This window comes from Rhizobium sp. NZLR11 (assembly GCF_019685115.1).
In the GTDB taxonomy this organism is placed as follows: Bacteria; Pseudomonadota; Alphaproteobacteria; order Rhizobiales; family Rhizobiaceae; genus Rhizobium.
In genome coordinates, this window is record NZ_JABDWD010000035.1 from 1 (window position 1) to 43,947 (window position 43,947).

Genomic DNA, 43,947 nt, shown 5'->3' on the forward strand with positions numbered 1-43,947 from the left:
CGATACCGACAACCACCCCCTCATTCATCTCCATCTGATCCCATCCTTGCCTAAGCGGGCTTTGCTTTCGCAAGCGGCCCCGGCGACTGTTCGGGTTCAATGGAACGGCGGACGGAGACCCAGGCTCTCCCACGGGCTTGGTGTCCAAAAGGTGCAACGGTCTTCCATCCGCCACCGCAACAGGCAGTACTACGCCAATAGCGGGTAAAGGGAAGTTACAAGGGTTAGGGTGAGGGGCAGATTTCGGCTCTAACCGGACAGCCGAACCCCTGTTCTTACCCCGAGATCTTCGAAAAATCCGCGACCGTTCCCGTCGCCGCACGGATCAGCCGGAGCAAGGCGAGGCGGTTGGCGCGGATGGCGGCGTCCTCGTCGTTGACGAGAACCCCTTCAAAGAAGCGGTCGACCGGGCCGCGCAGCTTGGAAAGCGCCTCCATCGCCGAGCGGAAGTCCTCGCCGGCGACGGCGTTCGAAGCATCCTTAGAGGCGCCTGAAATCGCCGAAAACAGCTCCTTCTCGGCGTCGAGCTTCAGCAGCGCTGCCGAAACGCCATCGGCGATCACGGTGCCCTTCTTTTCCTCGGCAGCGAGCAGCTGCGTCGCCCGCTTGGTGCCGGCAAGCAGGTTTTTGCCATCCTCGGAGGTGATGAAGGCGGTCAGCGCTTCGACGCGGCGTGCCACCATCAACAGATCGTCGGCATCGGCTGTCAGCACGGCGTCGATGAGGTCGTAGCGGGCGCCCTGGTCGCGCAGATAGACCTTGAGACGGTCATGGAAGAAGGAGAGCAGATCGGCGTCCTTGGTCGTCGCCACCAGCGGCAGGCGGACCCTTCGCTCCAGCAGGATACGGACGACACCGAGTGCCGCACGCCGCAGTGCGAACGGATCCTTCGAGCCGGTCGGCTTTTCGTCGATCGCCCAGAAGCCGGTCAGCGTGTCGAGCTTGTCGGCAAGCGCAATGGTGATCGCCACCTTGTCCTCCGGCACGCGATCCGACGGACCCTGCGGCTTGTAATGGTCCTCGATCGCTGCGGCAACGGAGGCATCCTCACCCTGAAGCACCGCATATTTGCGGCCCATCAAGCCCTGCAGTTCCGGGAATTCGCCGACGGCTTCGGTGCGAAGATCGGCCTTGGCGAGCACCGCGGCGCGATCGGCGAGCGCCGCATCCGCGCCGATGATCTTGGCCAATTCCTTGGCCAGCGCCCGGATGCGCGAAACGCGCGCCCCCTGCGTGCCGAGTTTGGCATGGAAGGTCACGTCGAGCGCATCGAGCTTGGCCATGCGCTGGTCGAGCGGCTTCTTCAGGTCGAGATCGAATTTCTTTGCGGAAGCCTCAAGCGTCTCCAGATCCGGCAGGTCGCCCTGATCGCGCTTCCAGAAATGCAGCGCATCCGAAAGCCGGGCCCGCACCACCTTGCCGTTGCCGTGGACGATTTCCTTGCCGCCGTCGATCGCCTGGATATTGGCAACCAGGATGAACTTGTTCGACAGCGTTTCCTCACCCGGTTTGCGCGTGACGAAGCACTTCTGGTTGGTCTTGATCGTCAGCCGGATGATCTCGGAGGGGATGGAGAGATAGTCCTTCTCGAAGCTGCCCATCAGCACCTGCGGCCATTCGACGAGGCCGGAGACTTCCTCCAGCAGACCTTCGTCTTCTACCAGCTCCAGCCCATTGGCGAAGGCGATGTCGCGGGCGTCGTGCAGGATGATGTCCTTGCGCCGCTCGGCGTCGAGGATGACCTTGGCCCTCTCCAGGTTCGCCGCATAGTCGTCGAAGCGCCGCACGGTGATCGGCTCGGGCGCGTGGAAGCGATGGCCAAAGGTGATGTTGGAAGCGGTGATACCGTCGATCTCGAAGGGGATGACGGTGGTCTCCTCATGCTCCGGGCCGAAGGTGCAGACGATCGACTGCAGCGGCCGCACCCAGCGCAGCGCGCCGGGTCTCGTGGAGGCCTTGCCCCAGCGCATCGACTTCGGCCAGGGAAAATCGCGGATGATGCCGGGCATCACCTCGGCGACGATCTCTTCGGCCGCGCGGCCCGGCCTGGAGATGACCGCGACGTAGAAATCGCCCTTCTTCGGATCGCTCACCACCTGCGCCTCGGAGACCGACGAAAGGCCGGCGCCGCGCAGAAAGCCTTCGATCGCCTTCTCGTTGGCGTCGGTGCGCGGCCCCTTGCGCTCCTCGCGCACATCGGCCGAGCGCGCCGTCAGACCGTGAATGTCGAGCGCAAGCCGCCGCGGCGTCCAGTATTCGCGTGCGCCCTCATAGGACAGACCGGCTTCGACTAGCGCATCGGTGACGAGCTTCTTGAGGTCGCCGGCAGCCTTGCGCTGCATGCGGGCCGGAATCTCTTCGGAGCGGAGTTCGAGAAGTAGGTTTGGCATGTCGAATTTCCTTGGCCCCCGCGACAGGGGAGAGGTGGCAGGGGCGCCGGGTCAAAACGTTGCTTCTGCTAGCAAAAAATGGCGTATCTGCACAACCGCAAAATCGCCGCCTTTCCGGCATGCTTTCCTGTGGATCGGCACCTGTCTGTTAACTCCAACATTGCCTTGCCGCTTTTCGCCGCTATGGTCCCGCAACTTTCGTCGAAACAGGAAATCCCAGGAAACCTCATGGCCGCTGACCTCCGTTTTCTCGCAGCTCGCATCTCGGCCGAAATCAGCGCCCGTCCCGAACAGGCCAAAGCCGCCATCGAGCTGCTCGACGAGGGCGCCACCGTGCCCTTCATCGCCCGCTACCGCAAGGAAGTGACCGGCGGGCTGGATGACACGCAGCTGCGCAATCTTGCCGAACGGCTGGTCTATCTGCGCGAACTCGAAGCCCGCCGCGATACGATCGTCGAATCGATTGCGGGCCAGGGCAAGATGACCGATGAGCTGAGGGTGAAGGTGGCTGGTGCCGAGACCAAAGCCGAACTCGAAGACCTCTATCTGCCCTACAAGCCGAAGCGCCGCACCCGCGCCGAAATTGCCCGCGAACGCGGCCTCGGCCCGCTTGCCGAGACCATTCTTTCCGACCGCGGCCGGGAGCCGGCGGTGCTCGCCGAAGGCTTCATTACTGCTGACGTGCCCGATGTGAAGACGGCGCTCGAAGGCGCCCGCGACATCATCGCCGAAGGCATTGCTGAAAATGCCGACCTGCTCGGCAGATTGCGCGCCCATATGCGCCAGGCTTCGCTGCTGAAGGCCAGGGTCGTCGACGGCAAGCAGGCGACGGGCGAGAAGTTCTCCGATTATTTCGACCATTCCGAACGCTGGGCGACCGCCCCCGGCCACCGCGCGCTCGCCATGCTGCGCGGCTGGAATGAGGAGGTGCTGACGCTGACGATCGAGGCCGACGCCGAGACCGCCTCTCCGAACAAGCCGGTCGAACGCATGATTGCGTCAGCCTACGAGATCGGGGCGAGCCGCCCCGCCGACCGCTGGTTGATGGAGGTCGCAAGCTGGGCCTGGCGCGTCAAACTTTCCATGTCGCTCTCGCTCGACCTGATGCGCGAACTGCGCGAAAGGGCCGAAGAGGAGGCGATCCATGTCTTCGCCCGCAATCTCAAGGATCTGCTGTTGGCAGCCCCTGCCGGCTCGCGCGCGACGATGGGTCTCGATCCCGGCATCCGCACCGGCGTCAAGGTCGCCGTCGTCGACGGCACCGGCAAGGTGATCGCGACCTCGACCGTCTATCCCTTCCAGCCGAGGAACGACGTGCGCGGCGCCCAGGTCGAACTCGCATCGCTGATCCGCAAGCACAATGTCGAGCTGATCTCGATCGGCAACGGCACCGGTAGCCGCGAAACCGAAAAGCTGGTGGCCGACATGCTGGCCGAGTTGCCGGCGCCGAAGCCGACCAAGGTCATCGTTTCGGAAGCCGGCGCCTCGGTCTATTCCGCCTCGGCGACCGCAGCGGCGGAGTTTCCCGATCTCGACGTATCGTTGCGCGGCGCCGTCTCCATCGCCCGGCGCCTGCAGGATCCCTTGGCCGAACTGGTCAAGATCGAGCCGAAGTCGATCGGCGTCGGCCAGTATCAGCACGACGTCGACCAGCAAAAGCTGTCGCGCTCGCTGGATGCAGTGGTCGAAGACGCGGTCAACGCCGTCGGCGTCGATCTCAACACCGCCTCTGCGCCGCTGCTTTCCCGCGTCTCCGGTCTCGGCCCGTCGATTGCCGATGCCATTGTCCGCCACCGCGACAGCGAGGGCCGTTTCGAGACCCGGCGGGACCTCATGAAGGTCGCCAGGCTCGGCGGCCGCACCTTTGAGCAATGCGCCGGCTTCCTGCGCATCCCCAACGGCAAGGAGCCGCTCGACGCCTCCTCCGTGCATCCGGAGGCCTACGGCGTCGCCAAGAAGATCGTCGCCGCCTGCGGCCGTGATCTGCGCGCGTTGATGGGCGATAGTGCGGTGCTGAAATCGGTCGATCCGCGCCAGTTCATCGACGAGAAATTTGGTCTGCCAACGGTCAGGGACATCATCTCGGAGCTGGAAAAGCCGGGTCGCGACCCGCGTCCGAGTTTCAAGACCGCGACCTTCGCCGAGGGCATCAACGAAATTTCCGACCTCAAGCCCGGCATGGTGCTGGAAGGCACGGTGACCAATGTCGCCGCCTTCGGCGCCTTCGTCGATATCGGTGTGCACCAGGATGGTCTGGTGCATCTGTCGCAGCTTGCCGATCGCTTTGTCAAGGATCCCCACGAGGTCGTCAAGGCGGGTGACGTCGTCAAGGTGCGGGTCGTCGAGGTCGATGCCAAGCGCAAGCGGATCGCTCTTTCGATGAAACGCGACGACGGTTCTTCGGCACCTGCGCAGCGGGGTGATTCTCGCGGAAACCAGGCTTCCAAACCCCAGAACGAGCGCCGTCCTGCGGCCCCGAAACCGGAAAGCCAGGGTGCTTTCGGCGCGGCTCTTGCCGAAGCCATGAAGCGAAAATAAGAGTTTAGCCGGTATTTCGGCAAAAATGCAACAGTTTGGCAACGTTCTGAGCGGAGTGCTAAATCCGGCGCTTGTAAGGCGAAAGAGAGCGACTAAGTTGATGTGACCATTCTGTCACATTTGCGAGGCGTCCATGGCGTCGGCTTTCCTATCGATCGTCCAGCAGATCATCCGCAAGGGTTCGTTGAAACTTACCCTTGCCAATGGCGAAACCCACATGATCGGCGACGGCACCGGTGAATCCGTCGCTGCCCGTCTTGCCGATCAGGAGGCCGAGGACGCCATCCGGCGCGACCCGACAATGAAGCTTGGCGAAATGTATATGCAAGGCCGGTTCATTCTCGAACAGGGCAACATTTACGATTTCCTGTCGCTGGTGAAGCAGAACACCACCAACGAGATCTTCGATTTCAAGATGGCAATGTTGCTCGTTGGCCGCATTGCCTGGCAGCAGGTGAAGAGCCGCATGCCTGGCAATCGCAACAAGCACAACGTCGCCCATCACTACGACCTGTCGGCCAAACTTTTCGATCTGTTCCTCGACGAGGACTGGCAATATTCATGCGCCTATTTCGAACCACCAGACATCGGTCTCGACGAGGCGCAGCTTGCCAAGAAACGCCATATCGCCGCCAAGCTTCTGCTCGAGCCGAACCAGCGCATCCTGGAGATCGGCTCCGGCTGGGGCGGTATGGGCATGTATCTGACGGAAGCGACCGAAGGAGCCGATTTCACCGGCATCACGCTGAGCGAAGAGCAGCTCAAGGTCTCACGCGGCCGCGCCGAAAAGCGCGGTCTGTCCGAGCGTGTGCGTTTCGAGCTGCAGGACTACCGCACCATGACGGGCAGGAAATTCGACCGCATCGTTTCGGTCGGCATGTTCGAACATGTCGGTATCGGCAATTACGGCAATTTCTTTCGCAAGGTATCGGACCTGCTCGACGACAACGGCGTCATGGTGCTGCATTCGATCGGCCGTCCGAAGCCGAGCTTCGGCACCAATGCCTTCATCGAGCGCTACATCTTCCCGGGCGGCTATATCCCTTCCGTCGGCGAAGTCGTGCCGCCGCTCGAAAAGGCCGGGCTGCTGGTCAAGGATGTCGAAATCCTGCCGATGCATTATGCCTATACGCTGCGCCATTGGCGCGAGCGTTTCGTGGCGCGCAAGGCCGAAGCGGTGGCGCTTTACGACGAGCAGTTCTTCCGCATGTGGGAATTCTATCTGGCCGGTTCCGAAATCGGTTTCCGCTGGGACGAACTCTTCATCCTGCAGATCCAGATCGCCAAGAACCAATTCGCCGTTCCCGACAACCGCAATTACATCGCGCGGAACGAGGCCAAGCTGAAGGAATTCGAGGCAAGGCGCGCACCGCTGGAAAAGGTGGCGTTCTGAGCGGCAGCACTTGTGCCGGTCACAATGAAAGCCGGCCACAATGAAAGGACTGCGGATGAGCAGTGCGTTTCCCGAAATCTATCTCGTCCGCCATGGCGAAACCGAATGGAGCCTGTCCGGGCGCCATACCGGACGCAGCGATATTCCGCTGACGGCGAACGGCGAGGACGCCGCCGGCAAACTTGCCGAACGGCTCGCCGGTCACGCCTTCTCCGCCGTCTGGTCGAGCCCGTCGGCGCGGGCCCGCAAGACCTGCGTGCTTGCCGGTTTCGGATCGGGTGCGGTGATCAAGGAGGATCTCGCCGAATGGGACTACGGCGCTTACGAAGGCATCACCACCAAGGCGATCCTGGCGGAGCGCCCCGGCTGGCAGCTCTTTCGCGATGGCTGCCCGGATGGAGAGTTCGCCGCCGATGTCGGTGCCCGTGCGGACGCCGTCATCCACGCGCTTCGCCAAGCGGACGGCACCATCCTGATCTTCTCGAGTTCACATTTCCTGCGTGTGCTCGCCGCCCGCTGGCTCGGCATGCCGCCGGAAGGCGGCGCGCTTTTGGTGCTCGATACGGCTTCTATCAGCGTGCTCGGTTACGAACACGATCTGACGGAGCCGGTCATTCGCCGGTGGAACCAGCGGTAGGGCATCTGGGGGGAGCGGGTTTGCGGAATTCGATAGCAGATGCCATCAGCCGTGTGGGCCACACGGCACGACTCCCAACAGCGTCCTTTGTTCACCGTGGTTAACATTGGGGTAACGACATCCGGATAAGTGTAGCCGTCGCCGCTCTCCGCGGCTTTGTTTTTGCGTTTTCTGGAGTGCGGACGTGTCTCATCGGTCAGTCGTATCGATCTCTTTGGCTATTGGCCTTTTTTCCTTTGGTTCGGCGGCGGCGCAGGAAAGCGGCCAGCATTTCTGGTCCGGCGACTGGTATCTGAGCGTCGGTGTCGCAGGCTTCTCCGCCCCGAAATTCGAGGGCTCGTCGCATAATGAATTCAAGTTCAGCCCGCTGATCTCGGTCGGCCGCCAAGGCGCCGGCCCGCGTTTTTCCTCGCGCAACGACAATCCGTCCTTCGCCCTCATCGACAAGGGCGCCTTCCGCGCTGGTATCGTCGGCAGGTTCGTGCCGTCGCGCGATGACGGCGACGGCCATGAGCTGAAGGGCTTGAAGAAGGTCAAGTGGGGTGCCGAAGCCGGTGGTTTCGTCGAAGTCTATCCGACCGATTTCTTGCGCGCCCGTGCCGAAGTCCGTCAGGGCATCCGCTCATACGACGGCGTCGTCGCCGATCTCGCGGTCGATGCCTTCACCGATATCGCGCCCGACCTGCAGCTGTCAGGCGGCCCGCGCGCGACATTTGCGACAAGCGGCTATTACGACGCCTATTACGGCGTCAGCGCCAAGCACGCCGCCGCAAGCGGCCTTGATCCCTACAAGCCATCGTCGGGCATCCAGTCCTATGGCGCGGGTGCCGCCCTGACCTGGAAGGCGACCGAAAACCTCTCGGCAAGCTCCTTCCTCGAATATAAGCGGCTGGCAGGTCCCGCCGCCGACAGCAGCCTGGTGCGAGACCGCGGTTCGAAGAACCAGGTCCTGATCGGCGTCTCGGCGACCTACAAGTTCAATTTCTCCCTGCAGTGATCCAATGCATGTCGCCCGGAAGTGTGTAGCGGTTCCGGGATAACGACATCCATTAAACATCCAACGCATGTCGCCCGGAAGTGTGCAGCGGTTCCGGGATAACGACATGCATGAGACAAAGAGATCGCTTCTTGACCGGATCGCCGGCCGGTCGCTAGATGGCGGCATGCAAGATACCGGCGACTTCAACGATCGCGTTTCCGACGCACCTTCCGACAACTGGGTCTATCGGATCCTGCCGCAGTGGCTCTGGCCTTATGCCCAGCTTGCGCGGTGGGATCGCCCGATCGGCTGGCAGTTGTTGATGTGGCCGTGTTTCTGGTCGGCAACCCTTGCCGCCAATGCGGCGATCGGCGAGGGCCTCTATTCCGGCAGTCTGCTGGTGTCTCACCTTTTGCTCTATTTCATCGGCGCGGTCGCCATGCGCGGCGCCGGCTGCACCTATAACGATCTCGTCGATCACGAAATCGACATGGAAGTGGCGCGCACCCGTTCGCGTCCGCTCCCCTCGGGCCGCGTTACGCGCGCCCACGCGAAGATCTTCATCGGCCTGCAGGCGCTGGTCGGCCTCGTCGTGCTCTTGCAGTTCAACTGGCTGACCGTTTTCCTCGGCGTGCTTTCGCTCGGGATCGTAGCGTTTTATCCCTTCGCCAAACGGTTTACCGACTGGCCGCAATTCTATCTGGGGCTTGCCTTCTCCTGGGGCGCGCTGATGGGCTGGGCCGGCATTTTGGGCGGCCTCTCCTTTGCCGCCATCCTGCTCTACGCCGCCTCCGTCGCCTGGACGATCGGTTACGACACGATTTACGCCCATCAGGACAAGGAGGACGACGAACTGATCGGCGTCCGCTCCACCGCGCGGCTGTTCGGCGACAGGACGAGGCAATGGCTGATCGGCCTTTATGGACTGACGCTGGTGCTGATGTTTATCGCTTTCGTTCTTGCCGGCGCCAATATCATCGCGTTCCTGGCGCTGCTCGGGGCCGCCGGCATGTTCGCCTGGCAGATCCTCCGCCTCGATATCGATGATGCCGGCCAATGCCTGGCGCTCTTCAAGTCGAACAATCGCGTCGGCCTGATCATCTTTTTCGGCTTGTTCATCTCGCTGCTCTTCGCCATTCCCTGAATGGGGCGATGACTTCAGCGATGCATGAAACGATAAACCCGGCGCAGGCGCCGGGTTTCAAAATGCTTGCAAAAACCGAGTGTCGCTATTTCGCTCAATTGCGGGCGATGATTTCCTTGCCCTCGATCTTCATGGCGACACCCAGCCGACCGGTGGTGCGGCGCACGAGGAAGCGCGGGCGCCGGTTGGCGAAGTAGGAATGACGGCGGCGCGGCTTGAGATCGCTGGTGCGCAAGGCACCAATATGGTCTTCGAGCGGACGGGCGACGCCGTCGGCCTCGACCATCAGCATCGGAATGCGGAAGGCTTCCGACCAGCTGCGCCAGTCGGCGGCGATATCGCTGAGGTCATGGGCGACGAGCAGCGGAATGCAGAGCTCCGGATCGGCGTGGTGAAGTTCGAGAGTGACGGTGACTTCGCCGTCGCCATGGTCGATGGCGCGGGCAGCGACGCCCTTGAAGACGCGCTTCGGCAGGGCAATCGAGAGCGGCAGGCCGCTGGAAGGGAGGACCTTGCGCAGCACAGCGCCGCGTTCGTCTATGGTAATGTTGACGTCATCCGAACAATCATGGATGGCGTAGCTGACCTGCTGGGGAAAGCGGGCCGGATCGAGGCGTAACGTCGTGCCAGCCCAGGCGGGCTTCATTGCGGGATTGTTCATGTCATTCTACCCTTGTCTTACCTGAGAGCCGATTTCCGGTCTTCTCCTTGGGACTGTTCGTCCTCTATGGCCGACAATAGGGGCCTGCCGTTCCGTACAGCTTAAAAATTGCGGTTAAGAAAACTTTGCCTCCTATGATGGTTATCAAAACCGAATCCGGCAGGGTTTCCGGAAGGTGAACGGTGTGGTGTGCTGAAATGATGCATCCTGAGGTAAGCCTCAGGTAAGCTTTCCGTGGCAAAATATGCTTACCAGCAGTTCGTTCTTTTAGAGAGTTTGCCGAAAAGGGCGCTTTTAATGATCACGGCTTCCCTCGCTTACACGATCCTGTCGAAGGATATGACGTCGAGCCTCAACAAGGTTGCGTCGCAGGCGACGGTCAAAAAGGACGCTCAGTACTACGCCGACCATATCAACAAGGTCACATCGGTCGACGACTTTCTCGGTGATTACAAGCTCTACAGCTATGCGATGAAGGCCTATGGTCTGGAGGATATGACCTACGCTAAGGCCTTCATGAAGAAGGTGCTCGAAAGCGATCTCACCGACGCCAACAGCTACGCCAACAAGCTTTCTGATACGCGTTATCGCGAATTTGCCTCCGCCTTCAATTTCAATGCGCCTGCCAAGGATGTGCAGACGGACGCGCAGGAGGACGATCTCATCGGCCTCTACAAGCAGTCCTTCGTCGATGCCGACAAGGCGGCGAGCACCGAGAGCACCTATTACAGCAACAATATCGATAGCGTGCAGACCGTCGACGATCTGGTCAACAACACCCGGCTGCGCACCTATGTACTGACGACTTTCAAAATCGATCCCACCTATGCGTCGAAGGATTTTCTGCGCCAGGTGCTGACGAGCGATCTCAGCGACCCCACGAGCGTCGTCAACACGCAAGGTGGCGACAAGTACAAGGCGCTTGCCGCCCAGTTCAGCTTCAACGCCGACGGTACAGTCACCGGCACGGCGCAGACGGCGGCGCAGAAGGCGTCGGTCGTCGAGACCTACACGCTGAATTCCCAATCGGTGATCATCGACAATTCGGTCGGCTCCGACGTCTACTATGTCGGCAAGACGGCGGCTGACTACAACAAGGCCTATTATACCGCCAAGATCGGCACGATCACCAATGTCGACGATCTGGTCGCCGACAAACGCCTGACCTCCTACATCACGACGGCCTACAGCATGGGCGCCGACTTTACCGCGGCAGCGTTGCGCACGGTGCTGACCGACCCCGGTTATGCCCAGCTGATGGGCTTTACCAATGTCTACAACGCCTTCAACTTCAAGGCGGACGGGTCGACCTTGAGCACGGCGCGCGTCCAGACGGTTGATCAGGCGAACAAGCTGTCATCGGCAGCGTCGAGCACCGCCAACTATTATAATGTGACCTCGCAATCGAGCGGCATCACCAATGTCGACGACCTGCTCGCCGACAATGTGCTGGCGCGTTCCATCAAGGATGCCTATGGGCTTGGCACCAATTTCAGCAATGCCGACCTGAAGAATATCCTGACGGATTCGGCCTATGCCGCGGCCCAGGGCCATGCCGGTCTCAATGCCGACTTCAATTTCCAGGCGGATGGTTCGATCAATGGTTCGGTGATCCAGACCGCGGCGCAGCGGAAATCGACGACCGACAAGTTGGCGGCGAACGCAGCGCATTTCAACAGCATGATCGGCAATGTCACCAATGTCGATGACATCATGTCCGATACTGTCGCAGTCAGCTATCTCAGAAACAGCATGCAGATCGCCGACAGCGTCTCCGATGCGACGTTGAGGACGTTCCTTGTCGACCCTGCGGCTGCCAGCACCCAGGGTTACAGCGACGTTAACGACCTCTTCAATTTCAAGGCCGACGGTTCGGTCGCGACGCTTTACGCCTCGCAGAGCGCAACCCAAAGCGCCAGCACTGCCAGCAAGGCCAATGATGCGGCCGTCTATTACCAGGCGACCATCGCCGGCATCTCAAACGTCGATCAGTTGCTGTCGGATCAGAAGCTGAACAATTTCGTGCGCAACGCCTTCGGCATCCCCTCCACCGTCACCGACGTCGCTCTTCGCAATATTCTGACCGATCAGAGCGGCACCGGCACCTATGCCGATGTTGCCGCCGCCTTCAACTTCAAGGCGGATGGCACGCTCGAGGACGGCATGCAGGCGCAGACGGCGGCACAGATTACCAACACGAAAATTGCCGCCGGAGCCCGCACCGACGATTATTCCGCCCGGATGGCGACAATCGGTAATGTCGACGATCTCATCGCCGATGACGCCATCACCAATTTCCTGAAGAGCACCTACAATCTGCCATCGGCTACCTCGAACGCTGATCTGAAGAGCATTTTGACCGATGCGACTGCGGCAGCCGCAGCCGGCCACGCCGATCTCAATGCCGACTTCAACTTCGCCGCCGACGGATCGCTCCCGGTCGTCAGCTCGGTCCAGACGGCCGATCAGGCGCAAACCACCAATGACAATTATATGGCTCGCTATGACGACGAGCGCGACGAGGCGATCGACGAAGTCACCTCCAATTACACGAGCATGATGGCCGATAGCACCAGCCTGCTCGATTTCTCCGAGATCAAGAGCGTCAACGATTTCCTGCGCAGCAATTCCTCGGCCGATTTCAAGAAAAGCAACGACAAGCTGCCGGATCCCTACCATGTGGCGCTGCAGGCTTTCGGTCTGACCGACCAGGAGGTGCCGCGCTCGATGATGCGCAAGATCCTGACGAGCGATGCATACGACCCGAAAGGCTATATCGCCTCGCTGAAGGACGAACGCATCACCAACCTTGCCCGCGCCTTCAACTTCGGCCCCGACGGCAAGGCGGCGTCACCCTTCCAGGCGCTTCCCGATGCGACGTTGGCCAAATACGCCACCGATTATAAGGCGCATGTCACCATGCTGTTGAAGGCCGGCCCGTTAAAGGACAAGGCATCGAAGGACGCGACGACCGAGGTGGATTACTTCGCCAAGGGCATGGCGAAGGTGAAGTCGCTCGACGATTTCCTCGACGACAGCCGCCTGACGAATCTGGTGCTGAAAGCCAACAACCTCGACCCGAAGGATTACGACAAGGCGACACTGAAGAAGATCTTCACCTCCGATCCCGACGACAAGAAGAGTTATCTGAACACCAAGGCCGATGCGCGCTTCAAGGATATCGTCGCCGCTTTCAACTTCGACAAGGACGGCAATCTCACCCGCGCCAAGGTAGGCACTATCCAGAACAAGGCTGCCGAAGACCACACCCAGAAGCTTTTCGTCCAGCAGACGATGGAAGCCCAGCAGGGCGAAAGCAATGACGGCGTCCGCCTGGCGCTCTATTTCAGCCGCAAGGCCCCGAACATCACCTCGATCTATTCGATCCTCGGCGACAAGGCGCTCTATCAGGTGATCACCACCGCCTACAGCCTGCCTTCGCAGATCTCGGGCATGGATGTCGCCAAGCAGGCCGACCTCATCAACCGCTTCGTCAAGCTCGAGGATCTCCAGGATCCGAAGAAGGTCGACAAGCTGCTGCGGCGCTTCACCGCCATGTACGACGTCAAGAACAGCACGCAGCAGTCGCCGGCGCTGCAGATCCTGACCGGCGGCGGCGCGCAGCAATCCTGACCGTCGGTCTCACACGTCGAGACTGACGACCTTTCCAGGGTTCATGATGTTGGCGGGGTCGAAGGCGCGCTTGATGCGGCGCATCAGCTCGATTTCGATTGCCGGGCGGATGGCAGCCAGTTCGTCGCGCTTCAGCTGTCCGATGCCGTGCTCGGCCGAGATCGAGCCGCCGTGAGCAATTACCAGCCCATGAACGATGTGGTTCATCTCGTGCCAGCGGGCGATGAAGGCGTCCTTGTCGGCACCGACCGGCTGGGAAATATTGTAATGGATATTGCCGTCGCCCATATGGCCGAAAGCGCAGATGCGGGCTCCGGGCATTGCCGCCATCACCGCTTCTTCGGCCTCGGCCATGAAATGCGGAACCTTCGACACCGGCACGGAAACATCGTGCTTGATCGACCCGCCTTCCGGCTTCTGGGCATCCGACATGCTTTCGCGCATGTGCCAGATGGCCTTCTGCTGGGCGACCGATGAAGCGATCGCCGCATCGAGCACCAGCCCGGCCTCGAAGCCTTGTTCCAGTACGCCGTTCATCATCCGCTCCGCCGTCTCGGCCGAGTCCGACGTGGAGATGTCGATCAGCACATACCAGGGATAGGGCGCTTCCAGCGGATCGCGCACGCCGTCGATGTGGCGCGTGGTGATTTCGACGCCGAAACGCGGCATCAGCTCGAAACCGGTGAGCGAGGCGCCGCAGAGGCTGGAGGCGAGATCGAACAGACCAAGCGCATTCTCCACCGAATTCAGACCGGCGAATGCCACCTGATGGCCGAGCGGCTGGGGAAACAGCTTCAGCACCGCGCCGGTGATGATGCCGAGCGTGCCTTCGGCGCCGATGAAAAGGTCGCGCAGGTCGTAGCCGGTATTGTCCTTCTTCAGGCGGCGCAAGCCGTCCCAGATCTCGCCGGTCGGCAGCACCACTTCGAGGCCGAGGCAGAGCTGGCGCATATTGCCGTAGGCAAGCACGGCCGTGCCGCCGGCATTGGTGGAAAGGTTGCCGCCGATGCGGCAGGAGCCCTCCGAGCCGAGCGACAGCGGAAACAGCCGCCCGTGCGCCTCGGCTGCCTTCTGCACTTCGGCCAGGATGGCGCCGCCATCGGCCACCAGCACGTTCGCCACCGGATCGATATCGCGGATCTTGTTCATGCGTTCGAGCGACAGGATGATATCGGACTTGCCCTCACGCGGCGTCTGGCCGCCGACCAGGCCGGTATTGCCGGTCTGTGGCACGATCGCCGCTCCGGTCTCCGTCGCAAGTTTCATGATTGCCGAGACTTCTTCGACAGAGCCGGGCTTTAGGAGGAGAGGGGAGGAACCGTGATAGAGCCCGCGGTTCTCGATCAGATGCGGCGCCAGATCGGCCTCGCTGGCAAGCGCGTATTTGTCGCCGACGATGGCGGCGAAGCGGTCGAGAAGTTCGGCGGAAATGCTGGGGCTGCTCATCGGGTTCGATCCTCCGTCATTATTTCAAGTCGCGGGGTGCAGCTGCCCGCTGCAGGCGGTCGTTGATCGCTTCGCCCAACCCCTCCTCGGGGATGGCCGAAAAGGCAATGCTCGAAGCCCCGCTGGCATCGGCCCGCTTCATGTAGTCGAAAAGATTGGCCGCCGCCTCGGCAAGGTCGCCCTGCGGGCTGAGATCGAGGACGATCCGGGCGCCGTTTGCGCCGGAGACCGCCGCGCCGCCGAAGGCGATCAGCGCTTCGCCGGGTTCGACCGTCGTCGCATTGAGGCGCACCGACGCGCCTGGCGCGTAGTGCGAGGCGAGCATGCCAGGCGCCTCGATCGCCGCCGATGCCGTTTTCGCCCGCAGCAGCGGCCGGCCTGCGACGCGCTCGATCTCGCGTGCCGCCAGACCGCCGGGGCGAAGCAGCCTTACCCGGTCGCCCTCCACCTTGACGATCGTCGATTCGACGCCGACAGCGCTTGGGCCCGCATCGAGGATCAACGGGATCTTCGCCCCAAGATCGGCCTCGACATGGGCGGCACTCGTTGCGCTGATCGTGCCTGACGTATTGGCGCTGGGGGCTGCGAGCGGCCGCCCGAAGGCGCCGATCACCGCGCCTGCAAAACCCTTCGGCACGCGGATGCCAACGCTGTCGAGCCCGGCGGTCGCCAGCGAATGGATCGGGCTTTCGGTCTTCAGCGGCAGCACGAGGGTCAGCGGGCCGGGCCAGAAGGCGGCGGCGAGAGCCCTCGACACCGGATCGAATTCGGCGTGCTCTTCGGCCATGGCGAGATCGGCCATATGGCAGATCAGCGGGTTGAAGCGCGGCCGTCCCTTTGTCTCATAGATGCGGGTGATCGCCGCCGGATTGGTGGCGTCGGCGGCAAGGCCGTAGACCGTCTCGGTCGGAATGGCGATGGCAAAGCCGTCGGCAAGAGCGGCGCAGGCCGCCTCAAGCGCTGCCTGCCTGTCTGCCTCAATGTCGATCGTGCGTGCCATGTGCTGCCTGGTGCTTCAGTTCCGGCAGTCATTAGGCTTTCCGCTCTTCGCGATCAATCGCGTTGTTGGCCTCACGCTTCGATGCGATGCGCTTTATAGCTGGCGGATGATTTCGCGCAGCTGTTCGTTGCGGGCGCCGAGCAGCAGGATGTTGCGGATCGCTGCCTGCGGATCATGGGTGCGGAAGAGCAGGCCGTTGCCGCGCACTGACCGGTCGATGCTCATTTTTTCCTGGGAGTGCTCGCCGGGTTTGATCGCGACGGCGAAATACATGCGGGAATAGCCGACATCGATGCGTTCGAAGAAATTGTCGTTCTGGCCGATGTCGGAATAGAAATTGGCGATGTAGAAGGCCCAGCTCACGTCTTCGTAATGCGCGAACTTCGTCCGCGCAGCGGTGACGTGGCAATAACCGAGATGCGGGCTGTCCTCCAGCGTCCGGTGAAAGATCATCTTCGGAAACTGGATCGAGTGGTGAAAGCCGTTGATGTGCTGATGCGTCTTTTCGCCGGCCACCTGCAGCTTGCGGCCAGTCTTTTCGGCGACCTCATCATGGGTGAAATAGCGCTTTTCCTCGGCCAGCCAGTGCCGCCGCTCGCGCGGTATCCGGCCGGTGCGCAGGAATTCGGAATGCGCGGCAATCGGCTGCCGCTCTTGCAATCTGCTTGCATCTTTCGCGTCGAAATAACGGAGTCTGGCCATGGTTCGCGTTCTTCGCTCGGTCTGAATCAACGGCAGGATAGGGTGGCATGCTTAAGGCGATGTTAAAATCGCCCGGCGGCCGGCCGGCCAGAGACCTAAATGCCGGCAGCTGTCGCAAACGCGATGGACGCCGATATCACCCAGCGAACCTCTTTGCGCAACGGCCCTTTACGCCATGTCGCAATTGACGATAATCGCCTGGAGAGTCGGACGAATGTCAGCGACTGGGATCAGTAGCTTTTGGCTTGCCGCACCCTGTCGTCAATTTCGAAGCCGATGTCGCATTACAACCAAGCGGCAGGGATGCCAGGTGATTAAATGGGCCCAGGTGATTAAATGGCGCCATGAACAATTCTCCCGAAGGAGAAGGAAGCGGGCGCGCTTCCGCCGGCCTTCTGCTCGAGGGTGGCAACCGGGTGCACGAGGACATGAAGATGGATATTCGCAGCAACGTTTTGCGTCAGCTCAAGGGCCGTCGTGAGGGCTTCAGCCTCGAACGGCCGTTTTATATCGACGAGGATTATTTCCAGCTCGACATGGAGATGATCTATTATCGCGACTGGCTGTTCATCGGCCATGATTGCGAATTGCCGAAGCCCGGCGCCTATTTCACCGTCCAGATCGGCAGCTATCCGGTCGTCGTCGTCCGTGGCCGCGACAATGTCATCCGCGCCTTCCACAACAGCTGTCGTCATCGCGGCTCGCGCGTCTGCACCAAGGAGCACGGCTCTTCCGTGCGTCTCGTCTGCCCCTACCATCAGTGGACCTATGATCTTGAAGGCAAGCTCGCCTTCGCCCGCCACATGGGCGATGATTTCGATAAGACCGGCTTCAACCTGAAGCCCGTCCATTGCGAAATCGTCGCGGGCTATGTCTTCATCTGCCTTGCCGATACCGCCCCGGACTTCCAGCCGGTGCGCGACAAGATCGAGCCCTATGTCGCGCCGCACCGGATCAGCGAGAGCAAGGTCGCCTTCCAGAGCACGATCATCGAGAAGGGCAACTGGAAGCTTGTCTGGGAAAATAATCGCGAGTGTTATCACTGCGCCGCCAATCACCCCGAGCTTTGCCGCACCTATCCCGAAGCCCCGAGTGTCACCGGCACGGATGGCGGCGCCGACGATCCCGAGATCGCCGGCCATTGGGCGCGCTGCGAGGCCGCCGGCCTGCCGAGCAAGTTCCAGATGTCGCCGGACGGTCAGTTCCGCACCGCCCGCATGCCGCTGATCGAGGACGCCGAGAGCTACACCATGTCGGGCAAGAGCGCCGTCAAGCGTCCGCTCGCCGACGATATCTCGATCAGCCATATCGGCACCATGCTGCTCTTCCACTACCCAACGACGTGGAACCACCTATTGGGCGACCACGCCATCTCCTTCCGGGTGCTGCCGCTCAGCGCCAATGAGACGGCGGTGACGACAAAGTGGCTGGTCCACAAGGACGCGGTCGAAGGCGTGGATTACAATCTCGAGGAACTGACCCACGTCTGGACCGAGACCAACGACCAAGATCGCCGCATCGTAGAAGAGAACGCCTTCGGCATCCACTCGCCTGCCTATGAACCAGGCCCCTATTCCTCCCTGCACGAGGGCGGTGTCATGCAGTTCCTCGAATGGTATTCCAACTTCATGGTGAACCGCCTGCAGGGCGACCAGGCGAAAATCTCCGCCGTGGCGTAACATTTCGCCCGGAACTGTGCAGCGGTTCCGGGATAACGACATACATAAGACAAAGGACTAAAGCGCGTCTCGGCCGCAATTCCGGGCGCCGTTATCGAGGGCGGCCTCGCGGTTAATGCCCGGTTCAGATCGATTTCTTTAAAGATATGAAAGCAGCGGCCCCCGGCCGCTTTCGGAACCATTCGGGCACGAAAGCGTTGCTAAACAGGCGGTTATCGCTGTTGAATGGGAGAGAAGAATGTTCGGTTTGAGTAACAAGATCGCGACCGCAGTTCTGGCTGCCGCCGTCGTTCTGACAGGCTTCGTGCCGTCGCAGGCAGTCCAGATGCCAACCGCCCCGCAGGTGGAAAAATCCTCCGCCGTCGAGAACGTCCAATACCGCCGCTACTATCGTCCCGGTTATGGGTCGGGCGGCTACTACCGCCCCGGCTATCGGCCGGGCGCCTATTATCGGCCGGGCTACGGCGGCGGCTACCGCCCCGGCTATTACGGTGGCTATCGCGGATACAGCTATTACCGTCCGGGCTATCGCCACTACAACGGCTACTGGTATCCGCTCGCCGCCTTCGGCGCCGGCGCGGTCATCGGCGGCGCCATTGTCGCGCAACCGCGTTACGTCGAGCCTGCGCCCAGCATGGGTTCAGGCCATGTCGCCTGGTGCGCCAACCGATATCGGTCCTATCGCGCCTACGACAACACGTTCCAACCCTATAACGGCCCGCGTCAGCAGTGCTATTCGCCGTAATGAGGCCGGAATAGGAAGTGGGCATTGCCCTCACGCTAACCCTCTCCCCGTAAAAAACGGAGAGAGGGGACGTGGCAAACGTGGCGTCGCGCGGCCGTCCATTCGGCTTTCTCGGCAAGGTTGACCAAGCCGAGTCCCCACGCCGGCCCGTACCAGCCGCCGCGCAGGGACCTGCCCATGCAGCGGAACGAGAGGGCGGTGGCGTGAAGAAACCGTGAACTCATTTCATCATCGGCTGCGAAACTCAGTGGACGACGGTGATCACCGAAATGCCAGCTTCGTCGGCGGCACGGATAAGCGCTGCTCGCGCGTCCTGAGCCGGAATCTCCCCGTGTATTGCATCCCGGCAAGCCATAATCGCCACGAGGTATTCTTCTCCATCGTCGATCGGCCAGCCAACGGTCAGCATCTCGGCAGCCTGCACGAGAGTTGCGACGAGCTTGTATTTTTCCGGCCCACTCACCACGAGCATCAGAGGGACGAACTCTCCGGATGTGCACCATTTCATGACATTAGGTCTCCCCACGGTAAATACATTAGTAACCGTGCAAGAACCGTTCCGAGCGAGGTGGTGGCATGAACCAACGGATTACCCGAGCGTCGATCGCTGAGATTGTAAAAAACGGGGAGAGGGGACGTGCCCTTAGGGGACGTTAGCGAGGGACGGAGACGTTGCGGCATATCCCCTTCGCCCCGTTTACGGGGAGAAGGGGCCGGCAGGCGGATGGGCAGCAGCGCCCACCCCACCTCTCAGATTCAAAGAATATCCACTCGCCGCAGCAGCCACCAGGCAAAGGCAATCGAGGCGACGATGAGGGCGACGGCGTATTCGGTGCCGTAATCGCCGACGGCGAAGGGCAGGTTTGCGGTGTTCATGCCGAAGAAGCCCGTCACCAGGGTCGGCGGCAGCAGGAAGGCCGTCATGATCGACAGCAGATAGAGGTGGCGGTTGGTCTCGGAGGATTGTTTGGAATCGATTTCTTCGTGCAGCAGGCGCGCCCGGTCCTGCAGCGCGTAAATATCGTGGTCGACCGTTTCCAGCCGGCTTGTCAGCCGCCGCGCCACATCATCGAAGCCGAATGGCATCTCGTCGTCGTCGGCCGCCGCCGCACGGCGCATCAGCGCCAGCACCGTGCGCAGATGGCGATGCAGCCGGACGACGGTGCGCCGGACCGGCGCCAGCCGCCGGCGTTCGTCGCGCGGCGCATTGTCGTAGACAAAATCCTCGATCAGGTTCAGCTCTTCGGTGAGTTCCATGACGATCGCGATCAGCGTGCGCTGAAACTCGATCACCAGCAGTTCGAACAGATCGACCGGCCGTGAAAATTTTCCCGGATTTTTTTCGATCAGCGCCCGCGCCCGCTCGACGCTGCGCAGCGGCTGCAGCCTCGTGGTGATGATGAAACGGTCGGACATGGCAAAATGCAGCCAGCCGAGATTGTTGGTATCCTGGGCGAAATCGCGCTGGCAGTCGACGAGCGTGCCGTAGAGCATCTGCTCGTCGACGGTGATGGTCGCGTGCGTGTCACGCGTCGTCAGCGCCGATTTCGCGTCCTCCGTCAGTCCGGCGAGCGTTTCGAGCAATGCCGGCACGCGGGCGTCAACAAGGTTGAGGTGCAGCCAGTAGAAACAATTGTCGGCGATGAGGTCCGCCACCGTCGCACTGTTGTTCAGACGCACCGCCGTCTTTTCATCCGGCGAGAAGCGATAGGCCCAGACGAAACCGGGTATGTTGACGGGCAATGTATCCATTGGTCGCCGATCCCTTGCGAAGGCGATGTCCTTACAGCCTCTTCATGACGTTCATTTGTGCAAGAGTGCAAGAGCCGGGCTGTGATGTCGGGCAAACTATTGCACGACAGTCAATGGAATCGAAATTGACGTTTACGTAAAAATCAATTAGCCCTTTGCCTCGGAGGGGCTTTGCCCAAATACAGGAAGTGCAGGCCGTCTGCGGAGGAAAACCATGTACAAGGCGCCCGTCGAGGAAATCGCGTTCACGTTGAAGCATGTCGCCGGCATGGGCGAGGCGATTTCAGCAGGCTTGCTCCGCGATCTCGGCGAAGATCTGGTCGATGCGATCCTGGCCGAGGCGGGACGTTTTGCCACAGAGGAAGTGGCGCCTCTCGCAGACATCGGCGACCGGCAGGGCGCCCGTTTGATCGATGGTGAGGTCCGGCTGCCGGATGGCTGGCGCGATCTCTATCGCAACTGGATCGCCGGCGGCTGGAACGGCCTGACGGCACCCGAAGCTTTCGGCGGCCAGGCCCTGCCGCATATGCTGAATGTCGCAGCGCTGGAAATGTGGAATTCCGGTTCCATGGCCTTTGCGCTTGCCCCAACGCTGACGATGGGCGCCATCGAGGCGGTCAGCACCCATGGCAGTGCTGCGCTGAAGCAGAAATACCTGGCAAAGATGGTGTCCGGCGAATGGACCGGCACCATGAACCTGACCGAGCCGCATGCCGGTTCCGATCTCGGCGTGCTCAAGGCCCGCGCCGAGCGCCGCGCCGACGGCAGCTACCGCATATCAGGCCAGAAGATCTTCATTACCTGGGGCGACCACGACGCGGCCGACAATATCATTCATCTGGTGCTGGCCCGCCTGCCGGATGCGCCGGCCGGCACCCGCGGCATCTCGCTCTTCCTGGTGCCGAAATTCCTGGTGAACGATGACGGCTCGCTCGGTGCCCGCAACGATCTGTTCTGCCACTCGCTGGAGCACAAGCTTGGCATCCACGGCTCGCCGACCTGCACGATGATCTATGGCGACGGCCGGTTCGGCGACGAAAAGGGTGCCGTGGGATGGCTGGTCGGCGAGGAGAACAAGGGGCTCGCCTGCATGTTCACGATGATGAACAATGCCCGTCTGGCCGTCGGCATTCAGGGCGTGGCGATCGCCGAGGCCGCTACCCAGAAGGCGCTCGCCTATGCCAAGGAACGCACCCAGGGCAGGGCGCCCGGCTGGAGCGGCGCCGGCATGAGCCCGATCGTCGACCATCCCGATGTTGCCCGCATGCTGCTGACGATGAAGGCGCTGACGCAGGGGTCACGCGCCATTTCCTATGCCTGCGCCCATGCGATCGACATGTCCCACCGGGCGGGCGATGACAGCCGTCACTGGCAGGAGCGTGCCGCGCTGCTGACGCCGATTGCTAAATCCTTTTCGACCGATGCCGGCGTCGAGGTTGCCTCGCTCGGCATTCAGGTGCATGGCGGCATGGGCTTCATCGAGGAGACGGGGGCAGCGCGGTACTTGCGTGATGCCCGCATCGCGCCGATCTACGAGGGCACCAACGGCATCCAGGCGATCGACCTCGTCACCCGCAAGCTGCCGCTCTCCGGCGGCGATCAGGTCAAGGGCTTCATCGCCGAGCTGAAGGAGATCGCCGACAATGTCCGCCGCTCCAATCTCGGTGGTCTTGGCGAAACCGCCGCCAGGCTCGACACAGCGATCGCCGATCTCGAAACGGCGACCGGCTGGCTCATCAAGATCCTGACCGATGGCAAGGCCACCGAGGCGCTCTCAGGTGCAACACCCTATCAGCGCCTGTTCGGCCTCGTGCTCACCGGCTGTTACCTCGCCAAGGGGGCTCTTGCCGAAAGCGGCGATGGCAGAGGCGAGGGCCGCATCGCGCTCTGCCGCTTCGCCGCCGAAAATCTGATGGCCGAGACCACAGCCCTTTGTGACCGGGTGGTGAATGGCGCTGCAAGCCTCGCCGCCGCCCGCATTCTGCTTGCTTGAGGACATTTCCAATGACCGATCACATCATCGTCGAGCAGCCTTCCGCCCACCCTGGCGTCCAGCTCATCCGCTTCAACCGGCCGGAGAAGAAGAACGCCATCACCCGCGCCATGTACCGGACAATGGCCGATGCGCTGAAGGCGGCCGATGCCGATCCCGCCATCCGCGCCACCGCCTTTCTTGGTACCCAGGGCTGCTTTTCCGCCGGCAATGATCTAAACGACTTCCTTGTCGCCGCAGTCGGTGGCAGCGGCCTGGAGCAGGAGATCCTAGATTTCCTCTATGCGCTGGTGAAGGCCGAAAAACCCGTGGTCTCGGGCGTCGACGGACTGGCGATCGGCATCGGCACGACGATCCATCTCCATTGCGACCTGACCATCGCTTCCAGCCGCAGCCAGTTCCGTACTCCCTTCGTCGACCTGGCTCTGGTGCCGGAAGCGGGTTCCAGCCTCGTTGCGCCACGCCTGATGGGCCACCAGCGCGCCTTCGCCCTGCTGGCCGCCGGCGAAGCCTTCTCGGCCGCCGAGGCGAAGGACGCCGGTCTCATCTGGAAGGTGGTTGAACCCGGCGAGGTCGATGGGCTGACGCTGGCGACCGCAGCTCGGCTCGCCGCCAAACCGCCGGAGGCGCTGCGCATCGCCCGTAATCTCATCCGCAGCGACAGCGGCGAGATCATCGCCCGCATCGACGAGGAGGCCCGCCATTTCTCCGCCCGTCTGAAAAGTGCCGAGGCCCGGGCCGCCTTCGAAGCCTTCATGCGCCGCTAAACCGTATCAGATGAAGCAAGTTTGACGCGACGCGCTTTAGAGCTTGGGCACATCGAAGACCTCGCCCGCCCTGAGCGCCCGGAATCGTTCCGGGGGAATATCATGTTCGCTCATAGCGTTTTGCAGCGCTCTTGTCGGCGCGTCGACCGCCTCGTCTGTCAGTTGGAACGTCGCGAAGTGATGCCCCGCCACATAGGCCGCATTTGCCAACTTCATCCCGATGACCGCTTCCTGCGGATTCTGGTGCTGGCCTTTCATGAACCATCGCGGCTCATAGGCGCCGAAGGGTAAAATCGCCAAGCGAAAGCCACCATGCTTCTGCTGTGCCGCCTTGTAATTGATGCCGCGGTGAAAGCCCGTATCGCCGACGTGATAGATTTTTCCGGCGGGAGTCGATAAGGCGAACGACGCCCAGAGCGCCATTCGGCGATCGGCGCCGCCGCGGGCGGACCAATGATGTGCCGGCTCCGCATCAATGCTGATGCCGGCGTGCGAGATGCGCTCGCCCCAGTCCATCGATGTCATCTCTATATCGGGCACGGCGCGGCGGATGATCGTGTCATTGCCGAGTGGTGTCACCACACGCGGCCGATGCTTGGCGCTCAAGCGCCTGAGTGTCGCGATATCGAGATGATCATAATGATTGTGCGATACCAGCACGAGATCGATTGGCGGCAGATCATCGAACGCGATGCCCGGTTGGACGACGCGTTTGGGTCCAGCAAAAGTAAAGGGGCTTACGCGCTCCGACCACACCGGGTCGGTAAGGATATTGAGCCCAGCGACCTGTACGAGCACTGTTGCATGGCCAACCATGGTCACCCGTAGATCCTCGCCGTCGACACGTGGATCCGGCTTGGCCGCCGCATATGGACTTGGCACCGACCGCGGCCAACGCTCACGGCCACCGCCGAATTGCCACCGCAGCAAATCGCGGAAACCAAGGGGCTCGATACCTTCGGGATTGAAGAAATGCGTGCCGTCGAAGTGATCGGACACCGGGCCGTTATAATAGGGATTACGTCTTTTGGTCTTGCGCATTCGAAATCGGTCTCGTTTGCTTACAGCGCCGCGCGTCTTTTCAGACGCGTAAACGACGCTGTAACACTTTGAATCGCCGCATATGCAGTAGAACAGGATGATTTTAAGCGTGTCGGCTCAAAATCTGAATCCTGTTCTAAAATAGAGAGTCAGATTGATGCAGGAAGCTCGTTGACCTTGCGCAGCAGGCTGTCGACCAGACGCTCCGGCAGGTAGCGGCGAAGCGAGCGGACCTGACGCGACTGCTTGCCGGCGGAATAGCGCAGCTTCGGCTTCTTGGCGGTTGCGGCTTTGACGACCATATCGGCGACGACCTGCGGCGCGTCGCCCGCCGCTACCCACTTGCGCATCAGAGCCTCGCTCCGGGCCCGCTCCGAGTCGTAGACCGGAAGCGGTTGATCTGCGCGTGTCAGGTTCTCCTCGAAGGATGTTTTGGTGACGCCGGGTTGGACGAGAACGACACGGATACCGAAGTTGCGCACTTCATGATCGAGCGATTCCGAATAGCCTTCGATTGCATGTTTGGTTGAGGCATAGAAGGCGTTGTAGGGGGATGGGATCAGTCCGAGGATCGAGCTCATGTTGACGATCCGGCCGCTCTTCTGCTTGCGCATGACCGGCAGCACGGCATTGACGACACGGGCGACGCCGAAAAGGTTGACGTCGAAAAGCCGCTGGGCCTGGTCGATCGATGATTCTTCCGCGCCTCCAAGCAGGCCGACCCCGGCATTGTTGACGACAAGATCGATCCGGCCGGCCTGTTGCAGGATCTCGGCAATCACAGCCTCCACCGAGGCCTTATCCGTCACGTCGCAGATCAGCATGGTGATGCCAGGCTTGTCAGCAACCTGTTTGCGGCTGGTCCCATAGACGCGATAGCCGGCTTTCGCCAGCGATTGGGCTGTGACAAGGCCAATGCCGGAGGAAGCGCCGGTAACCAGGGCAATGTTTTTGGTTCTGTCGATCATGCTGTCAGCTTTCATTAGGGTGTGGATCATTGGCTGACGCTGTGTTACTATCTTTTCGATATCGTGTCACTATCGAAAAGATACTCAATGAAAAATAATTCAATTCTCCAGTGCCCGGTGGCCCGCGGCCTTAACTCTGTGGGTGATGCGTGGAGCATTCTGGTCCTGCGGGATGCACATACCGGCCTTACCCGGTTCGACCAGTTCAGGAAGAGCCTCGGCATTGTGCCGACCATGCTCACCAAGCGCCTTAAAGCGCTGACCGACGACGGTCTGCTGGAAAAGCGCCTCTACTCAGAGCGACCGCCCCGCGAGGAATACTTGCTGACCGAAGCAGGCCGGGATTTCCTGCCGGTGCTGATGATGATCGGGGCTTGGGCGCACCGCCACTGCGATGGCGAACTCGCCCGCTATGTCGATGTCGAAACGGGCTCAGAGATCGAGCCCATCGCAATCGATGCGGTTACGGGTGCAAAGCTCGGAACGCGGGCAATGCGGCTGAGTGCTGGCCAGGAACGGAATTCGGCAACCCATAAAGATGCTTGAGGGCATAGCGCCCTCGGCACTGTCGGAAGGGGTGAGCCGACGGGCGGCCCGCCTATTTCTCCAGCGTCGCCACCACCTCGACATGCGAGGTCCAGAGGAACTGGTCGATCGGCGTCACCCCGGTGATCCGGTAGCCGCCCTCGACGAGGATCGCCAGGTCGCGCGCCAGCGTCAGCGGATTGCAGCTGACGGCCACGATCCTCTTCACCGCTGAGCGGGCAAGCTCCTTGCACTGGAATTCGGCACCGGCCCGCGGCGGATCGAAGACGACGGCGTCATAGGGCTTGAACTCCTGCGTCATCAACGGGCGGCGGAAGAGATCACGCTTCTCGATGGTCACCGGCTTCAATCCAGGAGTGTTGCGGGCGGCATGATCGAGGGCGGCGAGCGCCTTTGCCTCGGCTTCGACGGCATGCACGCGGCCGATCCGCGCCAGCCGCAGCGAGAACGTGCCGGAGCCGGCAAAGAGATCGGCGATCCGCTTCGCCTTGCCGGCATGGGCAAGCACCAGCTCGGCCATCGCTTCTTCCGCCGGCTTGGTCGCCTGGGTGAAGCCGCCCGGCGGCGGTGAAACCTGAATGCTGCCGAAATCGACGAGCGGCTTCGACGGCTCGATGAGGATTTCGCCGTTCAGCGAAACACGGGCGATGCCGCGCAGGCCGAGCACGGTCTCAACCGCCTTGCGCCGCTGCGGATCGGACAGTTTCTTCACCTCGTCGACCGCAATGTCGAGGCCGGAAAGCGTTTCGAGCACGGAGACGCGAAAGGGTTCGGCATTGGTCGCCAGCGCGGCGGCAATGGCCCGGATCGCCGGTAGCCGGGCGATGATCCCTGCCGACGAGATCGGACATTCCTCGATGGCGACGATATGATGGCTTTCGGCCTGGTTGAAACCAACAAGCATGTCCTTCTCGGTCTTGCGCGCCGCAAACACCACGCGCCGGCGCTCGCCCGGCCGGGCCGGAACGATCTCGCCAACCTCAGGCGTCAGCCCCTTCGATTTCAGCGCATCGATGACCAGCTGGCGCTTGAAGGCGCGGTATGGCGCATCTGCCATATGCTGCAGCGTGCAGCCGCCGCAGGTGCCGTTGACGCCATCCAGGCCGAAATGTCGACAGGGCGGCTCCTGCCGGTCGGGCGAGGGCGTCGTGATCGACATGATCGTGCCCTGGCTTTTGACGCGGGCGATCGCCACCGTTTCCCCCGGCAGAGAAAACGGCACATAGACAGGGCCGCCGGCATTGCTGGCGATACCGTCGCCCTGGGCGCCGAGCTTCTCGATCGTGACGGTTTCGGTGCTCACGGTTTCAATCCTGCCAGAAGAAATTCCTGATTGCCGTCGCCGCCGGAAATCGGGGAGGGGATGAGGCCGAGGCTGTTCCAGCCCATGTCCTCGGTGAACCAGCGCGCAAGCTCCGCAGCGACGGCGGGAGCCGACGCGGGATCCTTCAACAGTCCGCCCTTGCCGATCGCTTCGCGCCCGGCCTCGAACTGCGGCTTGACCAGCAGCACGGCGACAGTACCCGGCTCGGCGATCTCGAGAGCCGGCGCCAGTGCCAGCTTCAGCGAGATGAAAGAGACATCGGAAACGATGAACCTGGCGGGATCACCGATATCCTCTGCCGTCAGATTGCGGGCATTGAGGCCTTCTTTGTTCGTGACACGCGGATCGCCTGAAATGCGCGGGTGCATCTGCCCATGGCCGACATCGATCGCGGTGACATGCACGGCACCGCGTTGCAGCAGCACCTCGGTGAAGCCGCCGGTGGACGCGCCGATATCCAGACAGTGATGGCCGGCGGGATCGAGCTGGAAATGATCGAGGGCTGCGGCAAGCTTCAGCGCGGCGCGCGAGACATAGTCCTGCGCCGGGTCGTCGATCTCGATCTCAGCGTCGTCGCCGAAGACCGCCCCGGCTTTCGTTATGACCTGGCCGGCGATCCTGACGGTGCCGCGTTGCACGGCGTCGCGAGCCCGCGAGCGGCTGGCGAAAAGGCCGCGGGAGACGAGAAGTTGGTCGAGGCGTTGGCTGTTTTGATCGGACATCGGCTGTGAATGACCGGCAAAGCCGCCGGTTGCAAGCATTTTGTTCCAGACAGCGTCATTGACCCTCGAAAGCTTTCGGCGATAATCCTGCCGCGGCGATCACGGGGCGGCCGCAGACACGGGGGTGTTTTATGCTGAAGCTCTTCACTCTTCTCGTCGCGGCGGGGATCGCAGCCCCCGCGCTGGCGAACGACACCATGGCCGAGGTCAAGACCGGCGGGCTGATTTTTGCCCAGTCCGACGATGTCAGCATGGCGGAGGAAAATCTCTTCATCTCCGCTTCGCAAGTGCGTGTCGACTACGTGTTCGAGAATACGTCCGACAAGGATGTCGAAAGCCTGGTCGCCTTCCCGATGCCCGATATATCAGGCCAGGTGGACAACAACTCCGCCATCTCCGACTACGACAGCGACAATTTCCTGCATTTCTCCACCGTGCAGGATGGTAGGCCGATCACCGCCAAGCTGCAGCAGCGCGTCGTCTCGCTCGGCATCGACGTCACCGACGAGCTGGCCAAAAACGGCATTCCCGTCCTGCCTTACAGCCAGAAGACCCGCGACGCGCTCGCCAAGCTTCCCGAAACCGTCCGGAAGGACTGGATCGCCCGCGGCCTGATTTATCCCATGACCGACGCCGATGTCGTGCCGCTCTGGACGCTCCGCTCGACCTATTGGTGGCGCACCACCTTTCCGGCCAAAAAGAAGGTCAGCGTCGAGCATCGCTACCAGCCGGCCGTCGGCGGCACCGTCGCCATCAGCTTTCTCGAAAACGGCGAGCCGAAGGGCGAACGCTTCGAGGAATATTCCCGCAAATACTGCCTCGACGCAGATTTCGTCCGGGTTGCCCAGCAGCATGTCCGGGAAGCCGAGGCCGGCGGCGCCAACTATACCGAAAGCTGGATCTCCTATGTGCTGTCGACCGGCGCCAACTGGGCGGGACCGATCCGGCGCTTCCAGCTGACGATCGACAAGGGCAAGCCCGGCAGTCTCATCAGCTTCTGCGGCAGCAACGTCGAGAAAATCGGCCCGACGACCTTCCGGATGACCGCCGAGGATTTCGATCCCGCCAAGGACTTCGACATCCTCGTCCTCAATCCGCCGGAAGCGGAACCGAAGCAGCCTTGATTTAAGCATTTTAATCACGGCCCTGATCTTTGTTGCGGCGCACAATTTAAACAAATTTAAAGCCCGCCCGCATAGGTTCGGTTCGATTGCGGCGGTTCATTTGAACCGCTTCGTGCCATGAAGGCAAAGGCGTCTGCACGCCGATCATGTTCCCAATTCAAAAAAGGCCTTGCGGTTGCGACTCGCGCGCGACCGGCCTTTCGCCGCGTCGACTGTCGTCAGGAGAAATTCACCGATGTCCGCCAAAAACATATCCTTGAACGGGAAGCTTGCGGCCACGTTCGCAGCCCTCATTCTGATTTTCGTCGCTGTCTCCGCCTTCGTTTATTCCAAGGCGACGGCGTCGGCGTCAGCGTCAGCCGAGCAGGAAAAGTCCGAGCTGCTCGTCAACCAGATCGACGATGCGCTGCAGGCGATGCTCGAGCAGGCCGTCAACCTGCGCGGCTTTATCCTGTTCCGCAGCGACAGCACCTATGGCGATGTCTTCGCCAATCGCGAGCGCATGCTGAAGGCGATTGCCGCCGCCAGGCAGACGGCGGGAGCCGAGCCGCAGCTGGTCGAGATGATCGACGGCATGCAGAAGGCCGCCGACCTCTATTTCCATGAACTTGCCGAGCCGCAGACCAAGGCGCGCAAGGAAACCGACATGCCGATCGAAGAGATCATCAAGATCGGCGTCAACGCCACCAAGGGCCAGCTCGACGGCTTCCGCCAGGCCTCGGCCAAGATCAAGGCCAGCGCCCGCGAAAAGTCCGATGCGCTGGCTGAAATCCGCGCCGATGCCAACAGCGATCTGAAGACGACGCTGCTTGCCGGCGGTATCGTCGCCTCGCTCGCCGCCGCCGTGCTCGCCTGGTTGATGTCGCGCACCATCGTCCGCCCGATCGTCGGCATGACCGGAGCCATGGATCGCCTCGCCGGCGGTGAGCACGATATCGAGGTCCCGGCGACCGACCGCGGCGACGAAGTCGGCCGCATGGCCCAGTCGGTGCTGGTCTTCAAGCAGGCGGCGATCGAGAAGCTGCGCCTTGCCGGCGAGACCGACCGCATGCGTGATGACGCCGAACGCCAGCGCCGGGCAGGCGACGAGCAGAAGGCCCGCGAGGAAGGCGAGATCCGCCATGCCATCGACGCTCTGGCGGGCGGCCTTGCCGAGCTTGCCAATGGCGATATGGCCGGCCGTCTCCAGACGCCGTTTGCGCCGCAATATGACAGCCTGCGCAATGACTTCAACCATGCCGTCGAAAAGCTGCAGGCAGCCCTGCAATCAGTCGGCCGCAACGCCTCGGCGATCAATGCCGGCGCCGGCGAAATCCGCTCGGCCGCCGACGATCTCGCCCACCGCACCGAACAGCAGGCTGCCGCCGTCGAACAGACCGCCGCAGCGCTCGAGCAGGTGACGACGACCGTCCGCGACAGCGCCAAGCGCGCCGAGGATGCCGGCAATCTCGTCGAGCGCACCCGCCTTGGTGCCGAAAAATCCGGCGAAGTCGTCCGCAAGGCGGTCTCCGCCATGCAGCAGATCGAAAAGTCCTCGGGCGAAATCTCCAACATCATCGGCGTCATCGATGACATCGCCTTCCAGACCAACCTGTTGGCTCTGAACGCCGGCGTCGAAGCCGCCCGCGCCGGCGATGCCGGCAAGGGCTTTGCCGTCGTCGCTCAGGAAGTGCGCGAGCTTGCTCAGCGCTCGGCCAAGGCGGCCAAGGAGATCAAGGCGCTGATCACCACCTCGGGCGAACAGGTCGTTGCCGGCGTCTCCCTCGTCGGCGAGACCGGCAAGGCGCTGGAAGCGATCGTCGCCGAAGTGCAGGAGATCAACCGTAACGTCAGCGCCATCGTCACCGCCACCCGCGAACAGTCGATCGGCCTGCAGGAGATCAACACCGCCGTCAACAACATGGACCAGGGCACCCAGCAGAATGCCGCCATGGTCGAGGAGCAGACCGCGGCAAGCCATGCGCTCGCTCAAGAAGCAAGTGCGCTGGATGAATTGCTGCGCCAGTTTAAGCTCGGCCAGACGAGGCCGGATGCCGCAGCATCGCGCGCCACCGTCGCCGCCCCCAACGCCCGCCCGGTCGCCTCGCCAGCCCGCGCCCTGACCCGCACGGTGGCCAAGGCCTTTGGCGGCAGGCAGGCAACGGCCGCAGCTGCGGTGCAGGAGGACTGGACGGAGTTCTGAGAGGGCGCTCTTCTTCGAAAGAGGACGTCAAATGCAGAGGGCGGTGCAGTGGATGCGCCGCCCTTTTTCATGGTGATATGGCCATTGTGGAGCTCGCGGCCCCCTCATCCGCCCTACGGGCACCTTCACCCCAAGGGGAGAAGGGGGAATCGCGACGTTGCCGCAAATCTCTTCTCCCCTCGGGGAGAAGGTGCCGGCAGGCGGACGAGGGGGGCGGAACGGCACGCCGTCAAAGAGGGCCGACAAAGCAAGCCCCCATCCAAATCACTACCCCGCAACCCCAACCGCAACGCCGCGCCCCAGCGCCTTGAACACCGTCGAAACGATGCCGGCGCGGTCGAGGCCGGCATGGGCGATCATTGCTTCGGGTTTGGCCTGTTCCATCCAGATATCGGGCATGACAAGCGAGCGGATCTTCAGCCCGTTGTCGAGCAGGCCTTCGCTCGAAAGATACTGCATCACCTGGCTGCCGAAGCCGCCGATGGAGCCTTCCTCGACGGTGATCACCATCTCGTGGTGGCGGGCAAGCTGGCGGATCAGATCATGGTCGAGCGGCTTGGCGAAGCGCGCATCGGCAACCGTCGTCGAAAGCCCGGCGGCATCGAGATCTTCGGCGGCCAGCAGACAATCGGCAAGCCGTGAGCCAAAGGAGAGCAGCGCCACCTTGGTGCCTTCCTTGACGATGCGGCCCTTGCCGATCTGCAGGATTTCGCCGCGCGCCGGCATGTCGACGCCGACACCTTCGCCGCGCGGATAGCGGAACGAGATCGGCCCGGCATCATAGGCGACAGCCGTGCGCACCATATGCTTGAGTTCGGCCTCGTCGGCCGCCGCCATCACCACGAAGCCGGGCAGGGTGGTGAGGAAGGCGGTGTCGAAGGAGCCGGCATGGGTCGGCCCATCGGCGCCGACGAAGCCGGCGCGGTCGATCGGAAAACGTACCGGCAGTCCCTGGATCGCCACGTCGTGCACGACCTGGTCGTAGGCGCGCTGCAGGAAGGTGGAATAGAGCGCTGCGAACGGTTTGTAGCCTTCGGCCGCAAGGCCGGCGGCAAAGGTCACGGCATGCTGTTCGGCGATGCCGACATCGAAACAGCGCGACGGAAAGGCGTCGGCAAGCTTATCGAGGCCGGTACCGTTCGGCATGGCGGCGGTGATGCCGACGATCTTGTCGTCGAGAGTTGCTTCCTGCACAAGCGCTTCGGCAAAGACGCTGGTATAGCTGGGCGCATTCGGCTTGACCCTGGCCTGGGCGCCGGTGATGACGTCGAACTTGTTGACGCCGTGATATTTGTCGGCTGCGGCTTCCGCCGGCGGATAGCCCTTGCCCTTCTGGGTGACGACATGGATCAGCACCGGTCCGCGGCCATTGTCGCGCACGTTGCGCAGCACCGGCAGCAGATGGTCGAAGGAATGCCCGTCGATCGGCCCGATATGATAGAAGCCCATCTCCTCGAACATCGTGCCGCCGGTGACATAGCCGCGCGCATGCTCGACGGCGCGGGTGATCGCCCGATCGATATTCTTGCCGAGATAGGCCGTCAGCTTCTTGCCGAGATCACGGAAGCCCATATAGGTGCGGCCTGAGGCGAGGCGAGCGAGATAGGCGCTCATTGCGCCTGTCGGCGGCGCGATCGACATGTCGTTGTCGTTAAGGATGACGATGAGGCGCGCATCGAGCGCGCCGGCATTGTTCAGCGCCTCATAAGCCATGCCGGCCGACATCGCCCCGTCGCCGATGACGGCGATGACGCGCCGGTCTGCTTTATCGAGATCGGCGGCGATCGCCATGCCGAGGCCGGCCGATATCGAGGTCGAGGAATGCGCCGCCCCGAAGGGATCATATTCGCTCTCGGCCCGGCGGGTGAAGCCGGAAAGTCCGTCTTCCTGGCGCAGTGTGCGGATGCGGTCGCGCCGGCCGGTGAGGATTTTGTGCGGATAACATTGATGGCCGACATCGAAGATCAGCCGATCGTCAGGCGTGTTGAAGACGTTGTGGATGGCGATCGTCAATTCGACGACGCCGAGACCGGCGCCAAGATGGCCGCCGGTGCGCGACACCGCATCGATCATTTCGTCCCGGACTTCGCGGGCGAGCTGCGGCAGCTCGCGATCCTCGAGCTTGCGCAGGTCGGCGGGGTAGATGACCTGGTCGAGCAGGGGGGTCTTCGGCAGTTGTGTCACGGGCGGGCGCTCTTTCTTGCTTTTCCTTGTTTCGCTTTATTCGATTAGATTGCGGCAAAACAAGTGCATTTCAGGAACCGAAGATTTTCACCTTAGAGCATGGCGGAAAAAAGTGTGAGCGGTTTCGGGAGATATCACGTTCTATTTCCGTGAGTTGCACTCGCCTGATCTTGCCGGGTCCCGCCCAGTTTTCCAGCCCGACCGATCGAACAGGCGAGGGCTCGCTAGCAGCTTGAATATGACACGGAATGGTAGCAATGTTGCCGCGCTGACTGGGGGACGGGTCATGGGAACGATTGTTGCAGCGCATGCCTATGTGAACAACGAGGTCGCCTATCTCGCCTGGGACATCGACGCCAAGATCGACGGATGCCTCGGGTTCGAAGTCGTCCGCGTCTATCTCGACGAGCAGGGCAGCGTGTCGAATAGACCCGATGGCAGCGAGGACCGCGTGACCTGCGCGGCATGGGTCGCCTTCAAGGGACAGCGCAATCCTCACTGGCTGCCGCAAACGACGTCGCTCTGGCCGGTGCAGAAGCTCTCCTGGCGCGACCTGACGCTGCGCAAACGGCGCAACGAAATGAAAAGGCGGCCGGACGAGGTTCGCGTACGTTACGAAATCCGTCCGCTTGGCGATCTGAAGCCGGGCATGCAGGCCGCACCCGATCCGACGCCTGAGCTCGTCGAGATCAACAAGCAGGACCAAAACGGCAAGCCGATCAAGAAAAATGACGGCACCTATGAGAAGATCGCGGTCAAGGCCTATGACGGTCCTCCGCGGCCGCTCGGTTATCTCGGGCCGGCCATCTCCACCAACCAGGTCCATGTGACGCGCAAGCGCGGCCAGTTCGAATCCACCTTCACCAATGGCATTCTCGCTGCCCAATGGTTGCGAAACGTCCTGCTGGAAGACGGCGTAAAGCAGCCGAACGAGCTGATCGAGATGATTTCCAATCCGGCGAATGGCATCCGCAAATATCTTGCCGGCGATGTCATTCCGATGCTCAAGGAATTCATGAATGCATCAGGCGCCTTCCTTGTCGCCCTCTACGAGTTGGAGGATGAGGAACTGCTGGCCCTGCTGCTTGCCAACAAGGACAGGCTACGCGTCATCCTCGCCAATACCGGAAAGGTCGGGGACGCCTGGGATGTGCGCAATGCGCATGCACGCCAGGCGCTGATCGATGCAGGCGTCGAGATTCACCACCGGATGTTCAACAATTCGAGCCAGATCGGCCACAATAAATTCGTCGTGCACATACCGCCGGATGGCGCTCCGCGCAGCGTGTTCACCGGCAGCACCAACTGGACGGCCACGGGGCTTGCCGGCCAATCCAACAATGCGTTGATCGTCAGAAACGATGCGGTGGCCGCAGCCTATGTCGCCTATTGGGGGCGGATGCTGGAAGACAATGCGACGCTGGAAGCTCCCATCGAATTCGACGACGGCATGCCCGACAACCAGCAGAGCAAGGAATTCCGGCGCTCGAACGAAACGCCTTCTCTCGTCCCGTCCGACGATGGAGCTTCGGTCGAAGCGTGGTTCTCGCCGAACATGCAGAGCCGCAAAAAGGGCAAGGCAACGCCGCCCGATCTTCGTGAAGTCTACCGTCTGATGCGCCGTGCCGAGCACGCTGTGCTGTTTCTTGCCTTCTATCCCGGTCAGTCGGGCAGGGATTGCATCGTTGGCGAGGCGATCGATATCGCCCTCAAGGATCAGAAGCTGATCGTTACCGGCGCAGTTTCAAGCGCCCAGGCCATGCCCAATTACGTCGCCGGCAAGGAGAACGACCCCGACGATCCCGACGACGATGAAGAGGCTGTCTCGCCCCACACTTTCGACGAGGCCAATGTCTCGATCGTCCGGGCGTCGCGCATCGATGACCGCCAGCTGTTGGCGGATTTCGGCGCCGAGGAACTGACCGCCAAGAAGGTGGGCGCCATCATTCACGACAAGGTGCTGGTGATCGATCCTCTGTCGGACGAGTGCGTCGTCGTCCTCGGCAGCCACAATCTCGGCTTCAAAGCCTCTTATGCCAATGACGAAAACATGCTGATCGTCAAAGGCGACCGCGCGCTCGCCGAGGCCTATGCCGTCCACATCCTCGATGTCTATGATCACTATCGCTTCCGCGCCGTCGAGGCGGAATTGAAGCGCCAGGGCAAGAAGGGCCGGTCGGGTTTTCTCAACGTCGACGACAGCTGGCAGGATGGCTACGTGAACCGCACCAAGGGAGCGCTGACCCGATATTTCGCGGGTTGAAATTCAGGTGGCAGGTCAACGGCGGTGGCGCATCGCGGCTGCCGTCACCTCTCCGGCAAAGGCACGAATTCCTCCTCGTCACCCGGAACGATATCGAAGCGGCCGGTCCGCCATTCCTCCTTGGCCTTTTCGATCCGCTCCTTCGAGGAGGAAACGAAATTCCACCAGATATAGCGTTTCGAATTGAGCGCCGCACCGCCGAACAGCATCAGGTGGCAGCCATCGCTGCCGGCTTCGAGCGTGATTGGATCGCCGGGCCTGAAGACCAGCAGCTGGTCGGCGGCGAAACGGTCGCCCGAGATGACGACCTCGCCCGAGAGCACGTAGACGGCGCGCTCTTCATGCGCCGCGCCGAAGGGAAATGTCGCGCCCGGCTGCAGGCTGAGATCGACATAGAGCGTGTCGGAGAAAACTCCGACCGGCGATGTCATGCCTTCGAACGAGCCGATGACCACGCGCCCACGCACGCCTGGAGTCTCGATCAGCGGCATGTCAGACTTTTCCGTATGAGCGAAGGCGGGATCGATCTCCTCCTTGTCGTCGGGCAGCGCCAGCCAGGTCTGCAGCCCCGACATCAGCAGCGGATGGCCGCGCAGATTGTCGGGCGTGCGCTCCGAATGCACGATGCCGCGGCCTGCCGTCATCAGGTTGATATCGCCGGGACGAATGACCTTTTCGGTGCCGAGGCTGTCGCGATGGCGGATCTCGCCGTCGAAGAGATAGGTGACCGTCGACAGGCCGATATGCGGATGCGGCTTCACATCAAGCGCCTCGTCCGGCTTCAGGATCGCCGGCCCCATGCGGTCGAAGAAGATGAACGGCCCGACCAGCCGCCGCTGCCGGGTGGGCAGCGCCCGCCGCACCTGGAACCCGCCGATATCGCTGGTGCGCGGAATGATCAGGTTCTCGATCGCATCGCAGGCGAAGGCATCGCCGGGCAGGGGATCTTTACCGGGAAAGAAGGACATGACGGATCTCCGATCGCTAGCGTATCGACCACAAATAGTGCCTAAAACGCCGCGCGTCCAACATCGCCGCCTTTCAAGCCATCGATGTCGAGCGCAAGCCTAAAGGATGGCGGTGCCTTCGATGCAGCTTGTCACAGCCCCGCCAATCCAGATTTCGCCACCAACCTGTTCCACATGGACGCGGCCTGCTCGCCCTAGAACCGTGCCTTGACTGGCCACATAGGCGCGGGGCGCGATGCCGCTTCCGATCAGCCATTGGGCGAGACCGGCATTCAGGCTGCCGGTGACGGGGTCTTCAAAACCAGCAGCGGTAAAGGCACGGACTTCGAAATCGGCGTCACGCCCGTCTTCCGCAGCATGCCAAGGCGCGACGACACCGACCCGCAATCCGGATATGACACCGAAATCCGGGCGCAAGGCCAGGAGGTCCTCTCGCGAATGCAGCAGCACCGCCATCCAGCCCGGTCCGTTGTCCACCCAGTTCGCATCGACGATCGCGTCTTCCGCCAAACGCAATCCCTTGACGATCCGCGCCAGCATCTCTGGCTCGACCGGTCCGCAGCGGTTCAGACGCGGGGCGGCGAAGGCGAGCCGGGCACCGTCCTGACGAATGCGGATAAGACCTGCTTCGCACTCCTGCACGATCTCGCTTCCTTTCGATTTGCCGCCGGACGCCAACCATACATGACAGCTCCCCAAGGTGGGGTGCCCTGCGAATGGAAGCTCGCGGGCCGGCGTAAAAATGCGGACGCGATAGTCGGCATCCCCCGTCGTCGGTTGGAGAAGAAACGTCGTCTCGCTGAGGTTCGTCCAATTGGCGAAAGAGGCCATCTGGCGGTCTGTCAATGCGTCTGCGCCAACGACGACGGCGAGAGGGTTACCCTTCAAGGGCTGGGAGGAGAAGACATCGACCTGTTGGAATACATATTTTGAAATGTTGTGCTGCACCCGTAGTTGCCTCGCTGATCGACCTGTCATTTGCGCAACGGAGTTCGCCAGTGTTGATTTGCGTGAGTCAGAATATTCCCGTTTATATTACGTAAACCTGGTGACATCGTCGAATCTTCACGAGGCGGGAATGGAATTTGGCAGTGCATCGGCAACCTTCGAACGCGTTTTCATGATGGGAAACGGTGGGACCGGCAAGACGTGGCTCGCCCATCGCATTGGCGAGCGGCTCCGTCGTCCCCTTATTCATCTTGACGATATTCATTGGGAGCCGGGTGGCTATGGCATCGCTCGCGACAGGACGCGAAGAGACACGATGGTCAACGCGGCGGCCGAAACGGATCGCTGGGTTATGGAAGGGGTCTATGGCGAATTGGTGAACATGGCCCTCGACCGCGTGACCGCATTGATCTGGATCGATCTGCCCGACGAGGTGTGCATCGCCAATATCAAGGAAAGGGGCATTCAGGGCGGGGGGACCCAGACGCAGTTTGTCGACCTTCTCAAGTGGGTGGCGGAGTACCGAATCCGAGCAAACAACTGGAATTCCTTCGACGCGCATGCGCGATTGTTTTCAGCATTCCCCGGTCCGAAGTGGTTGCTGTCGGATCGTGAGGCAGTGACGCGTTTGGCCGGCAGTCTGCCTGTGGACATCGAGGTTGCCAGTAGGTGAGGCAGACTTTCCGGCCACCTGTCGCGGAGCCGGTTTCAGATCGCCGTAAACCCGTTGTCGACGAAGAGATGGGCGCCGTTGACGAAGTTCGATTCGTCGCTGGCGAGATAAAGTGCCGCTCTCGCGACATCCTCTGGCTCGCCGATCCGCCCCTGCTGCGCGGCGATGGCGGCATCGGAAACATCGACGCCGAGCGCCTGCAGGTCGGCCACCTCGCGCAGGCCGTGCGGCGTGCGGATGAAGCCGGGGCAGACGGCGTTGCAGCGGATATTGCGGTCGCGGAATTCTACTGCAATCGCCCGGGCAAACATATGCACGGCGCCCTTGGTCGTGTCGTAGAGCACTTCCATCGGCGTGGCGGCGACCGCCGAGATCGACGAGGTGCAGACGATCGATCCGCCACCACTCGCAATCATCTTCGGCAGCACCGCCTTGGTCATCAGGAACATCGAGCGCACATTGACGGCGTGCAGCCAGTCCCATTCCTGAAGCGTCGTTTCCAGGAAGGGTTTGATGACGATCGTGCCGGCGTGATTGAAAAGCACGGTCACCGCGCCGTAGCGTTCCTCCACGCCTGAGACGGCGGCATTGACGGCGGTTTCATCAGAGACATCGGCCGTCCAGCATTCGGCCTCGCCGCCGGCATCACGGATCTGCTTGACGGTCTCATCAGCCGCTTCCCCGTTGCGGTCGATGATCGCGACACGCGCGCCTTCGGCCGCAAAGAGCTTCGAGGCGGCACCGCCCATGCCGGTCGCGCCGCCCGAGATAATGGCGACCTTGCCCTTCAATCTGTCCGTCATTTTTCTGTCCCCTCATGGTTCTCGAAGGGGATCATAGATCGATCGCAAGCCGATCGCCAAGCGCCTTCAAAAGGGGCTTTTGCTACTTGTTTTCGTGCATGTCGTATCCCGGAACCGCGGCACACTTCCGGGCGACATACATCAGGCCTCAGGCCCCGTCGAGAGGCTCGACGGCCTGCGGGTTGCCGGCGCGGTCGAGCCTGATCTTCTCGATGCGGTTCTCGGCGGCCGAAAGCAGCGTCTCGCAATGTTTCTTCAGCGCTTCGCCGCGCTCATAGATCTCGATGGATTCATCCAGCGCCACGTCGCCGCGTTCCAGCCGGGCGACGATGCTTTCGAGTTCGGCGACCGCCTTTTCGAAGGAAAGGCCGGATACCTCCGGCTTGGCGCTGTCAGTCATTCTCAACCCTTCATCATTCGCAGAATATGCATGCCCGCCGATTCGGCGAGGCCTTCCAAATCATAACCGCCTTCGAGCAGGCTGACGACCCGGTTCTTCGCGTGCCGGTCGGCGAGTTCGAGCACGCGCCCGGTCGCCCAGTCGAAATCCTCGCCGGTCAGGTTGATCTGCGCCAGCGGATCGCGGTGATGGGCGTCGAAGCCGGCCGAAATGATGATGAGATCCGGCCGGAAATCGTCAAGCGCCGGCAGCACGCGCGATTTGAACGCCTCGCGAAAATGGTCGCTGCCGACATTCGGCGAAAGCGGCGCATTGACGATGGTGTTGTGCTTGCCCTTCTCGTCCTTGGCGCCGGTGCCGGGATAGAGCGGCATCTGATGCGTCGAGCAGAACAGCACCGAGGCGTCGTCCCAGAAGATATCCTGCGTGCCATTGCCGTGGTGCACGTCCCAATCGACGATGGCGATGCGCTCGGCGCCATGCGTCTTCTGGGCATGGCGGGCGGCGATCGCCGCATTGTTGAAGAAGCAGAAGCCCATCGCCGTCATCTTCTCGGCATGGTGCCCCGGCGGGCGGGCGGCGACGAAGACATTGTCGGCCCGGCCGGAAAAGACGTCGTCCACCGCTGCCATCGCTCCGCCGATGCCGGTCAGCGCCGCCTGCAGGCTTTTGGGACTGGCATAGGTATCGGCTTCCAGCTGATTGATCTCACCCTCTTCCTCGGGAATCTCCCGCATCACGGCGGCAAGATGTTCCTCCGGATGCGCAAGCAGCACCGCATCTTCACTCGCCTGCGGCGCCTGCCGGCGCTCCAGCCGCTCGAAATTCGGATGTTCCAGCGCGACATTGATGGCGCGGATCCTGTCCGATCGCTCCGGATGACCGGCGGGCGTCACATGTTCCAGGAAGATCGGGTGTTCATAAAGACGGGTGCTCATGAAGACACTCTATCGGTCGCTTACGTCATGTTCCACAGCAGATGGGGCATCGCCCGATGATTTCAACAAGCGCTGTCTTCGCGCCGTCCGACCGTCCGCCGCCTTGCAATTCCTGTCATATGCGGCGTTTACTTCGCCGAACCCCGTCGCTACTGTCGCTGATGGGGAATTCTGTAGGCAGAGTTGTTGATGAGTCAGTTGAAACGCCCTGGTGTGGCGGAAATACATGTGCCGTTTCGCGATGTCGATATGACCGGCCAGATGTTTCTGGCCTCCTATATTTCCTACGCCGAGTCCGTCATTGCGAGCTTCTGGTCGTCGCGTCCCGATATCGACGACGAACCGATCTACAGCGCCACCAAGATTTCCTGCATTCTCCACCGTCCGCTGCACTATGACGAGCCGGCAATCTTCACGGCCGCCGTCGACAAGATCGGCGTCCGCTCCATCGGCTTCATCGTTTCGATCGACACCGGCGAGGAGCGCGCCGCCGAGGTGGAGATTATCTGGCAGGCCCGCGCCCAAGAGGATCAGCAGCCGGTGTCTCTGCCGGAGGAAACGCGGGATTGGCTTTATCGATTTTTGGACTAACGTCCGTCATCAGTGCGTGTGCGGCCGTTTCATCTAAGATTACCATGTGAATTCCGTTGCATTTGGGACGGTCAGAACCCATCTGAGAAACATCTATTCCAAGCTTGGGGTCAACTCCCGGACCGGCCTGGTGTCGCTGTTGATGCGTTGAATGGCGCCAAAGCAGAGCTGTTCAACCAGCCGGAGTGACTATTCCGCGGCTGTGCCCCGGAGGAGCGGTTCGCTGAGTATATTGATCTCGACATTTGGATAAACGCGCTCTTCCAGCAATGTAACGGATCCAACCCGCATTTCCTTGGGCAAAGAACCGGCGTCGAAGTTGACCGCCGGCACCGGCTCTTCGGCAAAAAACCTGAACAGTGTTATATGCGCTATGCGGGGCGGGGTTGGACGCCACTGTTCGAAGCCGATGGCCTGTGAAATGGCCGAGCGAAGCCTGCGCAATTCCGCCGGCTCCTCCGCTTTGACGAAAACAGCAGCTTGCGAAGCCGCCACCTCGTGAAAATGAATGTCAAATGGTGGGGTCTCTTCGACCAGCCTCTCGACGATCTCCGTCCAGCTTTCCCCGTTCCGCTTCCAGACCTCATCGTTTGGAATACTGAATTGGGCCGCGGCGTTGACCAGGGTGACGACCGTCATGTGCAGGCTTGTTGCCGGAACGCGTGAGAGCGGCGCGGCGCTGTCTCGCTTGATACTGTCTTGCAAGTCGCAGAGCTTTGACCGCGTCTCGCGGTCGGGAAGAAACTGCAAGTGAAACGCGCAGCAGCGCTTGAACCACAGCGTATCGATCTTCGTGTGGATCACGGCAGGCCTCTCCACCCAACACGCCACGCCGCGCTGGGAGCGTGCATCCCGATACTTGCTATCACATCGCCAAACGGTTCGCCAAGGTGACAGGCATCTGCCGGAGATCGACGATGATGTGAAGTCTTGAAACCGATCAAGAAGATTGCAGCGCCCTCCTGCCGGGTCGCCTGGCCCGGGTCGCCTGGCCCGGGTCGCCTGGCCCGGGTCGCCTGGCTCAGTATTCGGAACCGCTTCCGTTGTTCAGATCGTGACGTTCCGTCCCTTTCAGGGGCGGGTTGAAGATGCTGACGAGAATAAGGTCCTTGTCCTTGCCGCCCCGCAAATAGTGACGGTCATGTTGATCGAGGACGTAGATGTCGCCGACGCGGATCGGAAAGACGTACCCGTCCATATCCTCGACCTCGCCTTCGCCCTGGATGCAATAGCAGGCCTCCAGGTGGTTGCGGTACTGCAGCAGGGCTTGCGTGTTGGCGCGGACGACAGTGTGGCAGACCGTAAATCCCATCCCGTCATCGTTGGTCAGCAGGCGATGGCTTGTGCCATTGCCCCAATCGACGAAGCGCTCGGTCTGCTCCACTTGTTTCAGGCTTCTCACAAACATGTTCTTTCCTCTCGCGAATGACGGAGATGTTTCTGATCTCCATGATCCATTAGGCACTGGAATCCATGCTTGCTTCAAATGATCAAAATTGAGAAATCTGTTAGAATAAATTACATGTCGTGTTTGAATTCGACGCATCGCGAACAAGATCTGGATGGGCTTTTACATTTCCAGCGGATGATGAATCCTGTCTGTCATGTGAGGAATTTGAACATATGCAGCTGCCGCCCCTGAATGCCTTGAGAGCCTTCGAAGCGACCGCCCGGCTCATGAGTCTGTCAAAGGCCGGAGACGAACTGCATGTGACCCATGCGGCGATCAGTCATCAGCTCAAACATCTGGAGGCGTGGTTGGGACGCAAGCTGCTGCAAAAATCCGGGCGCGGCGTTGCGCTGACCCCGGCGGGCAGCGAATATTATCTGGCCATCTCGGGCTCATTGACAGCCATCGCTCATGCAACGGGCAACATGCGCAGAGACCACAATATGCGTTCGATCACCGTCGGATGCATTCCTTCGATCGCGTCGCGCTGGCTGGTTCCGGCGCTTCCGTCTTTCCGGGAGAGCGATCCCGACCTCGACGTCAGGATCGTCTATGCAAAAGCGGAAGAGCGCTTCGATGACGAAAGCCTGGATGTTCTGATTACCATGGGAGAAGACCTGTCGGGCGGGCGTGAGAGCCGCCTGCTTTTCTCCCGCCGCAACCAGCCGGTGGCGAGCGTTCATTATCTGGCCAAGCGGAATTGGGCTGTCGGCGGCGTTCCCTTTGCAGCGGCCGACCTGCTGCACGACGAATCCGCTGATGGCTGGAGAGAATGGTTTCGAAAGACTGATATAAAGGCGCCCGTGCCGGTTCGGGGGCCGATATTTCAGGACTTCAACATTCTAGCGACGGCGGTGATCGCCGGGCATGGGGTGGCATTATGCCCGGTCGAAGTGTTTCGGCGAGAGATCGATCGCGGCGACCTCGTCGTGCTTTCTGATATCGCGACGGCAGAGACCCAGGGATATTACCTGATCACCAGTTCGTGGGCGAAAAAGCCGGTGCGTCGTTTTACCGAGTGGTTCATGCAGGAATGCCGATCCGCTGGTCCGCCGATCATTGAATAAGTGACGACAGCAGTCCGAGACAAAATACTCTGCGCTGTAACTCGGCGCCGCAGAGCGAGAGACTGTTTGAGGGGAGAGCGACTGTCTTATTTGTCAAGCGTTTTGCCATGGTCGTCCGTCCCTGATGATGGCATTGAGGATGGTGAGCAGCTTGCGCATAGTTGCGACGGTTGCGACGATCTTGGGCTTGCCGGCCGCGACCAGACGGTCGCGGAAGGCCTTGAGGTCGGGGTTGTACCGACTGGCGACGAGGGCGGCCATGAACAGCACAGCCCGCACCTTGCCGCGGCCGCCGC

The 43,947-nt window shown here is 61.6% G+C and carries 36 protein-coding genes and 2 pseudogenes; 18 read left to right on the forward strand and 20 right to left on the reverse strand.

Annotated features, from left to right (window positions below):
• Window positions 1-275: 275 nt before the first annotated feature.
• Window positions 276-2,390, reverse strand: a complete 2,115-nt coding sequence (gene glyS, locus HJB83_RS32285; RefSeq protein WP_221133210.1) for a glycine--tRNA ligase subunit beta — start codon at window positions 2,388-2,390, stop codon at window positions 276-278.
• A 228-nt stretch (window positions 2,391-2,618) separates the two neighbouring features.
• Between glyS and HJB83_RS32290 the strand changes: the two genes are divergently transcribed.
• The 5 genes from HJB83_RS32290 (at window position 2,619) to ubiA (ending at window position 9,081) form a co-directional block, all read left to right on the forward strand.
• Window positions 2,619-4,928, forward strand: a complete 2,310-nt coding sequence (locus tag HJB83_RS32290; protein ID WP_207583155.1) for a Tex family protein — start codon at window positions 2,619-2,621, stop codon at window positions 4,926-4,928.
• A 133-nt stretch (window positions 4,929-5,061) separates the two neighbouring features.
• Window positions 5,062-6,321 carry a cyclopropane-fatty-acyl-phospholipid synthase family protein gene (locus HJB83_RS32295; protein WP_207583156.1) on the forward strand — a complete coding sequence of 420 codons (1,260 nt, stop codon included), beginning with the start codon at window positions 5,062-5,064 and terminating at the stop codon, window positions 6,319-6,321.
• A 55-nt stretch (window positions 6,322-6,376) separates the two neighbouring features.
• Window positions 6,377-6,958, forward strand: a complete 582-nt coding sequence (locus HJB83_RS32300; protein ID WP_221133211.1) for a histidine phosphatase family protein — start codon at window positions 6,377-6,379, stop codon at window positions 6,956-6,958.
• 184 nt (window positions 6,959-7,142) lie between these two features.
• Window positions 7,143-7,955, forward strand: a complete 813-nt coding sequence (locus HJB83_RS32305) for a MipA/OmpV family protein (protein ID WP_207583162.1) — start codon at window positions 7,143-7,145, stop codon at window positions 7,953-7,955.
• Window positions 7,956-8,121: 166 nt separating this feature from the next.
• Window positions 8,122-9,081: a 4-hydroxybenzoate octaprenyltransferase gene (gene ubiA, locus HJB83_RS32310; RefSeq protein WP_221133222.1), complete on the forward strand. Its 960-nt coding sequence runs from the start codon at window positions 8,122-8,124 to the stop codon at window positions 9,079-9,081.
• A 94-nt stretch (window positions 9,082-9,175) separates the two neighbouring features.
• On the opposite strand, the gene HJB83_RS32315 is transcribed toward ubiA, so the two are convergent.
• Window positions 9,176-9,742 (reverse strand): DUF6101 family protein, encoded by a 567-nt coding sequence (locus HJB83_RS32315; RefSeq protein WP_221133212.1) that lies wholly within the window; start codon window positions 9,740-9,742, stop codon window positions 9,176-9,178.
• A 297-nt stretch (window positions 9,743-10,039) separates the two neighbouring features.
• On the opposite strand from HJB83_RS32315, the gene HJB83_RS32320 reads away from it, so the two are divergent.
• Window positions 10,040-13,375, forward strand: a complete 3,336-nt coding sequence (locus HJB83_RS32320; RefSeq protein WP_221133213.1) for a DUF1217 domain-containing protein — start codon at window positions 10,040-10,042, stop codon at window positions 13,373-13,375.
• Window positions 13,376-13,384: 9 nt separating this feature from the next.
• On the opposite strand, the gene HJB83_RS32325 is transcribed toward HJB83_RS32320, so the two are convergent.
• The 3 genes from HJB83_RS32325 to HJB83_RS32335 form a co-directional block, all read right to left on the reverse strand.
• Window positions 13,385-14,821, reverse strand: a complete 1,437-nt coding sequence (locus HJB83_RS32325; protein WP_221133214.1) for an FAD-binding oxidoreductase — start codon at window positions 14,819-14,821, stop codon at window positions 13,385-13,387.
• A 19-nt stretch (window positions 14,822-14,840) separates the two neighbouring features.
• Complete coding sequence (locus HJB83_RS32330; protein ID WP_221133215.1) at window positions 14,841-15,821, reverse strand: L-threonylcarbamoyladenylate synthase; 981 nt, start codon at window positions 15,819-15,821, stop codon at window positions 14,841-14,843.
• A gap of 93 nt (window positions 15,822-15,914) precedes the next feature.
• A complete protein-coding gene (locus HJB83_RS32335) occupies window positions 15,915-16,523 on the reverse strand; it encodes a DUF6656 family protein (RefSeq protein WP_207583167.1) in 609 nt (202 codons plus the stop codon).
• A 434-nt stretch (window positions 16,524-16,957) separates the two neighbouring features.
• On the opposite strand from HJB83_RS32335, the gene HJB83_RS32340 reads away from it, so the two are divergent.
• Together HJB83_RS32340 and HJB83_RS32345 are read left to right on the forward strand one after the other, a co-directional pair.
• Window positions 16,958-18,202, forward strand: coding sequence for an aromatic ring-hydroxylating dioxygenase subunit alpha (locus HJB83_RS32340; RefSeq protein WP_207584263.1), 1,245 nt, complete (start codon window positions 16,958-16,960; stop codon window positions 18,200-18,202).
• Window positions 18,203-18,440: 238 nt separating this feature from the next.
• Window positions 18,441-18,947, forward strand: coding sequence for a BA14K family protein (locus HJB83_RS32345; RefSeq protein WP_207583168.1), 507 nt, complete (start codon window positions 18,441-18,443; stop codon window positions 18,945-18,947).
• A gap of 244 nt (window positions 18,948-19,191) precedes the next feature.
• Here HJB83_RS32345 and HJB83_RS32350 read toward each other — a convergent pair whose 3' ends face one another.
• Entirely contained in the window at window positions 19,192-19,455 is a 264-nt protein-coding gene (locus HJB83_RS32350) for a DUF982 domain-containing protein (protein ID WP_164009858.1), read from the reverse strand.
• A gap of 248 nt (window positions 19,456-19,703) precedes the next feature.
• Window positions 19,704-20,699, reverse strand: coding sequence for a transporter (locus HJB83_RS32355; RefSeq protein ID WP_207583169.1), 996 nt, complete (start codon window positions 20,697-20,699; stop codon window positions 19,704-19,706).
• A 214-nt stretch (window positions 20,700-20,913) separates the two neighbouring features.
• On the opposite strand from HJB83_RS32355, the gene HJB83_RS32360 reads away from it, so the two are divergent.
• Entirely contained in the window at window positions 20,914-22,692 is a 1,779-nt protein-coding gene (locus HJB83_RS32360; RefSeq protein ID WP_207583170.1) for an acyl-CoA dehydrogenase, read from the forward strand.
• 11 nt (window positions 22,693-22,703) lie between these two features.
• Entirely contained in the window at window positions 22,704-23,459 is a 756-nt protein-coding gene (locus HJB83_RS32365; RefSeq protein WP_207583171.1) for a crotonase/enoyl-CoA hydratase family protein, read from the forward strand.
• Window positions 23,460-23,495: 36 nt separating this feature from the next.
• On the opposite strand, the gene HJB83_RS32370 is transcribed toward HJB83_RS32365, so the two are convergent.
• Together HJB83_RS32370 and HJB83_RS32375 are read right to left on the reverse strand one after the other, a co-directional pair.
• Entirely contained in the window at window positions 23,496-24,500 is a 1,005-nt protein-coding gene (locus tag HJB83_RS32370) for an MBL fold metallo-hydrolase (RefSeq protein ID WP_207583172.1), read from the reverse strand.
• A gap of 149 nt (window positions 24,501-24,649) precedes the next feature.
• Window positions 24,650-25,468, reverse strand: a complete 819-nt coding sequence (locus tag HJB83_RS32375; RefSeq protein WP_221117821.1) for an oxidoreductase — start codon at window positions 25,466-25,468, stop codon at window positions 24,650-24,652.
• Between the two features lie 87 nt (window positions 25,469-25,555).
• On the opposite strand from HJB83_RS32375, the gene HJB83_RS32380 reads away from it, so the two are divergent.
• A complete protein-coding gene (locus HJB83_RS32380) occupies window positions 25,556-26,014 on the forward strand; it encodes a helix-turn-helix domain-containing protein (RefSeq protein WP_207583174.1) in 459 nt (152 codons plus the stop codon).
• Window positions 26,015-26,066: 52 nt separating this feature from the next.
• On the opposite strand, the gene HJB83_RS32385 is transcribed toward HJB83_RS32380, so the two are convergent.
• Window positions 26,067-27,317 (reverse strand): class I SAM-dependent RNA methyltransferase, encoded by a 1,251-nt coding sequence (locus tag HJB83_RS32385; RefSeq protein WP_207583175.1) that lies wholly within the window; start codon window positions 27,315-27,317, stop codon window positions 26,067-26,069.
• Entirely contained in the window at window positions 27,314-28,099 is a 786-nt protein-coding gene (locus tag HJB83_RS32390; RefSeq protein ID WP_405049182.1) for a TlyA family RNA methyltransferase, read from the reverse strand. Before HJB83_RS32390 ends, HJB83_RS32385 begins: the two co-directional genes overlap by 4 nt.
• Window positions 28,100-28,191: 92 nt before the next feature.
• On the opposite strand from HJB83_RS32390, the gene HJB83_RS32395 reads away from it, so the two are divergent.
• Together HJB83_RS32395 and HJB83_RS32400 are read left to right on the forward strand one after the other, a co-directional pair.
• The gene (locus tag HJB83_RS32395) at window positions 28,192-29,184 is read left to right on the forward strand and encodes a DUF4424 domain-containing protein (protein WP_221117819.1); all 993 of its coding nucleotides are present in this window, start codon (window positions 28,192-28,194) and stop codon (window positions 29,182-29,184) included.
• Between the two features lie 235 nt (window positions 29,185-29,419).
• A complete protein-coding gene (locus tag HJB83_RS32400; RefSeq protein WP_207583178.1) occupies window positions 29,420-31,366 on the forward strand; it encodes a methyl-accepting chemotaxis protein in 1,947 nt (648 codons plus the stop codon).
• A 267-nt stretch (window positions 31,367-31,633) separates the two neighbouring features.
• Here the strand turns inward: HJB83_RS32400 and dxs are convergent, their stop codons facing one another.
• The gene (gene dxs / locus HJB83_RS32405; protein ID WP_221150623.1) at window positions 31,634-33,550 is read right to left on the reverse strand and encodes a 1-deoxy-D-xylulose-5-phosphate synthase; all 1,917 of its coding nucleotides are present in this window, start codon (window positions 33,548-33,550) and stop codon (window positions 31,634-31,636) included.
• Window positions 33,551-33,836: 286 nt separating this feature from the next.
• Between dxs and HJB83_RS32410 the strand changes: the two genes are divergently transcribed.
• Window positions 33,837-35,813, forward strand: a complete 1,977-nt coding sequence (locus HJB83_RS32410) for a phospholipase D-like domain-containing protein (protein ID WP_221150624.1) — start codon at window positions 33,837-33,839, stop codon at window positions 35,811-35,813.
• Between the two features lie 44 nt (window positions 35,814-35,857).
• Here HJB83_RS32410 and HJB83_RS32415 read toward each other — a convergent pair whose 3' ends face one another.
• Together HJB83_RS32415 and HJB83_RS32420 are read right to left on the reverse strand one after the other, a co-directional pair.
• Window positions 35,858-36,781: a pirin family protein gene (locus tag HJB83_RS32415; protein ID WP_207583181.1), complete on the reverse strand. Its 924-nt coding sequence runs from the start codon at window positions 36,779-36,781 to the stop codon at window positions 35,858-35,860.
• Between the two features lie 99 nt (window positions 36,782-36,880).
• Entirely contained in the window at window positions 36,881-37,729 is an 849-nt protein-coding gene (locus tag HJB83_RS32420) for a PhzF family phenazine biosynthesis protein (RefSeq protein ID WP_311044504.1), read from the reverse strand.
• Between the two features lie 130 nt (window positions 37,730-37,859).
• Here HJB83_RS32420 and HJB83_RS32425 point away from each other — a divergent pair, with 130 nt between their 5' ends.
• Window positions 37,860-38,402 (forward strand): AAA family ATPase, encoded by a 543-nt coding sequence (locus HJB83_RS32425; protein WP_221133219.1) that lies wholly within the window; start codon window positions 37,860-37,862, stop codon window positions 38,400-38,402.
• A gap of 35 nt (window positions 38,403-38,437) precedes the next feature.
• Here the strand turns inward: HJB83_RS32425 and HJB83_RS32430 are convergent, their stop codons facing one another.
• The 3 genes from HJB83_RS32430 to HJB83_RS32440 all read right to left on the reverse strand — a co-directional run bounded on the left by HJB83_RS32430 (window position 38,438) and on the right by HJB83_RS32440 (window position 40,543).
• Window positions 38,438-39,205 carry an SDR family NAD(P)-dependent oxidoreductase gene (locus HJB83_RS32430; protein WP_207583184.1) on the reverse strand — a complete coding sequence of 256 codons (768 nt, stop codon included), beginning with the start codon at window positions 39,203-39,205 and terminating at the stop codon, window positions 38,438-38,440.
• A gap of 148 nt (window positions 39,206-39,353) precedes the next feature.
• The gene (locus HJB83_RS32435) at window positions 39,354-39,605 is read right to left on the reverse strand and encodes an exodeoxyribonuclease VII small subunit (RefSeq protein ID WP_221133220.1); all 252 of its coding nucleotides are present in this window, start codon (window positions 39,603-39,605) and stop codon (window positions 39,354-39,356) included.
• Between the two features lie 2 nt (window positions 39,606-39,607).
• Complete coding sequence (locus HJB83_RS32440; protein ID WP_207583185.1) at window positions 39,608-40,543, reverse strand: histone deacetylase family protein; 936 nt, start codon at window positions 40,541-40,543, stop codon at window positions 39,608-39,610.
• A 189-nt stretch (window positions 40,544-40,732) separates the two neighbouring features.
• Between HJB83_RS32440 and HJB83_RS32445 the strand changes: the two genes are divergently transcribed.
• Both HJB83_RS32445 and HJB83_RS32450 read left to right on the forward strand, forming a co-directional pair.
• The gene (locus tag HJB83_RS32445; protein WP_207583186.1) at window positions 40,733-41,134 is read left to right on the forward strand and encodes a thioesterase family protein; all 402 of its coding nucleotides are present in this window, start codon (window positions 40,733-40,735) and stop codon (window positions 41,132-41,134) included.
• A 55-nt stretch (window positions 41,135-41,189) separates the two neighbouring features.
• Window positions 41,190-41,285: pseudogene (locus tag HJB83_RS32450) on the forward strand (LuxR C-terminal-related transcriptional regulator); the annotation flags it as partial.
• Window positions 41,286-41,323: 38 nt separating this feature from the next.
• Here HJB83_RS32450 and HJB83_RS32455 read toward each other — a convergent pair.
• Together HJB83_RS32455 and HJB83_RS32460 are read right to left on the reverse strand one after the other, a co-directional pair.
• On the reverse strand, window positions 41,324-41,938 hold the full coding sequence (locus HJB83_RS32455; protein ID WP_207583188.1) for a 2'-5' RNA ligase family protein: 615 nt from the start codon (window positions 41,936-41,938) through the stop codon (window positions 41,324-41,326).
• A gap of 217 nt (window positions 41,939-42,155) precedes the next feature.
• Window positions 42,156-42,542: an ectoine synthase gene (locus HJB83_RS32460; protein WP_207583189.1), complete on the reverse strand. Its 387-nt coding sequence runs from the start codon at window positions 42,540-42,542 to the stop codon at window positions 42,156-42,158.
• A 215-nt stretch (window positions 42,543-42,757) separates the two neighbouring features.
• Between HJB83_RS32460 and HJB83_RS32465 the strand changes: the two genes are divergently transcribed.
• Entirely contained in the window at window positions 42,758-43,651 is an 894-nt protein-coding gene (locus HJB83_RS32465; protein WP_221133221.1) for a LysR substrate-binding domain-containing protein, read from the forward strand.
• A 93-nt stretch (window positions 43,652-43,744) separates the two neighbouring features.
• Here the strand turns inward: HJB83_RS32465 and HJB83_RS32470 are convergent.
• A pseudogene (locus HJB83_RS32470) lies at window positions 43,745-43,947 on the reverse strand (IS110 family transposase); the annotation flags it as partial.

Excerpts from the sequence above, each read along its gene's own strand:
- HJB83_RS32340 (WP_207584263.1), top strand. The coding sequence starts at position 16,958 with ATGGATATTCGCAGCAACGTTTTGCGTCAGCTCAAGGGCCGTCGTGAG.
- HJB83_RS32300 (WP_221133211.1), top strand. The coding sequence starts at position 6,377 with ATGAGCAGTGCGTTTCCCGAAATCTATCTCGTCCGCCATGGCGAAACC.
- HJB83_RS32370 (WP_207583172.1), bottom strand. The coding sequence starts at position 24,500 with ATGCGCAAGACCAAAAGACGTAATCCCTATTATAACGGCCCGGTGTCC.
- HJB83_RS32360 (WP_207583170.1), top strand. The coding sequence starts at position 20,914 with ATGTACAAGGCGCCCGTCGAGGAAATCGCGTTCACGTTGAAGCATGTC.
- HJB83_RS32355 (WP_207583169.1), bottom strand. The coding sequence starts at position 20,699 with ATGGATACATTGCCCGTCAACATACCCGGTTTCGTCTGGGCCTATCGC.
- HJB83_RS32425 (WP_221133219.1), top strand. The coding sequence starts at position 37,860 with ATGGAATTTGGCAGTGCATCGGCAACCTTCGAACGCGTTTTCATGATG.
- HJB83_RS32410 (WP_221150624.1), top strand. The coding sequence starts at position 33,837 with ATGGGAACGATTGTTGCAGCGCATGCCTATGTGAACAACGAGGTCGCC.
- HJB83_RS32395 (WP_221117819.1), top strand. The coding sequence starts at position 28,192 with ATGCTGAAGCTCTTCACTCTTCTCGTCGCGGCGGGGATCGCAGCCCCC.
- HJB83_RS32390 (WP_405049182.1), bottom strand. The coding sequence starts at position 28,099 with ATGCTTGCAACCGGCGGCTTTGCCGGTCATTCACAGCCGATGTCCGAT.
- glyS (WP_221133210.1), bottom strand. The coding sequence starts at position 2,390 with ATGCCAAACCTACTTCTCGAACTCCGCTCCGAAGAGATTCCGGCCCGC.
- HJB83_RS32460 (WP_207583189.1), bottom strand. The coding sequence starts at position 42,542 with ATGTTTGTGAGAAGCCTGAAACAAGTGGAGCAGACCGAGCGCTTCGTC.
- HJB83_RS32375 (WP_221117821.1), bottom strand. The coding sequence starts at position 25,468 with ATGATCGACAGAACCAAAAACATTGCCCTGGTTACCGGCGCTTCCTCC.
- HJB83_RS32295 (WP_207583156.1), top strand. The coding sequence starts at position 5,062 with ATGGCGTCGGCTTTCCTATCGATCGTCCAGCAGATCATCCGCAAGGGT.
- HJB83_RS32325 (WP_221133214.1), bottom strand. The coding sequence starts at position 14,821 with ATGAGCAGCCCCAGCATTTCCGCCGAACTTCTCGACCGCTTCGCCGCC.
- HJB83_RS32335 (WP_207583167.1), bottom strand. The coding sequence starts at position 16,523 with ATGGCCAGACTCCGTTATTTCGACGCGAAAGATGCAAGCAGATTGCAA.
- HJB83_RS32345 (WP_207583168.1), top strand. The coding sequence starts at position 18,441 with ATGTTCGGTTTGAGTAACAAGATCGCGACCGCAGTTCTGGCTGCCGCC.
- ubiA (WP_221133222.1), top strand. The coding sequence starts at position 8,122 with ATGCAAGATACCGGCGACTTCAACGATCGCGTTTCCGACGCACCTTCC.
- HJB83_RS32440 (WP_207583185.1), bottom strand. The coding sequence starts at position 40,543 with ATGAGCACCCGTCTTTATGAACACCCGATCTTCCTGGAACATGTGACG.
- HJB83_RS32435 (WP_221133220.1), bottom strand. The coding sequence starts at position 39,605 with ATGACTGACAGCGCCAAGCCGGAGGTATCCGGCCTTTCCTTCGAAAAG.
- HJB83_RS32365 (WP_207583171.1), top strand. The coding sequence starts at position 22,704 with ATGACCGATCACATCATCGTCGAGCAGCCTTCCGCCCACCCTGGCGTC.
- HJB83_RS32415 (WP_207583181.1), bottom strand. The coding sequence starts at position 36,781 with ATGTCCTTCTTTCCCGGTAAAGATCCCCTGCCCGGCGATGCCTTCGCC.
- HJB83_RS32315 (WP_221133212.1), bottom strand. The coding sequence starts at position 9,742 with ATGAACAATCCCGCAATGAAGCCCGCCTGGGCTGGCACGACGTTACGC.
- HJB83_RS32350 (WP_164009858.1), bottom strand. The coding sequence starts at position 19,455 with ATGAAATGGTGCACATCCGGAGAGTTCGTCCCTCTGATGCTCGTGGTG.
- HJB83_RS32290 (WP_207583155.1), top strand. The coding sequence starts at position 2,619 with ATGGCCGCTGACCTCCGTTTTCTCGCAGCTCGCATCTCGGCCGAAATC.
- HJB83_RS32320 (WP_221133213.1), top strand. The coding sequence starts at position 10,040 with ATGATCACGGCTTCCCTCGCTTACACGATCCTGTCGAAGGATATGACG.
- HJB83_RS32380 (WP_207583174.1), top strand. The coding sequence starts at position 25,556 with ATGAAAAATAATTCAATTCTCCAGTGCCCGGTGGCCCGCGGCCTTAAC.
- HJB83_RS32400 (WP_207583178.1), top strand. The coding sequence starts at position 29,420 with ATGTCCGCCAAAAACATATCCTTGAACGGGAAGCTTGCGGCCACGTTC.
- HJB83_RS32330 (WP_221133215.1), bottom strand. The coding sequence starts at position 15,821 with ATGGCACGCACGATCGACATTGAGGCAGACAGGCAGGCAGCGCTTGAG.
- HJB83_RS32445 (WP_207583186.1), top strand. The coding sequence starts at position 40,733 with ATGAGTCAGTTGAAACGCCCTGGTGTGGCGGAAATACATGTGCCGTTT.
- HJB83_RS32465 (WP_221133221.1), top strand. The coding sequence starts at position 42,758 with ATGCAGCTGCCGCCCCTGAATGCCTTGAGAGCCTTCGAAGCGACCGCC.
- HJB83_RS32430 (WP_207583184.1), bottom strand. The coding sequence starts at position 39,205 with ATGACGGACAGATTGAAGGGCAAGGTCGCCATTATCTCGGGCGGCGCG.